38 protein-coding genes and 1 pseudogene are annotated in these 57,671 nt (G+C 44.2%); 23 read left to right on the top strand and 16 right to left on the bottom strand.

What is annotated here, in order from left to right:
• Window positions 1-216: 216 nt before the first annotated feature.
• The 21 genes from HUX64_RS02515 (at window position 217) to HUX64_RS02415 (ending at window position 23,018) form a co-directional block, all read left to right on the top strand.
• Window positions 217-702 (top strand): Hcp family type VI secretion system effector, encoded by a 486-nt coding sequence (locus HUX64_RS02515; protein ID WP_174624668.1) that lies wholly within the window; start codon window positions 217-219, stop codon window positions 700-702.
• A gap of 99 nt (window positions 703-801) precedes the next feature.
• Complete coding sequence (locus tag HUX64_RS02510) at window positions 802-1,620, top strand: type VI secretion system accessory protein TagJ (RefSeq protein ID WP_174624667.1); 819 nt, start codon at window positions 802-804, stop codon at window positions 1,618-1,620.
• The gene (gene tssE, locus HUX64_RS02505; RefSeq protein ID WP_174624666.1) at window positions 1,617-2,264 is read left to right on the top strand and encodes a type VI secretion system baseplate subunit TssE; all 648 of its coding nucleotides are present in this window, start codon (window positions 1,617-1,619) and stop codon (window positions 2,262-2,264) included. The genes HUX64_RS02510 and tssE overlap by 4 nt, the downstream gene beginning before the upstream one ends.
• Before the next feature lie 5 nt (window positions 2,265-2,269).
• The gene (gene tssF, locus HUX64_RS02500; protein ID WP_343034371.1) at window positions 2,270-4,150 is read left to right on the top strand and encodes a type VI secretion system baseplate subunit TssF; all 1,881 of its coding nucleotides are present in this window, start codon (window positions 2,270-2,272) and stop codon (window positions 4,148-4,150) included.
• Window positions 4,114-5,136, top strand: a complete 1,023-nt coding sequence (gene tssG, locus HUX64_RS02495; protein WP_174624664.1) for a type VI secretion system baseplate subunit TssG — start codon at window positions 4,114-4,116, stop codon at window positions 5,134-5,136. The genes tssF and tssG overlap by 37 nt, the downstream gene beginning before the upstream one ends.
• Window positions 5,133-7,898, top strand: coding sequence for a type VI secretion system ATPase TssH (tssH, locus tag HUX64_RS02490; protein ID WP_174624663.1), 2,766 nt, complete (start codon window positions 5,133-5,135; stop codon window positions 7,896-7,898). The genes tssG and tssH overlap by 4 nt, the downstream gene beginning before the upstream one ends.
• A gap of 210 nt (window positions 7,899-8,108) precedes the next feature.
• Window positions 8,109-10,349 carry a type VI secretion system Vgr family protein gene (locus HUX64_RS02485; protein WP_174624662.1) on the top strand — a complete coding sequence of 747 codons (2,241 nt, stop codon included), beginning with the start codon at window positions 8,109-8,111 and terminating at the stop codon, window positions 10,347-10,349.
• Between the two features lie 167 nt (window positions 10,350-10,516).
• Window positions 10,517-10,987 (top strand): DUF6484 domain-containing protein, encoded by a 471-nt coding sequence (locus HUX64_RS02480; protein ID WP_174624661.1) that lies wholly within the window; start codon window positions 10,517-10,519, stop codon window positions 10,985-10,987.
• 32 nt (window positions 10,988-11,019) lie between these two features.
• Window positions 11,020-12,129 (top strand): DUF2169 family type VI secretion system accessory protein, encoded by a 1,110-nt coding sequence (locus HUX64_RS02475; RefSeq protein WP_174624660.1) that lies wholly within the window; start codon window positions 11,020-11,022, stop codon window positions 12,127-12,129.
• Window positions 12,130-12,134: 5 nt separating this feature from the next.
• On the top strand, window positions 12,135-12,344 hold the full coding sequence (locus tag HUX64_RS02470; RefSeq protein WP_174624659.1) for a hypothetical protein: 210 nt from the start codon (window positions 12,135-12,137) through the stop codon (window positions 12,342-12,344).
• Between the two features lie 132 nt (window positions 12,345-12,476).
• A complete protein-coding gene (locus tag HUX64_RS02465) occupies window positions 12,477-12,827 on the top strand; it encodes an endonuclease domain-containing protein (protein ID WP_174624658.1) in 351 nt (116 codons plus the stop codon).
• Window positions 12,828-13,052: 225 nt separating this feature from the next.
• Window positions 13,053-14,102 (top strand): hypothetical protein, encoded by a 1,050-nt coding sequence (locus HUX64_RS02460; protein WP_174624657.1) that lies wholly within the window; start codon window positions 13,053-13,055, stop codon window positions 14,100-14,102.
• Window positions 14,092-15,168 (top strand): PAAR-like domain-containing protein, encoded by a 1,077-nt coding sequence (locus HUX64_RS02455; protein WP_174624656.1) that lies wholly within the window; start codon window positions 14,092-14,094, stop codon window positions 15,166-15,168. The genes HUX64_RS02460 and HUX64_RS02455 overlap by 11 nt, the downstream gene beginning before the upstream one ends.
• 9 nt (window positions 15,169-15,177) lie before the next feature.
• Window positions 15,178-16,098, top strand: a complete 921-nt coding sequence (locus tag HUX64_RS02450) for a hypothetical protein (RefSeq protein ID WP_174624655.1) — start codon at window positions 15,178-15,180, stop codon at window positions 16,096-16,098.
• Between the two features lie 325 nt (window positions 16,099-16,423).
• Window positions 16,424-16,675 carry a hypothetical protein gene (locus tag HUX64_RS02445; RefSeq protein ID WP_174624654.1) on the top strand — a complete coding sequence of 84 codons (252 nt, stop codon included), beginning with the start codon at window positions 16,424-16,426 and terminating at the stop codon, window positions 16,673-16,675.
• 207 nt (window positions 16,676-16,882) lie between these two features.
• Complete coding sequence (locus HUX64_RS20230) at window positions 16,883-17,083, top strand: hypothetical protein (protein WP_343034370.1); 201 nt, start codon at window positions 16,883-16,885, stop codon at window positions 17,081-17,083.
• Window positions 17,084-17,317: 234 nt separating this feature from the next.
• Window positions 17,318-17,563: a DUF4160 domain-containing protein gene (locus HUX64_RS02435; protein WP_174624653.1), complete on the top strand. Its 246-nt coding sequence runs from the start codon at window positions 17,318-17,320 to the stop codon at window positions 17,561-17,563.
• A complete protein-coding gene (locus HUX64_RS02430; protein ID WP_174624652.1) occupies window positions 17,544-17,813 on the top strand; it encodes a DUF2442 domain-containing protein in 270 nt (89 codons plus the stop codon). The genes HUX64_RS02435 and HUX64_RS02430 overlap by 20 nt, the downstream gene beginning before the upstream one ends.
• A gap of 209 nt (window positions 17,814-18,022) precedes the next feature.
• Window positions 18,023-18,361, top strand: coding sequence for an REP-associated tyrosine transposase (locus tag HUX64_RS02425; protein ID WP_217426409.1), 339 nt, complete (start codon window positions 18,023-18,025; stop codon window positions 18,359-18,361).
• A gap of 890 nt (window positions 18,362-19,251) precedes the next feature.
• Entirely contained in the window at window positions 19,252-20,022 is a 771-nt protein-coding gene (locus tag HUX64_RS02420; protein ID WP_174624651.1) for a PP2C family protein-serine/threonine phosphatase, read from the top strand.
• A gap of 1,691 nt (window positions 20,023-21,713) precedes the next feature.
• Window positions 21,714-23,018: a transporter family protein gene (locus HUX64_RS02415; RefSeq protein ID WP_174624650.1), complete on the top strand. Its 1,305-nt coding sequence runs from the start codon at window positions 21,714-21,716 to the stop codon at window positions 23,016-23,018.
• 345 nt (window positions 23,019-23,363) lie between these two features.
• Here the strand turns inward: HUX64_RS02415 and HUX64_RS02410 are convergent, their stop codons facing one another.
• Complete coding sequence (locus tag HUX64_RS02410; protein ID WP_281355244.1) at window positions 23,364-28,466, bottom strand: serine/threonine protein kinase; 5,103 nt, start codon at window positions 28,464-28,466, stop codon at window positions 23,364-23,366.
• Window positions 28,467-29,401: 935 nt separating this feature from the next.
• Window positions 29,402-31,075 carry an FHA domain-containing protein gene (locus HUX64_RS02405; RefSeq protein ID WP_174624648.1) on the bottom strand — a complete coding sequence of 558 codons (1,674 nt, stop codon included), beginning with the start codon at window positions 31,073-31,075 and terminating at the stop codon, window positions 29,402-29,404.
• A gap of 516 nt (window positions 31,076-31,591) precedes the next feature.
• Here HUX64_RS02405 and HUX64_RS02400 point away from each other — a divergent pair.
• Window positions 31,592-32,485, top strand: coding sequence for an adenylate/guanylate cyclase domain-containing protein (locus tag HUX64_RS02400; RefSeq protein ID WP_174624647.1), 894 nt, complete (start codon window positions 31,592-31,594; stop codon window positions 32,483-32,485).
• 48 nt (window positions 32,486-32,533) lie between these two features.
• Here HUX64_RS02400 and HUX64_RS02395 read toward each other — a convergent pair whose 3' ends face one another.
• From HUX64_RS02395 to HUX64_RS02380, 4 genes are all read right to left on the bottom strand, one after another.
• Window positions 32,534-33,439, bottom strand: coding sequence for a C2 family cysteine protease (locus HUX64_RS02395; RefSeq protein ID WP_174624646.1), 906 nt, complete (start codon window positions 33,437-33,439; stop codon window positions 32,534-32,536).
• Between the two features lie 36 nt (window positions 33,440-33,475).
• The gene (locus tag HUX64_RS02390) at window positions 33,476-34,729 is read right to left on the bottom strand and encodes a TIGR02270 family protein (protein WP_174624645.1); all 1,254 of its coding nucleotides are present in this window, start codon (window positions 34,727-34,729) and stop codon (window positions 33,476-33,478) included.
• A 527-nt stretch (window positions 34,730-35,256) separates the two neighbouring features.
• Window positions 35,257-35,445 carry a DUF2283 domain-containing protein gene (locus tag HUX64_RS02385; RefSeq protein ID WP_174624644.1) on the bottom strand — a complete coding sequence of 63 codons (189 nt, stop codon included), beginning with the start codon at window positions 35,443-35,445 and terminating at the stop codon, window positions 35,257-35,259.
• Window positions 35,442-35,690, bottom strand: a complete 249-nt coding sequence (locus HUX64_RS02380) for a DUF4258 domain-containing protein (protein WP_174624643.1) — start codon at window positions 35,688-35,690, stop codon at window positions 35,442-35,444. The genes HUX64_RS02385 and HUX64_RS02380 overlap by 4 nt, the downstream gene beginning before the upstream one ends.
• A gap of 492 nt (window positions 35,691-36,182) precedes the next feature.
• On the opposite strand from HUX64_RS02380, the gene HUX64_RS02375 reads away from it, so the two are divergent.
• Window positions 36,183-41,405, top strand: a complete 5,223-nt coding sequence (locus HUX64_RS02375; protein WP_174624642.1) for a RecQ family ATP-dependent DNA helicase — start codon at window positions 36,183-36,185, stop codon at window positions 41,403-41,405.
• 153 nt (window positions 41,406-41,558) lie between these two features.
• Here HUX64_RS02375 and HUX64_RS02370 read toward each other — a convergent pair.
• The 10 genes and pseudogenes from HUX64_RS02370 to HUX64_RS02325 all read right to left on the bottom strand — a co-directional run bounded on the left by HUX64_RS02370 (window position 41,559) and on the right by HUX64_RS02325 (window position 57,522).
• Window positions 41,559-46,522, bottom strand: a pseudogene (locus tag HUX64_RS02370) (DEAD/DEAH box helicase).
• A 51-nt stretch (window positions 46,523-46,573) separates the two neighbouring features.
• Window positions 46,574-46,837 (bottom strand): tyrosine-type recombinase/integrase, encoded by a 264-nt coding sequence (locus HUX64_RS02365; RefSeq protein WP_174624641.1) that lies wholly within the window; start codon window positions 46,835-46,837, stop codon window positions 46,574-46,576.
• A 592-nt stretch (window positions 46,838-47,429) separates the two neighbouring features.
• Complete coding sequence (locus tag HUX64_RS02360) at window positions 47,430-48,284, bottom strand: ImmA/IrrE family metallo-endopeptidase (protein WP_174624640.1); 855 nt, start codon at window positions 48,282-48,284, stop codon at window positions 47,430-47,432.
• A gap of 119 nt (window positions 48,285-48,403) precedes the next feature.
• A complete protein-coding gene (locus HUX64_RS02355; protein ID WP_174624639.1) occupies window positions 48,404-50,509 on the bottom strand; it encodes a site-specific DNA-methyltransferase in 2,106 nt (701 codons plus the stop codon).
• Window positions 50,506-51,639 (bottom strand): Fic family protein, encoded by a 1,134-nt coding sequence (locus HUX64_RS02350; RefSeq protein ID WP_174624638.1) that lies wholly within the window; start codon window positions 51,637-51,639, stop codon window positions 50,506-50,508. The genes HUX64_RS02355 and HUX64_RS02350 overlap by 4 nt, the downstream gene beginning before the upstream one ends.
• Window positions 51,640-51,768: 129 nt before the next feature.
• The gene (locus tag HUX64_RS02345) at window positions 51,769-54,429 is read right to left on the bottom strand and encodes a DEAD/DEAH box helicase (protein ID WP_174624637.1); all 2,661 of its coding nucleotides are present in this window, start codon (window positions 54,427-54,429) and stop codon (window positions 51,769-51,771) included.
• A 624-nt stretch (window positions 54,430-55,053) separates the two neighbouring features.
• Window positions 55,054-55,263, bottom strand: a complete 210-nt coding sequence (locus HUX64_RS02340; protein WP_174624636.1) for a hypothetical protein — start codon at window positions 55,261-55,263, stop codon at window positions 55,054-55,056.
• Window positions 55,260-55,655 (bottom strand): DUF5681 domain-containing protein, encoded by a 396-nt coding sequence (locus tag HUX64_RS02335; RefSeq protein ID WP_174624635.1) that lies wholly within the window; start codon window positions 55,653-55,655, stop codon window positions 55,260-55,262. The genes HUX64_RS02340 and HUX64_RS02335 overlap by 4 nt, the downstream gene beginning before the upstream one ends.
• A gap of 197 nt (window positions 55,656-55,852) precedes the next feature.
• Window positions 55,853-56,164 (bottom strand): hypothetical protein, encoded by a 312-nt coding sequence (locus HUX64_RS02330; protein ID WP_174624634.1) that lies wholly within the window; start codon window positions 56,162-56,164, stop codon window positions 55,853-55,855.
• Complete coding sequence (locus HUX64_RS02325) at window positions 56,164-57,522, bottom strand: DUF3987 domain-containing protein (RefSeq protein ID WP_174624633.1); 1,359 nt, start codon at window positions 57,520-57,522, stop codon at window positions 56,164-56,166. Before HUX64_RS02325 ends, HUX64_RS02330 begins: the two co-directional genes overlap by 1 nt.
• Window positions 57,523-57,671: the final 149 nt, after the last annotated feature.

The raw sequence follows: 57,671 nt of genomic DNA, 5'->3' as shown, positions 1-57,671 counted from the left end.
ATGTAGCAAATATGAATCACTTCACATTTTCTGAGTGAATTAGTTTACAGACTCCGAACTTAAGCATCCTTATACTTGAGCCATCTTCAATATTATGGCTTGGTTTATTTACAAGCACAGTGATATTGCGGAAAACGGGGTGTTCAGGAAGTAGGGTTTGACTTACTTTTTTGTTATTTTTATTTATTATCATTCAATTATTGAAGGTGAATTTTTATGGCTACAAGTACCTATTTAAAAGCAGATCCGTTGAAAGGCGAATCCACGGATACAAAGCATACAGACTGGATAGAAGTATTTCATTTCGAACATGGTCTTTCACAGCCTGCGTCCGGCCCTAGTGGAACTGGAGGTTTAGCCGCTGCACGTGCGGATTTCAAAGTTTTCAGGATCGAGAAAGAGGTAGATAAATCATCAGTGGACCTAAATATTCATTGTGCTAGCGGTAAACACATTGCAAAATTAGAACTCGAAGTCTGTCAGGAAACGGGCGAAAAAGTTTGTTATTTAAAATATGAATTTGAGGATGCATTGGTACATTCCGTTGATATAAGTGGCGGCGGCTCTGAAAGACCTGCCGAGTCAGTTACTTTTACATATGGAAAAATTTCTTGGACTTATACGGCAGTTAAGAAGGATGGTACTGCGGGTGACAAGTCTGGACCAAAGAAGTGGAGCCTGGAAGAAAATAAAGGGGAATAGAACTACTAACAACGCTATTTCGCAAAGTGCTCCTTAGATGGCAGACAGGCTAAGCTGTCTGCCATCTAAACACAGATACGCAAAGCCGCTATTAAATTTATGACAGCAGAAGAGTATTTGAAACACGGAGATATAAAAGCTGCTTTGCAGCAGCTACAGGAGCAGGTGAAAGCGCATCCTGCTAAGGTTGAATACCGGATATTTCTATTTCAGCTTTTATCGGTCATGGGGCAATGGGATCGCGCCTTGACTCAGTTGAATGTGGCGGGTTCACTGGATAATGCTTCTCTGGCCATGGTTTCAATGTATCGGCAGGTTATAGCATGCGAGCGTTTCAGGGAAGCGGTGTTTTCAGGTGATGGGGAGCCCGTTGTTTTTGGTCATCCTGAAGAATGGGTCGCTTTGTTGGTCCAGGCGCTGAAATTAACTGCCCAGGGACAATATTTAAAATCCCGGACTCTACGTAAGCGGGCGTTTGAATTGGCTCCTGGTTGTTCAGGAACAATTGATACGCAAAATTTTGACTGGCTGGCCGACAGTGACGCACGATTAGGTCCAGTGATTGAAGTAATTATTGAAGGACGTTATCTTTGGGCGCCTCAGCAGCGTATCCATTCGATAATTATAGAAACTCCGGTCGATCTTAGGGATGTAATCTGGTTACCCGCTCATTTTGCCTGGAGTAATGGCGGTGAAAGTTATGGACTGATTCCGGCACGTTATCCTGCTTCTTATCAGAGTGATGATCCCTTGCTTGCGCTGTCCAGAAAAACTGAGTGGAAAAATTGCGGGGATGAATCATTTTTGGGTTTTGGTCAAAAAATATGGGTAACAGAATCGGCTGATTATCCGCTAATGGATGTTCGAACCATTCAATTTAATTCCTCAGATGAGGCTGCAACTGGAGCAGAGGAGTGAGTAGAACGCTTCCTAAAGATCGTTTTTTGCCGTCTCTGCTGGATCGTCTGACCGATGATGAACCGATCAATAACTCGATTCAATTGCACAAAAAAAACATCCAAAATATTGAGAAATCGCTGGCTCAACTGCCTGCTGAAAAACAAGCAAGTGATGCACAAGAAAACAAAAAACAGCGCCAGATATTGCTGCAGCAGCTTAATCAAGCGCATGCCCAATACAGTGTTCTGTCTGCCTCGGTCAGTTCATTAAAGGAGCTTCGCGCCTGCGTAAAGAGGGATTTGGACTGGCTATTAAATGCCAGCCAGTATTTTCCTCAGGAGGATTTGGAAGCCTATCCTGAAGTTGTTAATTCAGTTTTGAACTACGGCATGCCTGATCTTACTGGCAAAACGGTGTCAGGATTTGATCTGCATTATATCGAGCGCAAGTTGAAACAGGTAATCTTGAGTTTCGAACCCCGCATCATCCGAAGCACACTGGTTGTACGAATACAGGTAAACGAGGCCATTTTCACTCATAATGCACTAAGTTTTGAAATTGAAGGAGAATTGTGGGCTGAGCCACAGCCGTTGCATTTGCATTTGCGAACCGAATTTGAGCTGGAAAATGGCAATGTATCGGTTTTCGATTTCAATCCCTAAAAGATATGGCAATGAATTCCCGACTGCTTGAACATTATCATCGAGAGTTGCAGTTTATTCGTGAGATGGGAGGCGAATTTGCTCGCCGTTATCCTAAAATTGCCGCTGGTCTTGACCTGGGCGGCACTGAATGCGCTGACCCCTATGTAGAACGCTTATTGGAAGGCTTTGCTTTTTTGACTGCGCGCATTCAGCTGAAGATGGAAGCCGAGTTTCCCCGCTTTACTCAACATTTGTTGGAAATGGTGTACCCTCACTATCTGGCTCCATTGCCTGCAATGTCCGTGGTTCAGTTTAATCCTGACTTGAAAGGCGGCGTAACTGAAGAGGGCTTTCTTCTGCCCCGGCATACACGGTTACTCAGCAATTCCAGCGTTAAAGGGCGAGCTAAATGTGAATTTCAAACAGCCCATGAACTGAAACTGTGGCCATTACGCTTAGCCGAGGCAAGTTATCTTCCCTTAGGTGCAGCCATTCGCTATGCCGAGCCCAATGTCCAAGGTGTCAAAGCGGCATTGCATTTGCGTTTTGAAACGGCGCTTTATATTAAAATCAAACAGTTGCCCTTGAATAGCTTGCCTCTTTATCTGCACGGTACCGGCACAGTGCCGCTGAAGCTTTACGAATTATTGCTTGGGCATTGCTTGGCTATTATTGTGCAGCCGGGCTCCAATAATCCGGCATGGCGTGAGCGACTCAATAAATCTGCCATTCAATCACAGGGATTTGAGTCACAGCATGCTTTGCTTCCTTATACTTCCCCTTCTTTTCAAGGGTATCGGTTGTTGCAGGAATATTTCGCACTCCCCCAGAGATTTTTGTTTGTTGAGCTAAGTAATTTACAGCCTGCCTTGAATCACTGTGACGATACTGCTGTAGAAATCGTCATTTTACTGGACACGGCAAGAGCAGAGCTGGAAGACTTAATCAGCGCGGATAATTTTGCCCTGTATTGCACCCCTGCAATCAATCTCTTTCCCAAGCGAATTGATCGCGTTCATTTGACTCATCACAGTACTGAGCATCATCTTGTCGCGGATAAAACCAGGCAAGATGATTTTGAAGTGCATACGGTGGCCGAGGTGGTCGGTTATGGCAGCGATGGTTCTACAGAACAGAGGTTTCGGCCGTTTTATTCAACCCGGCAAGATAGGGGAGATGAAAGCGCTTTTGCATATTATACCGTGCACCGTCAGCCAAAATTGGAATCTATCAATAAGAGTCCGAAAAAACTAAAAGCTGATTATCTGGGCAGCGAGATCTTTATATCATTAGTAGATGCAAGCGAAACCCCTTATCAGAATGATTTGAAACAGCTGGGTATTAATACACTATGTACTAATCGGGATTTACCAAAGTTAATGCTCATTGGTGAAGATGTTACAGATTTTACCTTGGACATCAGCGCGCCGGTGGAAGCTGTTCGCTGCTTAATCGGGCCAACTGATCCAAAACCATCTCCCGCAGCGGGTGAACATGCCTGGCGCCTAATAAATCAATTATCATTAAACTATTTGAGCCTGATCAATAATAATGACACGCAGGGAGCGGTTGCGCTTTGTGATTTATTACGTCTCTATGGCGATTTCGCCGAGTCGTCTATAGCTAAGCAGATCGAAGGCTTACTGACAGTGACGAGTCGTTCTATTATAGTGCGAGTTCCCGTTGCTGGGCCGATGAGTTTCGGGAGAGGAGTGGAAATTACAGTTACTTTTGATGAATCGGCTTTTGAAGGCGCCAGCAGTTTTCTACTTGGCGCGGTACTGGAAAAGTTTTTCTGCAAATATGTTTCGATCAATAGCTTTACTCAGCTTGTGGTTAAAACTCGGGAACGTGGCGAGATTATGAAATGGCCGGTAAGAGCAGGAACGAGAACCCTAATTTAGATTTAACATCCAGCCTTGCGCAAGGCCCGTATAAGTATGGGTTTTATGAGGCGCTGCGGCAATTGGAGTGTTTGCACAGCAAACATCCTCGTTTGGGACGCTCAGCCCGTCCTGTAGATGATGCGATTCGGCTTGGACAGACACCCAGCCTGCAATTTGCTCCATCGACTTTGGATTCGTTTGTGCCAGGCCAAGAAGTTTCAAGCTTAAAAGTATTTTTTTTCGGGCTGTTTGGTCCTAATGGTCCTTTGCCTTTGCATTTGACCGAGTATGCGCGCAACAGAGTGCGCACTGCCAAAGATTCGGCGCTGGTAGATTTTGCCGATATGTTTCATCATCGCCTCCTGAGTTTATTTTATCGTGCCTGGGCTGATAAAGAGCCAACGGTTCAACTTGATCGGCCGGAGCAGGATCGTTTTGCGTTTTATGTAGGGTCGTTACTGGGAATTGGAGATTTCTCGCTTCAACAACGCGACGCCATGCCTGATCATACCAAGTTGCATTTTGCGGCGCATCTGGGTTGTCATACAAAGCATGCCGAGGGATTGGAATCAATGCTAAATGATTTTTTTATTGTGCCGGTCAAGATAAAGGAATTTATTGGAGAATGGCTGGACATTCCCAAAGACAGTTGCTGCTATCTTGATCGCACTAGCACCACAGGACAACTCGGTATTTCATCGGTAATTGGAACTAGAATTTGGCAATGCCAACACAAATTTCGTATTACTATGGGCCCTTTAAGTCTGGAAGACTATGAAAGCTTTTTGCCCGCAGGGACCAAGCTGAAAAGTTTGGTAGCTGTCGTAAAAAATTATATAGGATTTGAATTTAATTGGGATTTGAATCTTATTTTGAAAAAAGACAAAGTTCCTTCAACTCAACTTGGCCAATATGGCCGGCTCGGCTGGACAACCTGGCTACAAATAGATAAAAGACAATCTGATGCAAATGATTTGTATCTCAATATGGAGAGGATGGCATGACAGAGATCAGTCGTACAGCGCTGTTTGGCAAGCTTAACAATCTAGCTTACAAAGGTATGGAAAGCGCCACGGTATTTTGTAAAATGCGCGGCAACCCCTATGTTGAGCTGGTGCATTGGCTGCATCAAATTCTCCAATTACAGGACTCGGATCTGCACCGGATTATAAAAAAATTTGAACTTAATCCTTCCCATATGGTGCGTGATCTTACTGAGACATTAGATCGCCTGCCGGCAGGCTCCAGGTCAATTTCCGATCTTTCGGCTCATGTTGAACAAACGATGGAGCAGGGCTGGTTATACGCCAGCTTGAAATACGGAAGCAGCCAAGTGCGTACCGGTCATTTATTGGTGGGGATTGTTAAAACCTCTGGTCTGCGTAACACCTTACATGCTATTTCAAGTCAATTTAAGAAAATCAATACCGATACATTGCTCGAAGAATTTACCAGAATAGTTTCAGGATCGCCAGAGGATGCATTACCGGCCCATGACGGCAGTAAACTGGCTGGAGCCGCTGCTCCAGGGGAATATTCAGGCGCCATGCCTCCCGCGCAGATGGGCAAACAGGCGGCTTTACAACAATTTTCCGTTGATTTGACCGAAGCTGCACGTAAAGGTGAGCTGGATCCCATAGTCGGGCGGGATGAAGAAATCAGACAGATCATTGATATTCTTATGCGCCGAAGACAAAATAATCCGATATTGACAGGTGAAGCCGGGGTTGGAAAAACTGCGGTGGTCGAGGGCTTTGCCTTACGGATTGCAGCAAAAGAGGTACCGCCGCCGCTTTTGAATGTCACGCTTCGCACCTTGGATCTGGGCTTATTGCAGGCGGGGGCCAGTATGAAAGGTGAATTTGAAAATCGGCTCCGTCAGGTTATTGAAGAAATTCAGGCTTCAGAAAAGCCGATTATTTTATTTATCGATGAGGCGCACACCTTGATAGGCGCAGGCGGCGCTGCAGGTACAGGCGATGCGGCTAATCTGCTTAAACCGGCTTTGGCTCGCGGAACATTGCGGACTATTGCTGCGACGACCTGGGCGGAATACAAGAAATATTTTGAAAAAGATCCGGCTTTAACGAGGCGTTTTCAGGTAGTGCAAATTGAAGAGCCCACAGAGGAAAAAGCGCTCTTGATGATGAGGGGGGCCGCCTCGATTATGGAAAAACATCACCAGGTATTATTACTGGATGAAGCCTTGGAAGATTCGGTCAAACTTTCCCACCGATATATTCCCGATCGACAGCTGCCGGATAAGTCAGTTAGCGTATTGGATACCGCCTGTGCCCGGGTTGCTATCAGTCAGCATGCTGTTCCGGCAGAGGTGGATGACTGCCGCAGGCGAATCCAGGCACTTAAAGTTGAAGCTGCCATAATTGATCGCGAAACAGCGGTTGGAATAGAGACCAAAGAGCGTAAGGAAAATGCGCAAATAAAGCTAGTGGATGAACAGCAAAGATTAAATGAATTAGAAAAATGCTGGCAAAAAGAAAAAAAGCTGGTGGACCAGATTCTTGATCTGCGGGCCCGCTTACGCAATGTTATTAATAAAATAGAAGGCACTGAGAGTGAATTGGAAAAGAGTGCGGATGTAGTCAGTGAACAAGTTAGTATAGAAGGTTCACTACCATCAGCGAGCGTTGAGCCTATAGCCCTGGATGAAAATAAGCGTGCTGAATTATTACAACAACTCAAAGATTTGCAAAATCAGCTTAATGAACTCCAGGGCGATCGACCCTTAATTTTTCCTACCGTCGATAGTCAGGCTATCGCTGCCGTTATTGCCGATTGGACGGGTATTCCTGTTGGAAAGATGGTCAAAAATGAAATTGAGACGGTACTTAAACTTGGCGATACACTGAATCAGCGTGTTATCGGCCAACGTCATGCTCTCGATATGATTGCCAGACGCGTACAAACCTCTCGCGCCAGTCTTGATAATCCGGGTAAGCCTATAGGTGTATTCATGCTATGCGGACCTTCCGGTGTAGGCAAAACCGAAACGGGCCTTGCTTTAGCTGAGGCACTCTACGGAGGCGAAGAAAACATCATCACCATCAATATGAGCGAGTATCAAGAGGCTCATACCGTATCGACTCTTAAAGGCTCGCCTCCCGGTTACGTTGGCTATGGTGAAGGCGGAATTCTCACCGAGGCTGTGCGTCGCCGACCTTACAGCGTTATTTTATTGGATGAAGTAGAAAAAGCGCACCCCGACGTTCACGAAATTTTCTTCCAGGTTTTTGATAAAGGCTGGATGGAAGATGCTGAAGGGCGTTATATTGACTTTAAAAATACCATTATTCTACTGACATCCAATGCCGGCACTGATTTAATAATGAATCTGTGCAAAGACCCGGAATTAATACCTGAGCCGGAGAGCATTGCCAAGGCGTTGCGCGAACCTTTGCTGAAAATATTTCCAGCCGCCTTGCTCGGTAGACTGGTAACGATTCCTTATTACCCGCTTAGCGATGAAATGCTCAAAGCAATTGTCAAACTGCAACTGGGCCGTATAGAAAAAAGGATTTTGGCTAATCACAGCATACCCTTTACCTATGATGAAGATGTTATCCGTCTTATTATCGAACGTTGCACGGAGCTTGAAAGCGGCGCCAGGGTGGTGGATGCAATTTTGACTAATACGGTATTGCCGGCCATCAGCCAAGAATTTTTAATGAAGATGCTGGGTAGCGAACCCGTAACGGCAGTAAGAGTTTCCGTAAAAGACAGTGAGTTTAATTATACGTTTGGATAAGGTAGGGTAATAACAACCCGAGCCAGCAGAATTAATCACTATAAAACCAGTACGAATATAGAAGAACCAAGATTAAACAGTGAATTTTATATCCTGTAATTTATTGCCCGGTTTTAAATTTAAGTGTAGAGAAAACGGTAATATTACCTGGAAGTTTCCATCCTTATCATTACACTTGAACCATAACCTATCCCTCAGCTAGGTCTAACTATGTCAGCAACTCAAGAACATCGGGAAATAGAGATCACCACGCCGTTGGGCAAGGATGTTCTATTGCTTCGAAATATGACGGTGACGGAAGAACTGGGGCGTCTGTTTATCATCGACCTGGAGTTAAACAGCAGCAAACACATCCGGTTTGAGGACCTGCTTGGTCAAATGGTTAGCCTGCGTCTCAATATAGCCGGCGGCAAGCGGTTTTTTAATGGCTATGTAGGCAGTATTTCTCAAGCTCTGGATAGGGGGCGTTATGCAGTCTATCGTGCCACCGTCCATCCCCGGATCTGGTTTTTGACGCGTCAATCCAATTGCCGTATTTTTCAACAGCAAACAGTGCCTGATATTGTCAAGGATATCTTCAAAAAAATTGGCTATACCGATATTAAGGATAACTTAAGAGGTTCCTATCGCACACTGGACTACTGCGTGCAATACCGCGAGACAGATTTTAATTTTATCAGCCGGTTATTTGAACAGGAAGGTATCTATTATTATTTTATTCACGAAGAAAATAAGCATACCCTGGTTCTGGCCGATGACTATACATCGCATGAGCCTATACCAGGTTACAAGGAAATACCCTTTTATCGCCCGAATGATAGGGCTGCGCAAGAACAATGCATTTCCAGTTGGTATCTCTCTAAACAAATTCAACCGGGTGTTTATGCCCTGAATGAATATGACTTCATTAAGCCTAAAGCCGATCTTGCGGTAAATTCCAGTATTTCTCAAGGGCACAGTGAGTCAGAACATGAAATTTACGATTACCCCGGCGAATATGTAGAAAAAGGCGATGGAAACAATTATGCACAAAAGCGAATTGAGGAATTGCATACCCGGTATGAGCAGGTACAAGGCAACAGCATGGTGCGGGGTTTACTGTGTGGAGGCTTGTTTAAGCTGGCCGAGTATCCGCGCGAGGATCAGAATCGGGAATACCTGGTGTGCTCAGTTTCCCACAGTATTCGTGTCGAGAGTTTTGAGGCCTCAGGAGAAGGCGGCACTCATTACACCAACAGCTTCACTGTCATTGACAGCAAAACGCCTTTCCGCCCGGCCCGTATTACGCCTAAACCCATAGTTCAAGGTCCGCAAACGGCCAAAGTTGTCGGCCCTGCAGGTGATGAGATCTATACCGATGAGCATGGCCGGGTAAAACTCCAGTTTCACTGGGATCGATATGGCAAATCCAATGAAAATTCTTCCTGCTGGGTGCGCGTATCGCAATTGTGGGCGGGCAAAACCTGGGGAGGCATTCATATTCCCCGCATAGGACAGGAAGTCATCGTTGAATTCCTGGAAGGCGATCCGGATCAGCCCATTATCACGGGCCGAGTATACAATGGCGATCAAACGCCGCCTTATGCTTTACCCGCCAACAAAACCCAGAGCGGCATCAAAAGCCGCAGTTCGCAAGGCGGCAGCGGCGCCAATTTCAATGAAATTCGCATGGAGGATAAAAAAGGCGCGGAACAGCTTTATATTCATGCTGAAAAAAATCAGGACAATATTGTCGAAAATGACGAGACCACATCAGTCGGCCACGACCGTACCGAAGATGTCGGTCACGATGAAAAGATTACCATAGGCAATAATCGCACTGAAAAAGTGGGGGTCAATGAGGACATTACTATCGGAAGCAATCGCACCGAAACTGTAGGCGCTAATGAAAGTATTACTATCGTATCGAACCGGACCAAATCGGTTGGCGCCAGTGAAACGGTATCCGTTGCGTTACAGCGCACCCACACCGTCGGCATCAACGAAACCATCGGTATCGGCGCGGCACAGGAAATCGGCATTGGCGCATTCCAGGCCGTTGGCATCGGGGCGTATCAAACGGTAAATGTTGGCGCGTATCAATCCATCAATGTCGGCGCAAATCAGAGCACCGATGTGGGCGCGAATCAGTCGTTGACAGTAGGCGGAAACCAGAGCGAAGCAGTTACCGGCAATGCCTCCAAGAGCGTCAAAGGCAATGATTCCTTGGGCGTCGACGGCAACCGCAGCGCGGACGTCAAGGGTGACGATTCCCTTAAAGTAGGCAAAAATCTGGTGATCGACGCCGGCGATTCGGTCACGATCAAGACGGGAAGCGCTAGCATCACGATGAAGAAAGACGGCACGATCACTATTAAAGGAAAAGACATTACCGTAGACGGTTCAGGCAAGATCAATGCGACGGCCTCGAACAACATCACGATGAAAGGACAAAAAATTCTGCAGAATTAATTGACAAGTGTAGGGTGGGTTAGCCGCGCAATGCCGATATTTTTAATGTTTTAACAGGCGTTTGGGCGCGGCGTAACCCACCATGAGCAGCCCGGAAAAGTACGGATTATTTCAAAAACCACAGCCCGATCTCCCTTAATTGATCTGAAGATGAAGGAAAATGGCAGATGACAACAGAACAACTTCTAAAACCCGCCGCGATAATTGAATCAAAAATCGACGGTGTAGTAATTGGCCTTTTTTTAAGCATCACCGATGCAGGTGAACCGCTGGTCGCTTTTCCTGGCAATCCGCTTGAGGCGGCCATTCCGGCGCGCAGCACGACCGCCTTGGATAAGGATGATGTGGGTAAAGAAATTGCCTTGTTATTTGAAGGCGGCAACCTTTTGCAGCCTTTAATCATCGGTAAAATTCACCATGCAAATACTGCACCTGTCGTTCAAGATGCCGAACAAACGTCGGCCGAACTGGATGGAGAACACATTGTCCTTGCGGCAAAACAAACCATCACGTTCAAATGCGGCAAAGCCAGCATAACCTTGACCAAGGCCGGCAAGATTATTCTACGTGGCGCTTATTTGCTAAGCCGCTCTTCCGGCGTTAATCGTATCAAGGGCGGTTCGGTGCAGATTAACTAACAGCCACCAACAATCGGCAAAAGCAATAGCTTATGGACCTTCTTAATTCTACCGGCATGTTAGCAGGCTATACCATGGGCATGAAACCCGATGGCCGGGAAATGCTGGTCGTGGCAATCAAGGGAACCTTTACTATTCCGAAATCAGGTGAAAAGCCCCAATTGGCCGAAGAACAAATTCCCTTGATTATGGCGGACACCTTTACCGGAGAACCCGGCTATTCCGCGCCTCTCTATGAAGTGGATTATGCGCCTATCAGGCATCGCTGCGATGTGCTGTTAAACGGCAGCGCCTATGCCCCACATAGCCGTCCGGCTCGAATGGTGCAAGTGGGGTTAAGGGTGGGCTCTTTTATCAAGACCTTTAACGTGGTGGGCGAGCGTTACTGGGATGCCGGTATTTCCATCGCTCCGGGCCTGCCTGCTGAGTTTACCATCATGCCGATCAGTTACGATAACGCCTTCGGCGGCCTGGATAATTTCCATGAAGATAAAAACAAGCACAGCGCCTATATGCTAAATCCAGTTGGCAAAGGTTATCATCAACGCCTTGCCAGTGAATTGGTCGATGGAACACCGCTGCCCAATACCGAAGAAGTTAATCGGCCTATCGAAAAACCGGACGATGATTACAGACCGATGGCTTTCGGACCGGTTGGACGTGGCTGGTCATCGCGTCTACCGCATGGGGGCACTTACGATCAGGATTGGATGGACAATACCTTTCCTTTTTTGCCGGCAGATTTTAACGAGGCTTATTATCAAGCCGCGCCGGAAGATCAGCAAATTCCTTATCCCCAAGGCGGCGAAGAGGTGGTGCTGGTTAATCTATCGCCGGAAGGACGGATTGCCTTTAACTTGCCTACAGTCGAAGTCCCCGTGGTGTATTTTCGCAAAAAAGGCGAACGCCACGAGACCCAGGCAGTCCTCGACACCGTTGTTATCGAACCCGATAAAGGTATATTTAGCTTAACTTGGCGTTCCAGTTTGCCTCTAAAAAAGAATATGTTTGAGATTCCGCAAGTGCTGGTTGGAAAGATGTCGCGCGGCTGGTGGCGGGCGCGTGAGCTGGGCAAGACGTACTATCCCTCCCTGGCGCATCTGGCGAAGGCTAATAAGTCCGAAGCGGAAGAGGACGGTTGATAAACATGATTACTGATACAGAAATTAAGATAAAGGGCATACAAATCCTGTCGAAATATCTCGGAGATGTTGAAGCGGAACGGTTTATTGCACTGATTCAAAGAGAGCCCTTCGATTATACCCAGTGGCATCAACAACAGGATGAGCCATTGAGTATCGAGAAACTCAGCCGAAGAGCCATGATGTTGAGAAATAAACGTGTTGAAGAACAGTAGAACAGTAGGGCGGAACCGTCGTTTACGGGTTCTGCCACAGGACTTATTCCACGTATAAATTTTAGATTTATAGATAAGGCCCTCTCCTAAGGGAGAGGGTGGGGTGAGGGGAATTTAAAACAAAAAAATGCTATGAATTTAACCAACAAAGCAAGGGCTTTAAGAAAAAATCAAACAGATGTCGAACTATTACTATGGCAACAGCTACGCAATCGGCGGTTATGTGGTTATAAATTTCGTAGACAATTCCCCATTGCCGCTTATGTAGCTGATTTTGCTTGCCTTGAATTAAAACTGATTATTGAATTGGATGGAGGGCAACATGCCGATCAAGTTAGCTATGACAATCAACGCAGTTTGTTTCTTGAGCAACGAGGATTTAAAGTGATTCGTTTTTGGAATAATGATGTCATTCAAAATACCACAGGTATATTAGAAGCCATCCACTTGGTTATATTGGATATTACGGAGAGATCTAGGTGACTTATAACATTCCCCCTCACCCAACCATCTCCCTCTGGAGAGGGCTATATCTGTGTTCAACTAAAATTACTGCACACACCTTCGCCCTCTGGAAAAGGCCCCTAACGCACTCAGCTAAAATCAGCAAAAGCCCCTTCCCCCTTGAGGGAGAAGATTGGGATGAGGGGAATATAAAAAAACCAATTGAGCCACTCCAGCTTCCACGATTTATAAGTAGATAACCCCATGAGCGGCTTCCCCATAGCAATCACCGGAACCGGCATGGTCACAGGCGTAGGCCTGAACGCTCCGGCCACCTGTGCCGCCATCCGTTGCGCCCTGGATAATTTTCAGGAAACCCGTTTTATGGACAACGGCGGCGAATGGCTTATGGGTTGTGAAGTGCCGCTGGAACAACCCTGGCGAGGCAGAACCAAACTGATCAAAATGGCTGCTGCTGCAATCAACGAATGTCTAGCCAACAACCTCATCGATCCGAAAGCAACGCCCTTATTGCTTTGTTTGTCGGAGCATGAAAGAAAAGGTCGCGTGATCGATGACGACAACCAGTTTTTTCTGGATTTGCAAGCTGAGTTGGGCATGGAGTTTCACGAGAAGTCCCGCGTGATTGCCAGAGGCCATGTGGCGGTAGCTGTCGCATTGAAACACGCACGACAATTATTACAGGAGTTAAGCTTTAAACACGTGCTGATTGCCGCGACTGATAGTTTATTGGTAGCGCAGACTTTGGCGCATTATGAAGAGCATGAGCGCCTGCTGACTAGCCAGAATTCCAATGGTTTTATTCCGGGTGAGGCGGGGGCGGCATTGGTGGTTGAAGCTGTACATGCCAAGCGAGAACATCAGCTTATTTGCCATGGTTTAGGCTTTGGAGTTGAAAAGGCGCATGTGGATTCGGAGGAACCGTTAAGGGCGGATGGCTTGACGGCGGCGATCAAGGAGTCATTGGGGGATGCGGGCTGTGAAATGGGTGATTTGGATTTTAGGATTACCGATATTTCCGGAGATCAGTATTATTTTAAGGAGGCTAGTTTGGCTTTATTGCGGCTACTTAGAAAACGCAAGGAAGAATTCGATATCTGGCATCCGGCTGATTGCATTGGTGAAGTAGGAGTTGTTATGGGGCCGATTATGATTGCGGTTTTAAAAGCAGCCTGTGAGAAAGACTATAGCAAAGGAAATCATATTGTGGCTCATCTAGGCAATGATGACGGTAAGCGGTCGTCTATGATATTTATGTGGCAAGAGGTTGGAGGGGGTAATTATGGCGAATGATGTATTTGCCAATGGTAGGGAAATCGCCTGTAAAGCTGGGTCAGGGAAAACGATAGCAGCTTTTCCAGATGTCTGTTTTACTCCGCCGGAAAATCCTGCTACACCTCCAGGTGTGCCGGTGCCTTATCCTAATACCGGATTTGATTCCGATACGACTGATGGTACTAAGAATGTGAAGATTTCTGATAAAGAAATTATGTTAAAACACATTTCTTATTTTAAAACCTTGACCGGAGATGAAGCTGGATGTGCAGCCAAGAAGGGAGTAATCACTAGTACGAATAAGGGAAAAGTATATTTTGAAGGTTGGTCGATGGATGTCAAATTTGAAGGAGAAAATGTTGATCGGCATTTGGATTTGACTACAACTAATCACGCGTCTGATCCAGGAGATGCGCCGCCTTGGACATTTATATATAGCATGGCAATGGCACCAGAAGATCACCCATGCAAAACAGAAATCAATGAAGCACAAAGCGCATGCAAAGGTGCTGTAACCACGGGTAGTGGTAAAACAGCTACCCGTGACTGTTCGAGCAGTCAGGGTAATTGCAAGGAAAAGATGGCTTGTATTCTCGTCCCGAAAGGTAATGATAAAGAAATGTGTTGCTCACCTGGAAATACTGGTCATCACATGATTGAAGATCATTGGGTAAAGGGAAACAATGCTTTTCCGATGGCTCAAGATAGCAGTGGATATGATGCAGCACCAACAGTATGTGTTGAAGGCGGGAGATATGAGAAAGAACATGGTGAAATGCATATTGCCCAAGGATTGAAGGAAGAATCATTTCTTCCAGGAGGCGAAAACGCGGGTCAAGTTTGGAATTATGGGGAAGGAAAATCAGCGGCATTAATGGCTCATGAAATGACTTTTGGAAGTTCAGGTTGCTCACGGACATGCATGGAGTCCCAACTCGACAACTTCTACGGAGAAGATGATTCCAGGCCATTAAATCCACCTAAAACACAAGCTCTGGCAAAAAACGATCCGGGTGATGGAAGATGGCTGCGTACTGACGCTAACGTTTCCATGCAAGGGCAACTAACTTCGATAGTAGGATAGACGAAAATAATGGAACTCAAACAAGTCTTAGGTGAACATACTGACGACATAAGATTCACAGGCGTTTTTGTTTATGATAGAAACCTAGCTTTTATTAGAGCTCAATTGAATTCGTTAAACTCAAAGGGAATTGATCATACCGTCATGATCCGATATAAAGATGGTGATTGGGGGCAATATATTGTTGAAGCACCTAGCACGTCACACTGTCTGATGAAAGATCCAGACCTGAAAGTTTTTCTATTAGTGCCTGACGGCAATATTCATGTGGCATCGAAACAAGGATTTTCATGGGAAAAAATTGATACAAAATCTGGGGGGGCGAACTCCCTAAAAGCCCTCACAGAAATTCGAATAATTTCTGGAAAATTATATACAGTAGGCATGGGTAGAATGATTTACCGTCGTGATAGCATTGATAATTGGAGTCGATTTGATAAAGGAATTAATGAAACCCCAAATCTTGATCCAATTTCAGGATTCAAAAGTATTAACGGCTTTGATGCAACCGAAATGTATGCAGTTGGTTTCAAGGGCGAAATCTGGTTTTTTGAAGAAAATCAGTGGAAACCCGCTTCAAGCCCAACTAATTTGAAACTGGAAAGTATTATTTGTACAACAGGAGGACAAGTATTTTCCTGTGGTGCTTCAGGGTTACTTTTGCAAGGTCGTAGGGATGTTTGGAATGTGATCGATCATGGATTGACTACAAATACACTTTGGAGTATTGAAGAATTTGACGGCTCAGTTTTTTTTGCTGATAGCATCGCTCTCTATCGTTACGATAAACATACTTCAGAAAAGGTAAACATTGTAGTAGGCAAATCTATTTCATGCAGCTATCTTCATGCCAATGATGGCGTTCTATGGTCAGTGGGAGAAAACAATATTGCGCGTTATGATGGTCAGAATTGGGAAGTATTGTTTTAAACGTATACCTTAACCCGTAAGTCGGAACCGTTTACGGTTTCCGACGCATGTGACCGAAGCACAGAGGCTAATCTATTGGTGCTTTCTGAAGGAATTGTAAAATTCACAATTTGAGGGCTTTGTTTGACGGATCACCCTGGCGGGCATCCGTCCTACGTAACTTATGCCGAATTATCGTCGTTATCGGGTGCCGAATAGAATCAATGGGGTCAGACTCGATTGATTACAGACGTACGTCGGATAGTTTGTACATTGAAGGTCGAAATTTGACATTGCTAAGTTGATTGGTGTACTAATTGCCAAGTATTAATTTAGGAATGTAGTTATGACTGATAATATAGAACACTTAATCCTTGAGCAATTTCGGGCTCTTCGGAACCAAATTGAAGGGTTGCAGACGGAAATGCGGAACGACTTCAGCGATGTTAAGCACCGAATTAATCGGCTTGAATCGGCTGTTGCCGGCATTCGTCGCGATGAAGCGGGAACAGCCGAAGATATCGCTAGGCAGCAGTCAACTATTGATCGGCTTAAAGAAAGAATCGATAGAATTGAGCATCGGTTAGAGCTAACTTAGTTGCCATCCATAACTACCAACCTATTCAATGATACTGCGTACGGCGGAATTATCGTAACCCGTAAGTCGTAACCGTTTACGGTTTCCGACGCATGTGACCGAAGCACAGAGGCTAATCTATTGGTGCTTTCTGAAGGAATTGTAAGATTCACAATTTGAGGCTTTGTTTGACGGATCACCCTGGCGGGCATTCGTCCTACGTAACTTATGCCGAATTATCGTCGTTATCGGGTGCCGGGCGGCACTTATTTTTTCACGGTTAATCTGTTGGAACGGCGGCAAGATACCTTGGTGCGTCATATTGATGTTTTACGCGAAGCTGTCCGGAAGACGCGGCGAGAGCGGCCATTTCACAAACCAATGGGGTCAGACTCGATTGATTACGGACGTATGTCGGATGGTTTGTAGGGCGAAACCGTTCACGGATTCCGCCGGATGTTACCGGAGTGGTAAACTTGCCATTTCATCCGTGCAGGTTCGAAGATTTGACTTGAGTGTTCCCTGGATGTTTTGGTTTACTATTGGAATCTTATATAGATGTATGGTCGTTTCTGATCGTTTGAGGCAATCTGTAAGGGGTGAACCGTTTATAGATTCCGTTAAAATCATGATTTCTTTGGATTGGAGAGTTTATATACCGCTATGCCAGTTATTTTTCGTTACGATGGTTATCGTTTTTTCTTTTTTTCAAATGAAGGCAACCCGCTTGAGCTGTGTCACGTTCATGTTAGAAAAGGTGGCGCAATTGCAAAATTTTGGGTCACTCCTGAAATCAAACTGGCTGAATCTTACGGATTAACATCAACGGAATTACGTAAATTACATACGCTTATACATGACAATAAACCCTTAATTGAAGAGAAATGGCATGAATATTTTAAAACTTAAACCACTCGCCAAAAACTTACAATTTGATGACGATATGATGTGGGTGGAATTCATAGATGGACGTAAATTAGGTACGCCATTAGTATATTTCCCCCGATTATTAAATGCAACGATGCAACAACGACGACAATACGAAATAAGCGGTGGCGGCATTGGATTGCATTGGGATGAATTAGATGAAGATATTAATGTTGAGTATCTATTGATGGGTATAGGCGATATTACAGTTCCATTGACTACAGCGGCTTGATTACGTCCGTACGGCGGGTAAACCCGTAAGATATTCTGTTCAAAATCAAGCTAAATTTGGTCATTCGGCAAGGGTTGGGATGGAATAAACCCGTACGGCCGTACGTTGTATAACCCGTAAGCCCGTAAGTCGGAACCGTTTACGGTTTCCGACGCATGTGACTGAGGTGCTTTCTGAAGGAATTGTAAGATTCACAATTTGAGCTTTGTTTGACGGATCACCCTGGCGGGCATCCGTCCTACGTAACTTATGCCGAATTATCGTCGTTATCGGGTGCCGGGCGGCGATCATTCGTTCGGATTTCAAAAGGCGAACGGGGCATATGGCAGCGCCGTTTTTGGGAACACGTTATCCGTGACGAAGCCGATTATGAACATCACGTAAATTACGTGCATTGGAATCCCGTGAAACATGGTTTGGCGAAAACGGTGGCCGACTGGCCTTATTCGACATTTCATCGCTATGTTCGTGAAGGAATTCTACCAACCGATTGGATCGGCGAGGTTGGGGATGAAAACTTCGGTTTTGGAGAACGGAATAATCAATAGACTCAAGCTCGATCATTCGTGACGGATAAATGACGGTCGTACGGCGGGTAAATTGTAGGTCGTAGGGCAGAATCGTCCACGGGTTCCGCCTCATGGAAGCGGAGCGATGACATTGACGGTTTGACCAGTGTGGTTAGTAGAATGGAACACTATCGGCCAGTGCTGCTTCGAATACGGTAGAGATAATTTGGTTCAGTTTATGCCTGGTATCCCATTTGATGCCGTGAGAGTGAAATTAAAAATCACTTTACCCAACAATAATAAAATTGTTAACCATTAAAATGCCTTTTGCATACCGAGGCTTGTAAGCGCCCTAACGGAAAGTCTCTATTTTTTATGGAAACTTGTTTTGGGCATCCTACCGTTGGTATTTGCACGGCACAGCTCACTTCCTGCGTCATCCCTGTCCTCGTGAGTAACTCGTTCGCCAATCATCGCCGGGTTGCTCACTTCCTCGCAATAAGATGACGCGATATCAGTAAGTTTGCATTTTCACTACGCTAAAACTTCCTGAAAACATAGGCCCTATCGCTTCTGGGGAGTATTTGACTGCTGTATTGTAACGGGGTTTAATTAGGTAGTGCTTTACCAAAGAGAACAATTTTGAGAGTATAATTAATTAGTAGCGCGAGCCAGGGTTAATAAACTCAATGTATGTCGATGCCCGCTACGAATTACAAACTGTTTTTCAGTAGAAAAGCAAGAGGCTTCATAAACACTAGATTCCAACAGGGAGGTTAATTCGGCAAACTGATCAAAAAATATAAATAACTGAAAAATTGGTGTCTATCATTTAGCCATGGATGAATTTCATTTCTTAAGAAGTTTTTCAAATTATAAAAGCTTTTCTGTATTACCCAATATTTCAAATAATCCCATAGGGTATAACAATGGAAATATTCAACAGATTCTTAAGGCCAGATAAAATCCCGAAGAGACAAGACATACAATTCAGTTATCTTTCTCATCAGGGATTGGTGAGAAGCAGCAATGAAGATAGCGGTTTACTGCTACCTGATTTAGGTACCTGGGCCATAGCCGATGGTATGGGCGGGCATAATTGCGGTGAAGTAGCCAGTGCCATTGCACTTACGGTTATGCATCATTCTATTGTTGCGGGTAACAGTCTGACTACAGCTATCCAAACCGCTCACAGGACAATTCAGGAACAAGCACAAAACGATATTAACAAAAAGGGAATGGGGACCACCATAGTTGCAGTACAGATGATTGCTGATGGTTACCAAATTGCTTGGGTGGGAGACAGTAGGGCTTATTTATGGCGTTCAGGTTTGAAACAGCTAACTAAAGATCACAGCTATCTTCAAACGATTTTAGATCAGGGTTTGATAGATGAAGAAACAGCAAAGACTCATCCTTATAAAAATGTAATTACCCAGGCATTAGGTAGTTTTGAAATGGAGTCTTTACAAATAGGCGTAATAGAGGAAAAATGGTTTAAAAACGATATCTTATTGCTTTGCAGCGATGGCCTAAGCCGGGAAATAACTGACTCAAAGATAGAAGCAATTTTAGCTGGGGACAAAAAACTAGAAGAAAAGGCAGAGTTATTACTCACCGAAGTTTTAGCCAATGGTGGTAATGATAATGTGACATTAATTTTATTGACTTGCAATGGTGTTATCCAAGAAGTGACATGAAGTGGATTTAATCTCTTGTCAATCAGTGGTCAAAAATTACGTGTTGTCAGCGTTAAAAGTTGTAGGTTTTATTGTTTTTGATCCCTTTTTTCCGCTGTTTGAACCGGTAAGTATCGTTCCCGATTCAAACTATCGCAATGGTGTGTTACCGGCTCCAATGACACAGTGATTATTTAGGCATCTTCCAACATTTGTATCCGTTCACCCAAGCTCTGGTTGGCTGTGATCATGGGGAGGTTTTTTCTTTGAGGGCTTATCAGATGGAAGATCAAGGCACTACCGGATTCTGAAAACGGCAGATAACCCCGATTCATCCACAATGATCGTATTTATATTGATGAGCTGTTTGCCGGCTTTTTTTACCATTCAACTTTTCTTTTTCCAGCAGATACGCCACGTCTATGGCTTGTAGAAACGCATCCTTTTACCTTAATGGATAACGACAATACCAATAGCTGTAGCTCAGGTGGAGTTTCCCGGTACCGGTGTGTTGCTAGCCAAAATCAAATTATGTAGCTACTCCATAAAGCCGGGGGTCGCCAGTTTTGGAGCTGGGCATTTTATATAGGGGGTTTCCTGCCAATTGAAGCGCAGCAGGTCACGGTGAATAGAGAAGCGAGCACCTTGCTGATATGACAGACTGCCTGCTTCATAAGAGCAGTGTTCAGCCCAATCAGGCGATCGCTTAAGGCTTCAGGTAGGAGCGTTTGCTTGGTTTTCTCAACCAGCCATTCACTCAGCGCTTCGCTGCCGTAGAGTTTCAGTGCCTTCAGTGGGGCGAATCGATCAAGGGACGTAACGGCTTCCTAGCAAGCTGTCGTAACAACTGCAATCTGCCACGGCTCAATAGCTGATGAGGCACGGTATCGTTTGAAAATGGTTTCTAGTTTTAATTTACAAACCATTTCGAGCCAATGGTAGCCTTCTGCCTGCAAAAAAGCCTAATGATTGCCTATTAGGGGGCAGTCACTTTTCAACGGTTTTTTCCCGGCTCCTTGGTAATTTTTACGTACTGATTAACAAATCTCTAATTAATTCATTAATATAGCTACGGCAGGAAACTTACTTTAGCCACTTTTTTCTTCTTCACATCAACTGTGTTCAGAATGAATAGCTTACTCACTATCACATGCTTTCTTGCTTTGAAGTTTGAGGTCCAAATAAATAATAATTAATTGACCATTTTTGAAGCTCTTCCGGCTTCATCTATTATTCAACCTCATTTTTAGCAAATAGAAGATAGCATTTAAAATATGAGTTTGATTTCCATTGCCCAGCACTTATGAATTACTGGGAACCCGCTTTTTCTTTTTTAATGAGCTTTTTGAATACCGCCTGTCAACTATAAACTTCGTGTCACCCTAATCTATCGAAAAAGTCCCGATTAGCATGAATATCTTGAAGAACTATTAGAGTACTTTTAAAGCTTTGTACTGTTAATAATGAGGTTTGATATTACGGTATTAATTTAAACTAAAAATTCTTAAATTTTCATATTGGGATGACTTAAAAAATTGCATGCTTTTTAAATGTGATGTAATCTAACAAACAACATTAGTTGTATCCAAGCAACACGTGCAGTATTGTAATATTTTTTGTAATTGATTTTATCTTTTGACTAAAAAAATTAAGCTAATTTCTGATTATTTAAAATGTTAAATTATAAATATTTTGAATCTAAGGATTAAGTCATGGAAACAATGCGGCCTAAATTACATTTTTATAAATTAATACTCATAGTAGGAGGAATAAGTTTCCCATTCGCACTTCAAGCCGATGGACTTGCCAATCAAATTGATAATCTTTTTGGCTCAGACGGTATCCAACTTCAGATTAACACGGCAAACCCCGCCAATAATCATCAAGCTCACTTTTCAAGTGCCAGTGTGTCGACATTAGGCCTATTGACTCAGCAATTGGCTGTCAGCGCTGTTGATATTCCTGCAATTTCAACCGTACCCGGCCTCACCTATAGTTATAATCCTGCGCTCCAAGCGTTTGAACGCTCATCAGGCTCTTTGGGCTCAATTTACATAGAACGCCCATTAACGTTAGGTCAGGGCAGATTCGAAGCCGGTTTTTCTTATACTTACGTCGGTTTTGATACGCTTAACGGACAAAAGTTAAAGGGGCTTTCATTCCTGAACTTGCAGCATGGCGATTGCTGTTCCCCTGTGCCTGGTCTGGGTGATCCTGCCTTTGAAAAGGCCACGGCTGATCTGATCTTTGATAGGTTTTCACTACAATCCCATATTTTCAATTTTTCCGCCACTTACGGCATCACCGATAAATGGGATGTCAATATTTTGGTTCCAGTTATACAAACCGAATTAGATATATCAGCAAGAGCACAGATTAATGATGTTGCTTTTGCCGGAAACCCGCAAGGACTTCATAATTTTCCTAACGGAACCAAAACCACGACAAGTTCAGTAAGCGATAGTAATTTGGGCGTTGGAGATATTCAACTGCGGTCTAAGTACCATTTTCTTGCTTATAAAAAATTTAATATGGCGGGCGGCCTCAATTTGCGCCTGCCCTCAGGTAGCCAGAGTGATTTTCAAGGCGTGGGCGATACAACGGTTACTCCTTACCTTTCATTCTCTCAGGAATACGGCATCATCGATCTTCATGCAACCGCGGGCGTTGAATTCAATACCGGCAATGATCGACGCGATCGCATACGCTATGCGGGCGGCGCGACTTTTCATGTGACTCCGGAATTTGGCTTGATTACAGACTTTATAGGTACTTCTAATATACGAACCAATGAAGTTTCAGTGAGAGTTCCAGAATTTACGGGTGGTAATGCCACACCTTCATCCTATGACATTCGTACCGCAACAGTGAATAACGACACCCTCGACCTGGCGCTAGGATTCAAGTTTGTTCCTGTCAAATCCGTAGTTGGATTTTTTAACGTGTTTATCCCTCTTAATGATGCCGGGTTGCGCTCTGATCTGATTCCATCAGGTGGTGTGCAAGTGGGTTTTTAATCTGTGGTTAAGATCCATACTACGGGGTGTAATATAGTATATTGGAGCCCATATTATCTCTTTAAGCTTATATCAACATGTTATTGTTGAATTACCCTCTGCCCCATTTGATATATTAAATTACCCCGGCAAAACCGGGGATTTATTTGTGTTAGCCCATCAAAAAGTCTATTCAAGACAAGGCCTGAAGTCAATGATTCTGATTTCCATACACTGAATTGCTCATAGGTGTGTGGAGTTTTACATACACTTATAAGTAAAGAGTTTTAAAGATTTCTTTCTCTTTCTATTAAGAACAACAATTATCTATGGCTATTATTTCTAATGAGGTATCAAGAAATCCAATTATTTTTTAACAGTAAGTCTTCCATCCGAACCTTTTACTAAACCAATCACTTTACGGTCCGGATGCGTAAGGGTTTGTCCTTCAATCGTGTCAACCCTGGTAAATGACACGGTGGCTTGATTATCTTTTATGATGATATCAATGTTTTTGAAAGCGACATGAAAATTGTTATACTGATTTAAAGCTTGTTTTAGCTTGGATTCATTTCTGGCATCTATTCCTCCCATTTCAACCAATTTAGATGTATCTTTTTTCTCCCAATTAATTCTAATTTTTTCCAACCATTTTTTTACTTCCATTTCATTAATAGTATTCTTGGGCTTAGTGGTTGTTGGGTTGAAATTTTTGGCATTTTTTTCAATCTTTTTCTCTATAGCTACAGGTTTTGATAAAGGTTCTATATCAATACTCCAAAGCTGTTGAGCTTGCAAACCCTTCCTATCAGAAACATTTAAAACCACAACGTGCTTACCATCGGCTTGTGCTTTATAAGGCCACAATTTACTACTGGAGATTTTTTGCCCATCCAGAGACCAAGTGTACGTTAATTGATCATTTGAATCGCTGTCAGTCGCGTTCACAGAAAAATTGATCGTATCCCCTGTACGAAGCGCAATTTCCCTGTTGGAAGGCTTTGCCTCGACTATCCGGGGAGGGTGATTTTCAGGGGGCGCCGCAGTAATGCGCCAGCTGCGTTGAGCTTGCAAACCCTTCCTATCAGAAACATTTAAAACCACAATGTGCTTACCATCGGCTTGTGCTTTATAAGGCCACAATTTACTACTGGAGATTTTCTGCCCATCCAGAGACCAAGTGTACGTTAATTGATCATTTGAATCGCTGTCAGTCGCGTTCACAGAAAAATTGATCGTATTCCCTGTACGAAGCGCAATTTCCCTGTTGGAAGGCTTTGCCTCGACTATCCGGGGAGGGTGATTTTCAGGGGGCGCCGCAGTAATGCGCCAGCTGCGCTGGGCTTGCAAACCGGCATCATCCAGAACCCTAACTGTTACGGTAAATACACCTCCTGATGCGGGAGCGGCAAATTTCCAGAATTTATCGACGCTCACCTTTTCCCCATCAAGAAACCATATATAGGTTAAATTATCATCCAAATCCACATCGGTAGCTTGCACTGAAAAATCTAATTTATCACCTGCTTTAATCTGTTTTATATCGGAACTGGAAGGACTGGATTCAATTATCTCAGGCGGATGATTAATCTTAATTACTTTGTTGTCAATCGGAGGCGAGGTGACGGTTATCCTCCAGACTTTTTCTAACCGGCGTCCTTCCTGATCAGTAATAATTACTTTAACCTCTTTGGGAGCGGTTTCTTCTTTACTAAAAGCAGGCTTATAAGCCCATTTTTCATCTTTTGCCTGTTCTTCACCATCGAGAAACCATCTGTAATCAAGCTTATATTTTTCCTTATTCTGGACTTCAAGAGAAAAGGTCTGTGTTTGACCATCTAATATCGATAATTCTTCTTCCATGGGCAAAACTTTGCTTACAGATAATTCAGCTGGAGGATTTAAATAAACAATCATCTTCTTAAAAAAAGAAGAGCCGAAGAGCGTATAAACTCCAATGATTAAAAACAAAATAAAAAAGGTTTTGATCGACCAGTGTTTAAGAGACTGGGAATTACCTAAAAACCCGCTTTTTTTCGTAGCCGTATTAGCTTTTAATTTTTTTTCTTTTACTTGCCTTAGCTTATCTTGCTGGTGTTCAGCTTCAACTTTGGTACGTTCATAAGCCTCGTATGCTTCTTCATATATATCAATGGCTTTATTATAATCTTTGGCTTGATTGGCTTTTTCTGCTTGTATTTTTAATTTTTGTGCTTCGTTCCATGATCTTTCGGCAAAAGATCTAAAAGGTTTTACTTGCCCTTGGATTGTTAATACCCGCTGACGGCTCACCTCAAGATTTTGACGAGCTATGTGTAAGAGCGTTTCTAAAGAGAGCTGTAAAAATTTCTTGGCGGCTTTTTCATAAAACTCGGTCGCTTTTTCAAGTTTTTTTAGTGTATTCCAGTGTTGGGCTTGCTCCAGCAGTTGTAACGCTTTTGTAAATCCTTCACCGAAATATTCTGCGGTTCCCACATGCTCTGCATTACGGTACTCTTCTTCCGCTCTCCCTTTTGCAGCCAGCATTATTTGATATATGTGCTCATTCTCCGCTTCCTGCTGGGCCTGCTGATACCCCGTATGCGCTAATTCAAATGCCGATAACGCCTGTTTATATGCTTTTTGATCAACATACCTTTCTCCATTTTGGTAGGACAGGAATGCTTGTTGATAGACATTTTGCTCAGCACGCGCTCCTGCCTGTTGTGCTAGTTTTTGTGATTCCCTGGCTTGTTGCCGGGCTGCTATTACTTGCTGCTTTTTCTGCTCCAGCCCTTGTTGACTAGCTATTGCATACTGCTTAATCGCAACATCATATAGGTTCTTAGCCTGCAAAAAATCTTCATCCATAAAAACCGCATCCGCCTGCTTTTCGCTTTTAACGGCTTGTTGAAACAGGGAAGAAGACAGCTCTTGCGCATCTGCCGCAATAGCCTGTTCGAATGCTTTCCGAACATGAACTTGGATAGTCTCCGCTTCTTCTTTCTGGATCTTATGGCAAGCAAATTTAGAGGCCTCCTCGAATAGCCGGGATGCTTCATAGTAACTGTCATAAGATTGCTCGTAGCAGGAACGGTCCCATAATTCTGCGGCCTTCGATACCAGGACTTGACCATTGTCATAAATGGTATTGGCGTAGTGTTGCGCTTGATATTCATTAGCCTGCTTCTGGGCTAATATTATTTTCTGTTTAAGCTGTTGGTGTCTTTGCGCTATGGCCTGCTCGAAATATTCCTCGGCTTTTTTGTAACACTTCAAAGCGTCTTGGCAGCTGCTATTTTTTAGGCTAGTCTCCCCCTGAATCCTGGCGTCAATTGCCTTCTGGTAATTCCCCTGGCAATAATGCTCGATCTCGCAATGATCCATCACTCGTTGACTTTCTTGTAACTGAATTTGAATTAATTGGACCTGTTCGGCACACTGAGCCGTAATAGATTTTTGTTGTGCTTGAGTGTGAGCTTCCAGTGCCTGAATATAAAGCTTTAGCGCTTGCGGGTATTGCTGACGATGCCAGACTGTTTCTGCCTCTGCCGTTATGGTATCTGCTTCAGCCCAAGCCTCCTTAGCCCAAGCTCGCAGTTTATGGAGCTTGGCTTTGGTGTTTACCAGCTGTTGTTTTACTGCCTCCGCCTGTTCTCGTGCCGCTGATAATTCCGTTTCACGTTGCAGATATTCAAATGCGTTTGCTGCTCCGCCATAACATTCTGCTGCTTTTTCCGGTTTTTGTTGAGCTTCCCAATGTTGCCCCTGTTCCTTCAATTGCACCGCCTTGGCAAATTCAACACTAAAACGTTGAGCTGCTCCAACCTCTTCAGCTCTATGCCATAGTTCCTCTGCTTGCTTTTGCGCAGCTACCATAGCTTGCCGTTTCCGCTGATCTATTCCTTGATGTCGAGCAAGTGAATAATTTTCTATCGCCACACGGTATAACTCATTGGCTTGAAAAAAATCCTCAGATGAAAATGCGGCTTCCGCCTTTTGCTCGCTCAATAAAGCTTCTTTAAAAAAAGTTGGAGCTAATTCTTCCGCTTCAGCTTTAACTGCCTGCTCATAGGCTTCTTTAGCTTGCGCTTGAAAGGCCTCTGTTTCTTCCTTTTGAGATTTATGATATGCAAGTTCACGGGCATCCTCAAAAATGCGATACGCCTGGCTGAAATTCTCATAGGCCTCCTTAAAAGAGGCACTTTCTAATAATTCTTCTGCTTGTGATTGAAAATTTAAAGCGCGCCCGTATAAAGTACGGGCTTTTTCTTTGGCGTTATAATCATCCGCCTCAGCCTTGATAGCTTGTACTTGATGTTTGATATGTTTAGCTTGTTCATGCAGTCTCACCTGGAAAGCTTTCAGATATGCTTCTGAAAATAAGTTTGTCGCAGTTTCAAAAGCTTCTTGAGCGAGGGTATATTCCTCTTGGATCAAGTAATCATTAGCAGTTATCTCCTGAGCGCATCCCTCTAGGTATAACTCCTCAACTGAATGCTCTGCGTCTTCCTGAATTGCTTGTTCTTTTGTTTCTTGGCACTTTGTTCTATTAAAAAGAGCAAGACGTTTCTTCTTTTCTTGCTCCAGCCTGTGGATTTGCTCATCCAAGTCTGTAATATTATCTGCATTACTCTCACGTAGATTTTTAGGTGCATTATGATCAATATGAAGAGACCAGCACACCTCAAGATCGGTAAGAAATTCAGCCATGCACTTGTAGCGCTTATCTCGTGTTTTAGCAATTGCCTTAGTAATAAGTGCTTTAAATTCTACAGGGGTATTTGAGTCAAATATTGGCTCATTCTCTTTATCGCTTAATACCTTGGAAATTACTTGATTTTCATTAAGACCAGAGAAAAGATGCTTTCCTGTATACGCTTCATACATGATCATACCGAGCGCATAAATATCTGCACTGCCATCCAGGGTTTCATAGAGCATTTGTTCCCTAGGGCAATAACGAACCGTTCCCAGCATCATCTCGGATCTCGTCATATCTGCCTCATCTAATTCCTTGGCGATACCAAAGTCCATCAATACCGCTCGATCAGTTTTGTACTCAAGCATGATATTAGCGGGTTTGATATCGCGGTGAATGACGGGAGGATCATTATTGTGGGCAAATTGAAGAGCATTTGCCACCTGACGCGCAATCCTGAGAATTTCTTCTAAAGAAAGTACCTTTTTTTCCTGAAGATATTCACGTAATGTCCGTCCCTGGATATATTCCATTACAAAATAGTGAAAGTTAAGCTCTACATCGTGATCAATATCAATCACCCGCACAATATTAGGGTGAATAAGCTTTGCCATAACGCGCGCTTCCCGGTAAAAACGCGTTAATAGATCGGAATTTTCCATTAAATGAGAAGGCAGGACTTTCAAGGCTGATATTGCCCCCAAAGTCACATGGCGTACTTTATATACTAAACCCATGCTTCCTTTGCCTAATTGACTCTCTACCTCGTATTTACGCGAAATTAGCATTGGATGGGCCGGACTTCTATTTAGCATACGGTATTAGTCTTTTTGGTTGGGCTTACGCAAAGAAAACTTATAAATTCACCAATTCTATCTTTATCCGAGAACTAGATTCCTAAAATTATTAGATAAACATTTTTATCGTTAGTTTATATGGAACTAAGTAAATATTATGGTGTATTTATTGTTTTAACCTGGATAAAAAATATTTCCCAAAATTCTACTTTAAGGGCTAACAAACATCGTGTGTTTCCTAACCAATGCATTATGTAAACTTAAAAAACTCAACAATATTATTAGCTAGCCTATATTTATTACATTACGAAAAAACTTCCTCAGCAGAAAGCCAATGATACGCAACTAGAGCTTACTGTCGAATCAACACCAAACTATTTGATTTAAAAATAATTATTGCCCGATTTCATCGGGTATTCTATGGGTAGGCTTAAGTCATTTTCAAGAACTTCAATGTCATAGGTTGGGATGTATTAATGACACTTACGTAATTGAATAATAAGCGCTCAGTCTCACCACTCGCAGCTTTTCTAGTCCATTTAATGTTTTAATTGAATCTTAGCTAATAGCAATAATTCGTCAATACTCACTTTAGATCCATCGAGAGTTCTGCCATGGTTTTTTAGACAGACATTAGGGATCAAGCCATTGAGTTTGTCAGTATCCTTTACTCGAACACTATCGATAGGAGCCTACCTTTCTGATACGTTCAATGTATGCCAAGACCAGTCTCTGTCTTATAAGTTAAAGTATCCTAATCATTCTAAACAGTAGGATCTTTGATTCATTGCAAGAATTATAATTTTCCTCTTGATTCATATTTTTATTGAAATATTGCCGATAAGTTCCTTAATAAAGATGCCCGTTTACAAATGCAATAATAAGCTGTTTTTTGAAAAAGCTCAGCCTTTGATAGTATTGGAGTTCTATTCACTCTTACTTTCCTTCATGCTGAACATTGAAAGCGGCGGATTAAACTTAAACCCAAAGTGCTTCGGGTCTTCCCCTATTACCGCTGCTGAGAATATATAAAAAACATAATCATAAGTTTCTTTTGGTATTTGATATTGCTTGATGAACTTCCAGAAATTTCTGTCGCGAGGGTTATCGGGCATTTTCTCAATCATGTCTCTCACGCGGTTATGGCCGTAGTTATAACTCGCCATGACCAGTAAACCTGATACCTGCGCTTCGGTGCTGTAGATATGTTTCAGGTATTTAGTTCCCGCACGGGTTGCCTTGTTGAAGTCAAAACGAGCATCCAGTTCATCATATTCCCTAACGGCTGCCAATGGGCCAGATAAAAGTCCATATTCCTGGCCGGTTGTTGCCAAAAGCTGCCATGCGCCTTTCGCCACGCCGTGAGGTGTTACGGGACCAATCGCCTGAGTATCGTAATTACTCTCCTGAAGAGGCAAATAAAGGAAATACAGTGGCAGACCCTCTTTCTCCAAAGCAGAAATAATAGCGGACGCATAATTGTTTTTTTCAAGACGAGCGATGGCCTCTTCCAGCCTTGGCGAATGCTGCCAGTATCTAATATACTGTTTTACTTTCTCGACAAAACCGTCAGGTAGTTCCAGTTCGCTCTCATTAAACTCTCTGGCAACTTTAGTAATCAATTCTTCCTCGTAGCTCGCATCAGTAGGGAATCTTAACCGAAAGGATGTGGCCTCTTTCACATATTGCTGATACTTGGCTTTCATCCGCTTAAGTTTTTTCCTTTCCTGTCTCATACGTTTCCTTTCCGCCAAAATTTTTTCTTGCTCGACTTTAATCTCTTCCTGCTTTATCTTAAGCTTTTCATTTGCAGCTGCTTTTATAGTTTGTTCCAACAAATCCGCACTTTCCTCTAGCCTGATATCTGCCTGCGACAAGCTAACTTCCAGCATCTTTATGTCATAAAACATATCAATTGCCAAGGTGCGAGCATTTGATAGGGCAACCTGTTGATAAGCTACTGAACCAACTGCCAGCAAAAACAGAATACCCAATCCCCAAATAGCTTTTTTGAACCTTTTGCCCCGGCTACTGCGGTCTTCATGGATCAATGCGCGCACCATACGGGTATAGTCTCCCGCATCTTCTGCCTCTTCCTTCGTTAAAAAGCGGGCTATAATTGCCTCTCTGGAGATATCTTTCCGCACATTAACATTAAACACACCTTTTGCCGGAAGAAGTTCAATAACATCTTTTGTTAGCTTACCTGTCTCAGTACATTGTTCAGTCGGCTGGATTTTCAGAGAAATACCGGAATCGCCCATTGAAACCAATACCGGAAAATCCAGTTTCGATTTATGCTCAAGCCGGCTATTATGAATATAAATGCCATTGGCACTATTCAGGTCATAAATCCACCAATATTCATGTTCCCATTTAACCTCAAGATGGTGGCGGCTAACTTCATTATTCTGAATGACAATATCATTGTCTTGGGATCGCCCAGCCGTGAAACCATGCTTAAAAAAGAACTCATCAGTTGTCTTTCCAGACGCATCCATCACGCTGACCCTCAATCCCGTCATTAACCTGGTAGAGTCCGAATATAATTCCTTCTTTATCAAATCCAGTTCCATAAATACAGTTTTATCGTCCTGCATATTACCTCCGAACTTCACTGTAATCTTATCGTCTTTAGTTCTTGACCCAGTCCATTTTCTATCCGGCTATAACGCAATAAATAAAAAACACTCTCGTGAGGTAGTGATTGTTGCCATAGCTAACAGGGATTTAAAGTGATCAACCCTTCTGATTCATACATGTTCAACTATATAGGCTTAATAGATAGATTAGGGCATTTAGCTCTGAATTAAACATTACAAACTTAAGCACAATTAATTATTTTATTACAGTGACTTTGTCACATTAATGAATAGTAAATAAATTTTCGGTTACAATCCGACGAGCAAAGTTTATTAATTGTCACTTAAAATAAGAGTTAAATTCTGACTCACCTTATTAAGGATAAGATTTGTCGGAAAACTAACAGCCTTGATAAACCGTAGTAATAGGCTCCGGGTGAGTTTTATCCTAGGTAACAAGCATCATGGCTCATCGTTCTCGATAGTCTCAAATTAAACTTCAGAATAAGGTTATTTACGAATGTGTTGAAACCTGTGAAGAAACTCGCCGTTTTGATTGCTGATATTTGCGGAAGCACCGCGCTTTACGAAAATATTGGAGATGGTCCGGCGCGCCAACTAATTGAGAAGGGCATTGCTACAATGGTTGGAGAAATTGCTGCTTATCAGGGTTTGCTGATTAATACAATAGGAGATCAAATTTTATGTACATTCCCCCATCCTGAAGCGGCTCTGCAGGCTGCCTGTGCTATGCAGAATGCGGTAAAAAACAGCAAGTTTGAAGAGGGTCATGTGCTGCAAATCCGCATTGGCTTGCATTATGGCGATGTAATTCTGGAAAATAATGCCGCATTTGGGGATACCGTCAATGTCACTGCACGGGTCGCTGCTATAGCCAGGGCAAATCAAATCATGACAACCAAGGCTGTATTTGCTGCGCTGCCACCGGACTTAAAAGAAAAAACCCATCAATTCATGAGCGCCGATCTTAAAGGTAAGCTAAACCCCTACGATATTTTCCTTGTAGTCTGGGAACAGGATGACCTATTGACAACCTGTTTCAACATTCCGGCACCACGTAGGACACAAGTAAATAAAGATGAGCTGGCCTTATTTTATTGTGGACAGTTTGTCAGGGTCAACAATGAACGCAAGATGGTGACAATGGGGCGGGGCGATAACTGCGATATTATTGTTCATAATAACTATGCCTCACGTCAACACGTCCACTGCGAATGGCGTTTCGGCAAATTTTTTATTGTAGATCATAGTATCAACGGAACTTATATTCGTTTCAGTGATAACACTGTAATAAGCCTCATCCGTCAGGAAATGATCTTACAGGGTTCAGGCGCCATTAGCCTGGGACATGATAACTTCGATATTTCCACCGAACTTGTTGAATTTCTGATTAATCCCAGCGCTTAGAAGGTTGAATTTCAATTAATTTTAACGGAATCTCCCGACATACTCCTATTACCTCTTATAAAGAATGGCTTTAAAATCGCGTCGAAATTGCTTGAGCGAGATATGTAGAGTTTTTGCCTTTGCAGGATCGTACAGTTCGATTTTGGAATCGTTGAGGTTCAGCACGGCAAAGCCGTGCCAGCCAGTCACGCCGGTCGCCTCGTCCCTGGAAGCTGCAATTGTAGGCGTCTTGCCGGCATTCGCCAAAGCCTTGCTAATTTTCCCAGGATCGGTAGTGTCGTCAACACTAAAGGCATCCGGCTCTGAACCGACGAGCACTTTAAAAACCTTGTTTGCAGAAAGTTCCTCCTTGTCGAGATTATCGTAGCTATCTCCCTCCATGACTGCGTAGGCTTTTTCAATTACGCATGGCCAGAGCGAATCGGTTGGCGACTTCATATAGAGCAAAGACCAATTGCGATCAGCGTCGTCAGTGTAAAGCACATCACTTACATCAATTGATTTCTCTCCCAAAGTGACAGTGAAGTAACGTTTCGAGATAATCTTGTTACCTTTCGGCGGGCTGTCGAGAAAACCCGCAACCCCAGAGAGATCCGTTGTAGTGGGTATAAGGTGTTCAGCAATCATGCTTTCAATGCGCTTGCGGCCAATGGGAGTGTGCGCCAACGCAGCCAGAATCGATGCGATGGGGCAGTTGGCAAGACTGCCCTGCTTGATATCCTTTATAGCCGGGCCCCCTTTGCCGTAGAGATCGAAGGTAATCTCGTGAGCATTCCTGGTCGAGTTATCATGCGCCGGGGTCGGCATCTTCAGTACCTTTAACGCCTTCACTTGAGAGATGCCGCCGGGCGCCGCGAATATCCCGCCAGCGAATCCCAGCGCTCCTGGAGGCCGTGCGTAAGTTGACTGAGGCGTAACACCGACAGGCCCCGGAATCCGAAAACGATCATCCATTCGAAATGTCATACTGACCTCTATAGTTCTAAAATGTCATGAAAGCCATTGCTGTTGCCTTTTACCCATAGCACGGGTTTCAAATAGCGGTTGTTCAGGCCGGATCAGCGCCAACTCCAAAGCAGCGGCTTGACGTTGCCGTTGCTTACCTGTTTTTAATAAGTTCCGACATTGGGATTCACTTACCGGCTTTCCTGACAGATAACGAACACCGGGCTTAAAATTTTGTTGATGTTGTTTCCACCAACGCTCTATCAGGGTTGGATTCGGGCACGGCAAATCGTCGTCCTGATCCATGGCTACTTCTTCATCTTCCGGGTTTTCCGTTGGTCCGGCGGCAAAGTCTTCGGGAAACTCACCTTCCAAATCTTCATAGGCGATATCGGCGCCGCTGATAAAACTGAAAGATTCTCCCGCAGCCCTGGCTAATTCCGGCAATTCCATCTGTTTGATTAACCAGGGGATATAGCTTGGATCACCCGCGATACCTGCGCCTGTAACAGCTTCACGGGTTCTGTCCCCACTTTGTACAAGCGTTTTTAACAATTCTTTGGCCTGTTGAAGATCAAGTACGCGAAGAGCCAATTGCATTGCTTTAAGCGAAAAATCCGAGCCCTCAATAATTTTGTTCTGTAACGAAGTTAGCGCTCTGCCACGATCGCCCAATAGCACAGCTGCCCAGGCCGCCCAAAACCCGACCGCAATATCCGGGTTATTAAGCTGTTCCAATAAGGCGGATTTCAGGTCGCTCCGTCCCAGCTCACCCGCAGTCCGCAGCGCTCTGGCTCTCAATTGCGGATTATCATCCTGAACGGCTTGATCAAGATATTTCCCCGGGTCAACCCGGTGAATGGCGCATGCGGTAATGCCTGCCTGCCGCCATAAGGGATTTGCTGAAATCAACAAGCCGCTGACTTTACCCTGTAAAGATTTTGGCTCTACCCAGCCAAACGCCGAAACAAGACCAGTTAAAGTCTCCGGAGTTTCTTCAACGGCCTGATAAACTGTGTTGATTCGATCGATATCATTTCCTTCCAATGCCAGAAGGCCTGCGGCAAATACCTCTCCTGGCTCTTTGCGTTCCAGATTATGACAACATGCCTGCCAGCCATAATCCCCGGCAATTCTCAAGCCATCAATATGCGCTTCGACACGATTATCCAGTTTAGCCAAGTCTTTCAAATTATAATGCGGAGCATGAACAGCATGGCTCCTTAAATGCCAAAGAAACGCCGCTTCTTCAGCATGTTGATCAACGATATGAGGGATAACGGAATGGGTTAGGTCCATGGTATCAGCGCTTAATTTAATAAGAAATAATCATAATTTATTCGACTCCGAAAGTTTCCCAAGTAGAATCCAGACGTCGATATAAACGGCCGCCTTCGGGACATTTTATGCGCCGCTTCATATAGCATCAGTATGGCGTCAAGATATTCTATCGCCGCTCCAACACCTTAGCAGTGAAAAAATACCTCTCCCCAGGCGAAAAACTACGCTGATAAGCCGGCATAAAATTTCAAAGGGCGGTAACCTAAGTGTGATCCGATACCGTTGACAAATTACCCAAATCGCCGCATCTATCCGCGGGAAGAATGCCATCGAAAACATACTGATGGATGGTGGAATACGGCCAGTTTTGCACTTGAGTGAGGTAGCCATTTTTTAAAGGATTAGCGTGGACATAATCGATATGCCTGCAATAGTCCAACTCGGTCGTAATGGTATGCTCCCAGCAAGGCCGTCGCTATATGCCTCGTTCAGATCGTTTGCGGGGCGAAACCGCCTTACGGGTTATCCGACGTACAGCCGTCAACCTATGCGACTTTTTTTGAAGATTCGAGGGATGGCCTCTTGCTAACATACAGAATTTCAAAACCCAAAAGACGCCTCTGTGTATCAAAATCGGCAGTTATTCCTGGTTCAATTTGTTCAGAGCGCTCAACTACACCTTCAATCAATTCGAGGTAAGCCGCATCTGCTTGGGGATCAAATTCAATTTTCATAAGTCTTTTACCTCATCATCAAAATAGGCAGTGACAATCGTAACAGGATCATTCGTTTCATTGTAAATGATTCGCAACACCCGGAATCCCCGCTCAGCAATAAGTCGCAATACATGAACCCAGCCCGGATCGTTCCAGTCAGATTGTATTCTTGCCGGATAGACCAAGGTTTCCTTAATCCATTTATTGCAAATTTGCCGCTTTGCAATTAGTTTTTTCGCATGATCCATTAACGAATATTTCATGTAATTATAACATTTACCACCAGAAGTAACTTGGAAACCCTGTTATAGGCATCGGATACCTATTTCATACGTCGCAACCCGTAAACAGTTCCGACATGCGTATTCCGACCTAAGGGCTTACCCGATATGTACGAACGTACGATAATCCGCGGTACGCGGTGGCTACAAGCTTAATGTGTCTGTGACCGATGATACAAAAAATACCCATACTTCAGTTCATTGCAAAGTAGAGGATGTACCTTTTGATTTACTTAACAGGGGCTGTATAAACTAATTAATAAAACAATTATAGTGCTTAGTACGATAATCTAGTTCATAGGCTGCGCCAAATAAACAGGAGTAGCAAGCAGAATCTACAGCATCAACTAAGATTGTAATAACCTGAGTTCGATATTCACCAGGATAAAATTGGCGACAAACCAAAAATTTCCTGAAACAATATTGCTGTTATTAGGAAAACTGCAAATAATCCATTAGGAAGAAGAGTCAGGCATGGATTGGCAAAACTTTCAAAACAGATGCTGCAGCCTTGATTTGGAAACCAACGAAAATGGTCAAATCTTCGCGCTGGCCGCAGTTTTTAGAGATAAAACCTTTCATCGTAAAGCCCCCTTTAATATTCAAAAAGTCCTGGCTAAATTTGATGACTTTTGCCGGGATGCGATTTATCTCCTGGGCCATAATATCCTGCAACATGATCTTAAAGTTTGCCGCGCTGTTTCGGCAAAGTTTGATTTTCTAAACAAGCCGGCGATTGATACCTTGGTTCTTTCGCCGCTGGCTTTTCCTGAAAATCCCTATCACCGGCTGGTTAAAGACTATAAGCTGGTGCGCGACAGCTTAAATGATCCGTTGGCCGATGCCCGTCTGGCTGTTTCACTGTTTCAGGATCAATGGGAGGCGCTGGAGCAACAAGCCGATTGCGGATTACTGTCTTTTTATCAGTATGCTTTTTCCGATAATCCGCGCTTTACGGGAATTCAGCAGGCGTTGGCGGCAATGGGAGCGGAAGTCATCAACGCATCCAGGGCGTTTGCTTTGTTCAAACAGCTAATACAGGACAAAGTCTGTAGCACGGCTGTTAAAAAAGTAATTTTGTCATATTTACCTGACCCCAAACACCGTCCTGCTTTAGCCTATTGTTTGGCGTGGTTACGAGTAGCGGGCGGTAATTCGGTGTTACCTCCCTGGGTGCGCCTGCAATTTGAAGATGTGGCGCCTGCGCTGAGCCAGTTGAGAAATATTCCCTGCAATAAACCGGATTGCTCCTATTGCGCACAAATGCATAATCCGGTGATACAGCTTGAGCGCTATTTCGGCTTCCCCGCTTTCCGCGAGCAACCGCCGGCGCCTGCCGGCGGCAGCCTGCAATATGCTATCGTCCAGGCCGCCATGTGTGATACGCCTTTGTTTGCCGTATTGCCTACCGGAGGCGGCAAGTCGCTGTGTTTTCAACTACCGGCTTTAGTGCGTTACCTGCGCCGCGGCGTTTTAACCATCGTTGTGTCGCCGCTGCAGGCATTGATGAAAGATCAGGTGGATAATCTGCGCAATAAAACCGGCGCACCCAATACCGCGGCTTTATACGGGATGCTGACGGCTCCGGAACGCGGCGAGGTATTGCAGTCCATCCAAAGGGGCGATATTGCCGTGCTGTATGTATCACCCGAACAGTTGCGCAATTTAACCTTTCAGAAAGCCATTGAGCACCGTGAAATCGGCTGCTGGGTGTTTGATGAGGCGCATTGTTTATCTAAATGGGGCCATGATTTCAGGCCCGACTATTTATATGCGGCGCGCTTTATAAAAGAGTTTGCGCTAAGACAAAAAGCCGTGTTGCCGCCGGTGCAGTGTTTTACGGCCACCGCAAAACAGGATGTAAAAGATGAAATTATCGATTATTTTCGAGCCAATCTTGCTCAGGAATTGCTTGTATTTGAAGGCGGCGTGGAAAGAAATAATTTACAGTTTGAAGTGCAGACCGTGAACGGCGCTGATAAATATCCGCGTATCAATACCTTATTAACTGAAAGATTATCCAGACAGCCGGACGGCGGCAGCGCAATCATTTATTGCGCCAGGCGCCAAAGTACTGAAGATATCGCCGAATACTTGCAGCAACAAGGCTGGCAGGTTGAAGCATTCCATGCCGGCAAAGACGCTGCCGAGAAAAAGCATATCCAGGAAAACTTCGTTAACAGCACAACGCGCATTATCACGGCAACCAATGCATTCGGCATGGGCATTGATAAGGAAGACGTTCGCCTGGTCATCCATGCCGATATTCCCGGTTCCATCGAAAATTATTTACAGGAAGCGGGGCGCGCCGGACGAGACCAAAAAGAGGCGGAATGCGTGCTGCTGTTTGACGAGCATGATATAGAAACCCAGTTTAAACTATCGGCATCCTCGCAAATCAGCCAGCGCGATATTGCCCAAATTTTAAGAGGCTTGCGCAAAATCAGAAAAGATAAATACGGCAATGTGGTGCTGACTACCGGTGAATTGCTGATGGATGACGGCGTTGAAACCTCTTTTGATAACGAAGATTATGCCGCGGATACCAAAGTAAAAACTGCGGTTTCCTGGCTGGAACGCGCCGGATTTATAGAGCGTAATGAAAACAGGACCCAGGTTTTTCAAGGCAGGCCGCTGGTTAAAAACCTGGATGAAGCCAAAATCAAAATTGAAAAACTGGATTTGTCACAACGGCAGCAACAACGCTGGCTGGCAATCGTGGAAGCACTGTTCAATGCAAAAAGCGATGAAGGTTTCAGCGCCGATGAACTGGCTTTACTCGGCGCCTTTACCGAGGATAAAGAGGATCAGCAACCCGACAAAATCAAGGAAACTGCCAGTCAACGGGTGATAAGAACTTTATACGATATGGCGAATGCGGGGCTGATTCAAAAAAGTCTGTTATTGACGGCTTTCGTCCGGCACAAGGTCAGTCATTCGTCCGTCGGCATGCTGGAAAAGGTGTGCAGCCTGGAACGGGTCATGATTAAAACCCTGCAAGAACAAGCGCCTGATGCTGAAACCGGCCAATGGCAAACACTATCATTACGGCATGTCAATCAAAGCTTGCTGGACGGCGGCCATGAAAACAGCAATCCTGAAATTTTGCGTCTGCTGCTGGGCAGTTTGGCCAAAGACGGTCAGGGCTTTGCAGGAAGGAGAGGAAGCCTGACCATCAGGCACAAAGGCCTGGATCAGTATTCGGTTAAACTTAATAGAGGCTGGAAGCCGTTAACGTTAATCGCAAAAAAGCGGCAGGCAGTTGCTAAAACAGTTCTGGATGCGATTATTCAGCGAATTCCCGAAGGAACAGCGGGCTCAGCAGACTTGCTGGTTGAGTTTTCGGCAGAAGATTTACTGTCGGCATTAAAACAGGATTTGGCCGCGTCGACGGAAATCAAGGATCCGCTGGCTGCCATCGAGCGCGCCTTGAATTTTCTCCACGAACAAAAAATCATTACCTTGCAGCAGGGTCTCGCTGTCTTTCGTCAGGCGATGACCATTCGAGTGTTTCCGGAATCCAAAGGCCGCCGGTATAGCAAAGGCGACTACGAACCCTTGTCCCGGCATTACAGCGAACGCATTTTTCAGGTGCATGTGATCAATGAATATGCCAAATACGGGCTGGATAAGATAATCCGTGCACTGGCCTTTGTTTTGGCTTATTTCTCGCTGGATAAAACAGAGTTTGTAAAACGTTATTTTTCCGACCGTAAAGAGATTCTCGAACGCGCTACGAGTCAGCAATCGTTTCAGCGCATCGTTAATGACTTGCAAAACCCCGAACAAATGGCGCTGGTTGCCAGTGGTGAAGATGACAATTTATTAATTCTGGCAGGACCGGGCTCGGGTAAAACCCGCGTGGTTGTGCATCGCTGCGCGTATTTATTGCGCGTGAAACGCATTCCGGCCAGCGGCATTCTGGTGCTTTGTTTTAATCGCAATGCAGTTACCGAATTGCGAAGACGGCTGCGTGACCTCGCGGGTGATGATGCCAAAGGCGTGACTATCCAGACTTATCACGGTTTAAGCTTGCGTTTGACCGGCCACGCCATGACGACTCAGAATCATGCGAGCGAAAATCAGACCCGGCAATTTGCCGATATTATCAAGGAAGCAATCAGTCTGTTGCGCAGCGAGAGTCCGCTATTAGGCATGGAGGCTGATGAAACTCGGGATCGTTTACTGGCCGGTTACCGCTTTATTCTGGTGGATGAGTATCAGGATATTGACGATGACCAGTACCGGTTAATTTCCGCAATCGCAGGCCGCGGGCAAGACGAGGACAGCAAGCTGAAGATTTTGGCGGTAGGCGACGACGATCAGAATATCTACCGGTTTCGCGGCGCAAATGTGGGTTTTATTCGCCGGTTTAAAGACGATTACCAGGCCAATGTCCATTATTTAGTGGAGAACTACCGTTCCAGCGCGCATATCATTGCCGCCGCCAATCAACTGATTCAACATAATCACGACCGGATGAAACAGCAGCAGCCGATTCGTATCAATCAGGGCAGAAAAACACTGGATGCGGGAGGGCGCTGGCAGAAACTGGATACCCTCGTCAAAGGCCGGGTACACCAAATAACTACGGCAAATGAAGCGGATCAGGCGCTCGCTGTTGTACAGGAATTACAGCGCTTGCGGCAACTCGACAGTCGCCTGGACTGGTCGCACTGTGCCATTTTGGCAAAAGAATGGCGCTTGCTAGATCCAATAAGAACATGGCTTGAGCAGCACGAAATACCTGTCAGCATTGTATTGCCAGATCATTGCCAGCCGCCTCCGTTTCGCATCAGGGAAAATGCCGATTTACTGGATGCCCTGAAACAGGCATCCGAGCCGCTTGGCAAAGCCGGTTACTGGCTGCGTTATTTGGCGGATACCTATAGCAATGAATCCAATACTGCCTGGTCAGATCAGCTCAAGGACATATTACTGGATTGGCAAAGAGAAACCGATGACGGTGAAGTCCCTAATCTGCAAACCCTGGAGTTTCTGTATGAAACCTTGGCGGAACAGCGCCGTGAAAGACGGTTAAGCCAGGGCGTTTTTCTAAGCACTATTCATTCAGTAAAAGGCATGGAATTCTCCCACTTAATGATACTCGATGGCGGCTGGCATCATACCGGGACAAGGCAATCCATGGAAGAACAGCGGCGTTTGTTTTATGTCGCCATGACCCGCGCCAGGGAAACTTTATGTTTAATGCAGCGGCAGGATCAGCAAAATCCGTTTCTGGATGAAATTAGCGGCGATCATCTTTTACCAAGAGAAATTAACGCCATCCCGCAAACAGGCACAGTTTTCAGCGCCAGACAATACGTTATTTTAGGCATGCGCGATATTGATTTAAGCTTTGCCGCAAGATTTTCCGCCTCGCATCCCATTCATCACTTTTTGGCCGGATTAAAATCGGGCTCCCGGCTTGCCCTTGAGAATGAAAACGGCAAGCTCGTTTTAAAAGACAGGAATGTTACTGTCGCGGTGTTATCAAAACAGGCCGCTCAGGAATGGCTGGCTAAAATCAGTAAAATTGAATCGGTTACTGTCTTGGCAATGATCAGGCGGTATCGCGATGACAGCGAAGAGCCCTACCAGGATCGTTGTAAAGTCGAGCGTTGGGAAATTCCTCTGGTGGAAGTTGTTTTAAGAGGAACTCCGCACCCTAGCAAAGCCGCAACAGGTACAGGATAGAGTGCGTAATATGATTGAATGTGTTCGCAATTATCAGTATGCCAAGCTGTGTCATAGTATTCCATTAACATTTACTCGATAGATTGCCACGCGCCAGCCTGACAAGGGATTTCGGTTTTAGGTGTCAGCCTAGACGCGGCATAAGCTAATCTTTTAAATATCCAAAACCGGCAAGGCCTTTACTATTTTCATCGTTTCCAAACTCACAGTAATCACTCGCTGAAACAGCTCCAATGGATAACGCGGGTTTTTCATGGTTTCCAGCGCCCAGTCATTGGCATCGTTGACGATGCCGCTGTCTTTATGGGTGCTGACGCCTTGGCGTTCCATCACCCATTCCAGCGCCGGTTTGCCGTTGACTACATACTCATAGGCTTCGAGCGGAATGTTTTTGATGGTAATGGCGTGATTGTAGGTCACTGTGGATTTATCGGTTTTGCTGGCGAATTTCATTTTGGTGATATAAAAATCCGCAGGGTTCAGGCTTGCAAAGGCTTTACTGCCACAATCCAGCTTGACGGGATGCATCAACTGTTTTTCGTAATCAATATGCAGTTTTGCTAGATCGCGCCCGGCTTGGCTGAATGCCCGAAAATCAGTAGCGGTTTTTACACAGGGAATACGCGGTAATTCTTTGCTGAGATTGTCGGCATAGCGGGCTTTGTAGTCCTCGGAATGCAGCAAACCATAGATGTAATAAAACAGGTCTTCTTTGCTGATAGTTTCATTCGGATAAGTCGCTTGGAAATGTGTCAATCCTGTATCGGTAATCGCGTCTTTTTGAGTGTAATCCGGTTGTATATCGGTTTGTGCAAAAATATCCTGCGTTCCGGGTAATTCATCAATAAATAGATCGCCTTGTGGATGTGTTCCGGTATTAAGCTGTTTATCCAATTTGCTACTGTATTCGTAGAGATAGAGCGGGAAACATTGAGAACCCGCCACCAAATGCAAGTTGGGTACGACATCAGTTATTAAAGCCGTAAATCCTTTAGTTTCTCCCAATCCTGTAATACAAATCACAGATTCTCAACAGAAGCATCAGGGAAAATTCGGGGCATTTGGTAAACCCGTTCATTAAATTCCCGACTGTAATACATCCATGATTTTGAGAACGGTCGATATAAAGCATATCCCAGCGAAGCATTTTCAAAAGATTGTTTTTTAAAGTTTGGTAAATTTGCTCTTAAACTTCCTGCCCAACTAATCTTTGTCTCATCCGTATTGATAAAGCTATCAACTTTTGGATAACTCTCCTTGCTCAAATCTTCACAAACTACCCGATAACGCTGCATTTCCTGATTATAAAAAGCAATCATCCCACGCATATTGTCGGCTAACAGTTTTTTAGAAAAGTTATAGCACCAGGCATCGCGATTAGTTTTTACACCGCTGGAATAATTCTCAAAAATCGTCTTAGCATCTTCATTTTTTTTATCGCCTAATGGCATAAAGTCACTGAAATTTTCATCGCGCTGGTTCAGCCAATCGTTATGGGCATCGGGGGCAATTTGTTGCCAGCCTTGTGCCTTGCTAATGCCATTTATACTTTTAAAGGCACTGATGGTTTCCAGCTTTTGTTCACGGGTCAGATAATCGCCAATGTCGTGCAAAAAGATTTGTCCGTGCATTTGGGCTTCGGGATTTTTGACAAACAGGGTAATGGCTATCGGAGTGCGTGTGCCTTGACCAAATACATTATCTTTCTCTTTACGACGCAATTCGCCAGACGTTCTGGCATTACCTCGTAAATGAAACACATAAATACTGGAAAATTCGACGGCCAAACATTTGCGCAAACCATCGGCGGTATTGGCTTCAAGAAACCCCGCATTGGTAACAAAGCCCATGACGCCGCTATCACCCAAACGGTCAGAAGCCCAGCGAATCGCTCGGATATAAGAATCATACAAGGCGTTTTTATTGGTGGCGGTTGAATGCGCCGCATAAGTATCACGAATTTTATTATCCAATGACGTATAGGCAATATTGGCGTTATTATCATTGGCGCTGTCTTGTCCCGCTGAATACGGCGGATTGCCGATAATCACACGAATATCCAGTTTTTTCTGCTTATTCCTGCGGGCGCTGTTATCGACCAGCAAGTCGCTAACCAAATCGCCTTTTTCATAAAGCTGAAAGGTGTCGGTCAGGCAAATGCCGCTAAAGGGTTGATAATCGCCGCCCACCAGATCGTGATAGACCGCTTCGATATTGATCGCGGCAATGTAATACGCCAGTAACACGATTTCGTTGGCGTGGATTTCATTTTTATATTTGTAGGGCAGCTGCGCTTTGTCGATCAGACCGGATTGCAGCAGGCGGGTGATAAAGGTTCCGGTGCCGGTAAACGGGTCAATAATATGCACATTCTCATCCCCCAGCGTTTGCCCAAACTCATTCTGTAATACATCATTGACGCTGTGCAGGATAAAATCCACCACTTCCACCGGGGTATAGACAATGCCTAAACGTTCGGTCATGCGCGGAAAGGCGTTGCGGAAAAACTTGTCATATAATTCGACAACAATTTTTTGTTTGCCGGAGGCGTTATCAATGCCTTCGGCGCGCATTTTTACGCTGTCATAAAATTGGTGCAGGGTGTCGGCTTCCTTATCCAGCCGGTGCGTTTCCAGTTTGTCCAAAATATCCTGCATGGCAAGCGACATGGGATTGTGCCGGGCAAAGCTGTAATCTTTAAACAGGGCATCAAACACCGGCTTGGTAATGAGATGTTGAGCCAGCATTTCGATGATTTCAGCATCGCTTACGGCATTGTTTAAGTCATCGCGCAGTTCTTTGGCGAATGCGTTAAAGGCAGTGATTTCTTCGGTATTCTCCGGGGTATCGAGTAGGGTTTGGATGCGAGTAATATGGGTGCGGGCAATTTTGGCGATATCATTGGCCCAGTCTTCCCAATGATTACGGTTGCCGCATTTTTTAACCACTTTGGCGTAAATGGCGCGTTGGATGTCGTCCATTTCAAACGGGACTTCATATTGGCCGTGGTCTTCGGCAACTTTGCTGTTTTTTTTGCCCAGGTTGTATTGGTGTTGGCCGGTCGGTTTGTTATTTCCAGTTTTTTTAGTTTTTTTGCTGATTTTATCGGTAATGGCGATAACTTCCATTTTGGAAGTATCTTTGCCGATTAAGTCCAGCTTGTTAATCATGGCGTCAAAGCGGTCATCATGCGCGCGCAAGGCTTGCAGCACTTGCCAGACGACTTTGTAAGTGCGGTTGTCATCCAGGGTTTTATGCGGCTCTACGCCAGCGGGGATAACCACGGGCAGAATGATATAACCGCGCTTCTTGCCATCGGCTTTACGCATGACGCGCCCGACTGATTGCACCACGTCAACCTGTGAGTTTCGCGGGGTCAAAAACAATACCGCATCCAATGCGGGTATATCCACGCCTTCGGATAAACAGCGGACATTGCTAAGAATCCTGCAAGTGCTTTCCGGTGTTTCGGCTTTAAGCCAATTGATTTGCGCTTCTTTTTCACTGGCGTTCATGCTGCCGTCGATATGCGAGGCTTCGCATTGCAAAGCAAGCGCTGGCTGGTCGTTGTTGCTTTGTTTGAGTTCTTCTTCCCGGTACACATCAACGACGGTTTTGAACATGCGGGCGATATTCTTGGAGCTGACTTTGTGGGTTTTCGCCTTGATGGCAGGTTCAATCACCTGACAAAACGCCACGGTGCGGCGCATGGCGGCATTATCATCGGCCAGGTCTTCGCTTGTGCCTTGTTTGGATAGCGCTTTCCAGCAGCCGACAATTTTGGCGGCATCATCCACTTTCAGTTGGTTTTCATCATCGGCCAGCAGTTTTTGCAAACGTTGGCTAACATGCGCCTCATCAATCGCCAGCACGAGCACCTTATAATCGACCAGCAAGTTTTGCCGCACGGCTTCTGAAAAGCTGATTACGTACAATTCCTCGCCAAACAGCGTTTCATCATCCATAGAACATAGGGTGACGTTATCTTTTTCTGCCGTGGCTTTGGCGACATCGCCATAAATACGCGGTGTGGCGGTCATGTATAGGCGTTTGCTGGCCAGAATAAAATCGGCATCATGCACTTTAACAAAGTTGGATTCGTCTTCACCGTCAAAAGTCGCGCCGGTGGTGCGGTGGGCTTCGTCACAGATAATCAGATCGAAACCGGCTAAATCATGTTCTTTTTGCGCTTTGCTGATAACGGCTATGGAATGATAGGTGGAAAACACCACACTCATGTGGCGGCTGTCATGGCGCTTGCTCATTTCCCTGGCTAAATGCCCGGCATCGGTGGTGGCCGGATAGCGCAGCTCATGAGTAAAGGTTTGCACGATGTCATCGTCTTTTTTGCGCTTTTTGCCGACAGCGCTGTCCGAACACACGGCAAAGCTGTGTAACGGCACATTGGCTTCCTGTGTCCATTCGGTCAAGGCTTGCGACAGTAAGGAAAGACTTGGCACTAAAAACAACACGCGCTTGCCACTGCCTGTCAATTGTTCAGCAATTTTCAGGCTGGTGTAGGTTTTGCCGGTGCCGCAGGCCATGATGAGCTTGCCACGGTCGGCAGAGGCTAATTTATTAATCACTCTGCCAATCGCTGTTTGCTGATGCGGGCGAACGGTCTTTTTGGGCTTTAATACCGGCGCTTGATCGGGTTGATAACGCGCCCAATCAATCTGGCTGTTTTCCAGATCGTTAAGGTCTATTTTGCTGACCGGCGGCTGTTGATTTTGCAGCGCGTCTTCGGCATGTTCGCTCCAGTGGTTGGTGGTGACAATAATCAGCCGATGCGTAAAGAGTTTTTTACCGGAGGCGGTAAAAAAACTGTCAATATCGCTTTTTTGAACGCGGTAGTCCGGCGCGTAAAATTTGCATTGAATGGCATGGTATTCATCGGTTCCGGCTGTTTTGGCAACCAGATCAATGCCGGTATCGCGGCCATCCATGCCTTGTTCCTTTGCCCAATCCGCATACGTCCAAACGTTGCTATACAAATCTTTATAACTGGCTTCGTTGCGTAAGTAGCCGATAATCAAATCTTCAAAATAAGTGCCTTTTTCGCGTTGGGCTTGTGCGGCTTGCCGGTAGGTGTCCAGTAATTTGTTGAGTAAAGTCATGTATTTTTGTTATATGCGATAGATTTGTTTAAACGATGTGCCTAAATGGGATTACTTCTGCGCCTTTTTTAAACTATCCAAATAATCAGCCCAGCTTTGCATCATGCGTCGCCTCTCATCCAGGTATTGCGCCCGGTTATAAGCAGCTCGAACCGCATCCCTTGGCGCGTGGGCTAATTGCCTTTCTATCGCATCCGGACTCCAGCCTTGTTCATTGAGCAGGGTTGAGGCGGTGGTTCTGAATCCGTGCACCGTCATCACGTCCGAATCAAGGCCTAGCGATTTAAGCGCCGTGCGGATGGTGCCGTCCGACATAGGCCGTCCATCGCCAGGGATTGCGCAGCCCGGTAATCAGTATCTTTGTTAGGATTAACCGCCATTTGCTACCTCTCATTTGTTATCTTTTTTATAAGAATTATAGACAAGGTAACAAATGAGGTAACACCTTTTATTGGATACTGCTGTGTTTCATTGGATTTCTTCGGACAATAAAAAACCCGCCAAGCCTTATGACTTGCGGGTTTATGTATTTCTTTGCACGGCTCTGAACCTACATTTGGTACGAGGGCCGGTATATAATTAGCCTGTAAATAATTGATTATTAAGCACTAAAAAATAATGTAGCAGTGAATGTCACTAATGGTGTCACTATTTTAGTTTTTGCCTCTTATTTTGACAATACTACCGCAATACTTGCCTGAATTTTGGGTACAAAAAAGCCGGTATTACCTGCCTCGATCTTTACGTTATCACTCTTGGGTTGGGTACTCTGAACACACTCTTCAATCCTCATCCAGTGCAGTATAGGGATCAACATCTATGGTTCTCATGTAAAAGGGCCTAACCTAATACAGAAATCAATTTAATCTGACCTTCATCGATTTGTGTAAAGTGGATGGATTCATCATTAATCTTTAAAACTGGTGTGCTCGACTAAATTAAGAATGGTTTCGATCTGGCCTGCTGCTTTTAACAAGGCATATAAATCCATGTTTTTAGCTTGCAACTTATTATCTACAAAATTCGTCAAGTAAGCCTCGGAATTTGGTTTAACATTATTACGATGACAGACAATGTAGCACACAGATTCCGCCTCCAGTTCTTTCGCGTTAAGAGATTTATTCAACCGCTCCGGTATCTTTAAACATTTATCCGCGCCTAAATGCCCCAAGTAAAGATGAGCCAACTCATGCGCTAATGTAGCGAATTGGACGTTAGCATCGTGATTCTTATTTAACCTAATCAGATAATTCGGCTTTTCTTTTTCCTGCATCGGCTGATTGATGACTTTTAAGTCATGTTCCGGCCTTTTTATGTGGCCTGCATGCCACTCGCCATATTCAATCAACTTCGTATCTATACCCAGTCTCATAAGCTTCTTTATAAAAGCTTGAATGCGCTCTGCTGTCATTCCACCTGTAGCCCTGAATGCCTGGGCAACATCGACTGGTAAATCGTCGCCTTCGGTATCTTTCACATCATAAACTAAGGCCACCGGCGCAAATGGCCATAAAATAAGAAGCGGCCTTGCTCCCTCTTTTAGCGTGCGATTAAATCTTTTTTTCCAGTCATGTTCAGACGCTGCAAACATCAACCCCGGCTTCTGAATATGGAGTAAGAAAACATTAAAGGGTGCAAAATTGCTGAGACTATTTACAAAATCGAGTAACTCCTTAAAGTTTTTCCCTTCTTTGTAAAGCTTTGAATCCTCGAGCAATTGGGTCAATAATGAGCGTTCGTCTTTATTGTTTAAATCATCCATTTAATGACTCCTTGCTTGTTTAATATTTACTGGTGTATGAACTTGTAAAAATGGAGGCTGAAAGTGGTAAATATTAGACGCTGTTTTACACAGAAGAATATTTCAAGTGGAAGCGGCCATCATAATTTCACTTCAATGATTTTACTCGTGTCAATTCCCAAAATGTCCACCACTTTGACCATTACTTTGTATTTTCCTGGTTGCTGGTATTCGTGGGCTATGCTGGTAAATTCAAGCTTAGGATTTTTCTTGGTGCGGAAACTCTGCCACTCGTTTTCAAACAGGTAATTGCCTGTCCACTTTTCAACTGTTTCGCCTTTGTCGTTTTTTACTTTGATGATTTCTTGTTTGTCTTCGTAGTTGAAATCAATCGCCCAATAGTCTATCCAGTCGTACCAGTTTTGAGTCAGGACGGTCCGGTTAATAATGCCGTTTTTATCCTTTTCGATTTTGATGATTTGCCCGTCTTCAATGACAACCTTGCTTCCTGCCCGCATGGATTGTTGCAGTTCTTCAATATCGTCCTGGGTGTAATGGGTCACAAAATCGGTCAATTCAATTTGCACACTGTTGGCTTTTTGATGCACTTTAGCATTGAGGTAGGCGACATCGAAGAATTTTGCTTGGCCTTTTTCTACGGCTCTTTTGTCGAATACCTCTTTGGGTATGTATTTAAGCGTTACGGAAACGCCCTTTTCCTTGAGCTCCTGAATAAATTGTGGCGTTAAACCCATTTCAAATTCAAAGCCTAAGACATCGACTTGCGTATAGAGTTTTTGGCGGCATTCTTCAAAAATATCCATCAAGCGGCTTTGCGTTACCGGCACATCCAGAGGGCCGACATTGACAAAGCGGCCTGCCTTGCTGCCGTGTAGAGTTCTGTGGTCTTCAATGCGTTTGGCTTTGTAGGCTTCCAGGATTAAATCCATATACAAATCTTCCTTGGCTTTGCGTTTACCGTTGGTCAGGTCGTCCATAAAAAACTGACGTTCGTATTTGCCCAAGTTTAGAATTTCAAACGCCCTGAAATCCTTGCCGCTAGCCTGTAGTTCTCTTTGTACGCCTATCAAGCGTTTACGTGCGGTATGGATTGAAAACCGTCCCAAGTCGGTGGTGATCCATTTACGCTCCAGCTTTTCAGCAACCGCTGCGGTAGTGCCACTGCCACAAAAGAAATCGGCGATTAAGTCGCCTTCGTTGCTGCTGGCCTTGATAATTCGTTCTAATAAGGCTTCCGGTTTTTGAGTGGGATAATCAACATTTTCTTTTGCAGAGTTATTTAGTTTGTCTAATGACCAAACATCATCAACAACTACACCTTCAGCGATTGCTTCATCCAAATACCTTTTTATTCTTGTCCCATTGCCTCCGTCTGATAATACATATTCTCTTTTTGTTCCTTCTTCAATCAGCGGTTTCTGTTTTCTTCTTTTGACATATTCTTCTTTCGAGTCCCATTTTTCAAAGTAGGAATTGAAAATTTGTTTATTACTTTTGCCATAAAAAAGAATTGAGTCATATCGCTTTTCAAAACCATAGTTCAGCTTTTTATTCCAACCTGAATAATTCCATGCAATCGAATTTCTAAAATTGCCGGAACCAAATATATCGTCAAGTAGAAGCCTTAAATAATTAACAACCCTCCAATCACAATGCACATAAATACTTCCATCTTCCGCCAACAAATTGTGCATGAGTTTCAAGCGTTCGTACATCATGGTGAGGTAAGATGAGATACCTTTGCCCCAGGTATCCCGGTAGGCGATTTCTTCGATGATGCTTTGTTTCTTTTCGGCGGTTTCGCCGCCTATTTCGATGTTAAAGCCAAAGTCCGCGCCGACGGCAAAAGGCGGGTCGATATAAATGAGCTTCAAGCCGCCTTCCTGTTCAATTTCTTCCCGCATCGGGCCATTTGCCAGGGAGGAAAGAATCAGCTTGTTGTCGCCCCAAATCAGTTTGTTGGTCCAGCCTTTTTGTTGCCTTCCTCTCAGGTCGGTTGCAAACAGATCAAAATTATCGCCTTTTCTGTCGGCTTCTTTTCGCGGCACGTCGATATGCTCAATGCTGTGGAAAGGCAGGGCAATATTGGTCACCTCTTCCTTGCGACCATTCCAGAACAGAAACACGTCTTCTTCATCGGCAAATAGTTTGTAGATGTATTCCTTGGGCAGTTTTTCGCCCGCCTTGATGAGTTCAAGGATGCGGTCGCGGTCTTGTTCAGTCATGATCTAAATAGTTGAATGTAGCCATCAAAAGCAAAAATTCTATTACGCTTGAATCCGGTGATTTCTATCAATATGTTTAACTTGATAAAATCATCAATCAGTCGTAGCGCCGTGGAAACATTGACAGCAAGTGCTTCCGCTACATCGCCGGCATCGGTTATCGGTTTGCTGTACAGGTACTGTAAAAATGATTTTGCCAGGGCCTGTTTTTTGCCCAGCGACATGATTTTGTGTTCCATCTCGCTTCTCAGTGCGATAATGCCTTTAAATGTTTGTATGGAATTTTCAGACGTGCTGCGGACGCCTTCCAAAAAAAATTTAAGCCAGCGGGTTAAATCATTATGTGTTCTTACTCTGGTTAGATTGTCGTAATACAACGTTTTATTTTTTTCAAAAAAATCAGATAGGTACAAGGTCGGTTTGTACAACAATTGGTTGCTTACCAGAAACAAGGTAATCAGCACACGCCCAATCCTGCCATTGCCATCCAAAAAAGGGTGAATGGTTTCGAACTGGTAATGGGCAATGCCTATTTTTACAAGCGGTGGGACAGGGTTATTGTGGTTGTGCAGAAACTTTTCCAAATCAGCCATTAAATCGTTTACTGAATCCTGGTGCGGCGGAATAAATACCGCATCGGCCAAACTGCTGCCGCCAATCCAGTTTTGACTTTGCCGAAATTCACCGGGCAGTTTATGGGTGCCTCTGACGCCTTGCAAAAGAGTTTGGTGGGTTTGTTTTAACAGGCGATTGCTCAAGGGCAGTTTTTCCAAACTCTCTATGGCTTGGTTCATGGCCTGCACATAATTTTGAACCTCTTGCCAATCGTCTTTTTTTTCCGGCTGTATGTATTCTTCTTTTTGTATGGCTTCGTCAATATTGGTTTGAGTGCCTTCTATGCGGCTGCTTTTTGTACCTTCTTTGAATACATGCATTTTGATAAAAAAATCCACATCGGGTATCAGTTGCGAGAAGGCATTCAGTTCGCCCAGTTTAATATTGGCTTGGCTCAAAAGCATTATCAGTTCGGCATTGTCAATTTGCCAAGCCACATCTACCAAATTTGGCTCAAAGCTCTTGTACTGATAGCGCTGTACGGATTTCCCCGACTTAAAACTGCTTATATTCATTGCCTTGGTTACTTATTTGTTCTGCAAATATAGAAATTCATAATAGCAGTTATGGTGTTTTCTGCAAATATGAAGTTTTATATTCGCAGTTCCAGCCATAATTATTGATATTGATGCACCGACATTGCATTATTGCAATTCAAATAACAGACACAGTTCTCTGAAAGATTTTATATCCTTTTTCACCTCATCCCATTTTTCCTGTTTCACATACACAGGGGTATAGGTGTACTGGTTTTGTATGGCGTTGATGTCTTGGCACCAGGTCGCCAGGCGTTTGATTTTCCGTAGGTCGTCTAAATCCTCGCGGCCTTTGGTTTCAAGTATGTAAAAAGTATTGGCATTGGTTTTTACAAAAAAGTCCGGATAATAATCCCGTATGTTGCCATTTTCGGCTTGATACTCCATTTTAAAATTGACTCCGCCTTCACCCATGCTATTTTTGGCATAAGAAATGACATCATTAAAACGGCTTTCTAAGTACGAAGCTAATTCCAATTCAAAAGGATTGTCGCCAATAATTTTGTTGAAGACTGATTTCTTTGGAATAAGGAAAGGCTGGTTTTCGGCAATTTTCGGTTTGGTAAGTTTTAAGGAAATATAATTTTTAACTTCTGCTGTTCCTTTATCGGTAACGGTCAGTTCGTCAATCGCTTTTTTAAACGATGTTTTCAAAACCTCTTTTGGGTGCAATTCGGAAAGGTTGCGCATGGCTTGAGCATCGCTTAATTCCACTTCCTGGGTAAATAATTGGTATTTAATAAAGCTTTCCACTTTGGGATAGAGAATATTAAAACCACTGACCAAACGGCTGTCTTTTAAAATAACGGAAGTAAAAAACCCGATGACATTGCGATAATCGGGAACGGTATCTTTGAAAATCGTTTTATGAGAAAAATCACCGTCAATGTCATTGAAGATGATTTCTTTCAATTCAGTGCTGTTAAATTTTTTAAGCGTTACCCTGTCGTTTTTGAATTTGCTTACATCTATTAACTCCAAATTTTTAAACTCCCGGTAAAATCTGGGGCTCATCTGCGGAATGGGAATATCCAACGCATCCAAATCTTTGTATGGGTTGTCTTTATCCACTTCTACAATAACCGGCGATTTGCCTTTTGAGCCTTTGCCCATTGGACTGTATTGAAATTCCACGCCTTCTGATTTAAGGCTTTCCACAAATTCCAAAAACGCAGGGGTGCCCACTACAACCAGTTTTTCAGGGGTATCCAGTGAAAACATTTTCCGTAAACCCCTGCCAATGGTTTGTTCCGGTAAAATTTTGGATTCCGCGCCGAATGGGCGCAGCCCAACAACGGTGGTTACATTGCGTACATCCCAGCCTTCCCTAAGCATTAACACTGAAACGACAGCCTTGTAAGGTGAATGGTCTTTATCAATGTCGTCCGCTGCTTTTCTTAGCGCTTCCAGTTTGTCCTTGTCCTTTTTGCTGGAGGCCGTTTCCTTTATTTCACCCGATTTATTGGTGTGAATAGTCAACACCGCATTTTTCATTTTCGGGTAATTAGCCTCCAAAAATGCCGCTGCCTGATCTGCTTCATGGGTGCTCATGGTCATGATGAACAGGATAGGTGTTTTATGGGTTTTTAACTCCTCGTACTGCTGTTCCCATTCCAGATAACCTAAATCAATGTAATCCCGGTAACGTTCTACAAAATCGCTGCTCTCTTTTTCCTGAATTTTTTGTCTTGATGCTTCATCAGGCAATACCGGCGACTTTACGACATTTTGATTGATGGCTTCCACCAAAGGATAATCGCAAATGGTCTGGACAAAAATTCTACCGTCACTGTGTTTTGGCGTGGCAGAAAAGTCTGCCTGCAGGCTTATGCCATTGCCATTTTTTAGTTTCAGTTTATTGCTGATGTCTTCAATGCTTTTAAACCAGGCTAAAGAATTGTCATGTATGTGATGGGCTTCGTCATTCAACACCACCAAATCTTTAATCTTGTCGCTGCGCATGACTTTACCCAAGTCCAAGCCTTTTGAAGTGTCGGCATCAGGTTTAGGTTTTACACCTAAAAAAGTCGTTTCAAAAGATTGTTCAGGTTCTTCATTGAAAAATACCCGGTGAATATTGGTCAAGAAAATATTGCCCGATTCAGTGATGGGTTTAAGGTCGTCCTGAATATGTAAAGTTAAATGAAAATCGTTTTTCCAATCTTTGTCGTCAAAGCCGTTATCGGGAAAAAATGGTTCAGCAAAAAACATTTTCAGTCCGTCAAAATCTTTGCGTAAACGGTTTAGCACAATGATGTTGGGAGCAATGACCAAAAAATCCTTTGATAACTGACTTTCCGCCTCATAGAGTTTATGAAAGTATGACCACACTAAAGTCAATCCCATTACTTTTGTCTTACCTGCGCCGGTCGCCATTTTCACAACATACCGTGTCCACGTTTCATCAAACATGCCTGTACTGACACGTTGCGAAGAATCGAAGCGCATGAGTTCGTATTTGTCTTTAGCGGCGGCTACTTCGTAGAGGTAAATAATGGATTCAATGGCTTCACGTTGTGAAAAGAAAAAACTGAATTTGGTTTGCCCGAGAAGATGTTCTTGATTAAACCAAAAGTTCAACAATGATTTTGAGGTTTCCGAAGCGCCTTGATAGTTTTCATCTCTCCATTTTGCGACTGCCAATCTGATTTTGTAAACTAAGGGTGGCAATAACTTTTCATAGGCGTTTTGAAAAGCGTCCATTTGGCTTTGCGTTGGCGCCCATCGTTCATTGGGTGTAAGTATCTTAAAAGGGTCGGATTTTTTCATTTGGTTTTTCTTCTAGCTCTGTCGGCGCATAGCTGTTGTTGAACGGCCCATGTGTTTTTGCATGATTCTGTAGTTATTCGTTAATTCAATAGTTTTTTATTTAGCGTTTGTTAAACCCCAAATACCGAGCTTTTAACAGTGCCAGGTTGTTGCAAATAGCCGTCCATCTTGTCGGTTATCAACGCAAAGTCGTTTTTCTTGAATTGCGTTCAAATTTCAATAAAACTACTTTTTAATCTCTTGTCTTTCCTTCAATAAGTCGAAAAGGTTCAACAATTACTGATTGCCTCTCTCACGGCATTATTATAGCGATTTTTATACACAAGCAAGGTTTTACCCTGTTCCCCAGGGAGTATCCAAGTCAATTAGCCTATTCCCCTGGAATCACGACACAGCACCGATAAAGTCACTTAATGTGCGGATTCTTTTCTCGGTTTGGTCTTGGGTGGTCTTGTTCATTTTGTCGCCTCTTGCTTATGGATTACAATGGCTATATTTTAAAAAATATAGGATGTCTCTCTACCCTGTGCCCTATATGCAACGGCTAAAGTGGTCGTCTGCATAGAGAAAGGCGGGGTGGCGGCCTTCCATATCAATAGGGGGCAGGGGTCGGCAGTTCAAGGTTCAGTCTGCATAATTATTAAGCCGTTCCAGCACCCGCTTGATTTCAACCACTTCATCACCGGTATAATCACCGGATTCCAGCAAGGTTTTTAATTTAGCTTTAATTTTATTCCCCTCCGCTTTCAATTCTTCATAAGATAATTCGCTAAGTGAATTAATACCTGGTCTGGATTTTTCCAGGTTCTGTAAGCGTGTTTCTAGGTTTTTCATGTGCTGGATTCCAGGCGTTCAAGCCGTCTGATAATATCGTTGGTTTCAAGGATTTTTGCTTGATGCGCCAAGGCGGTTATCAACTGGCTGCCCAGGTCGGGTGGAATCTGTCCGGACAGCGTGGCCTTGATGATTTCGCCGCCCTGTTCTGCCAGGGTGCCATTAACCGGCAAGCATATGGGCATAGCTTGCGGCTTCAAGGCAGGACACACGCGATCCAGAAGCACCTTGGCCGCCTGCACATCGCCGCCCTTGGCTAACTCTACCAGGGTGTTAAGGATTGCCGGCATGTCGCCCATAATGGATTTTCTCAAGAGGGTGGCCGGAGTTTTGTCCTTCGGTCTGCCCTTGGGGTTGCCTGATACTCCCGGCTTAAATTTTGGTGTTGTCATGTCTGTTTGATTCCTGCTTTTATCAGTGTTTAGAGCGGCGCCTATCGCTAATAATGATACCCTTTGCACATAACATACTGTTTTACCCGGCATTAGTTTCTGCTCCACTATTAGCGCTTACCTAAAATGCAGCCCAGATTATCTCTAGGCTGCCCGTTAAATTACTGTCCAGTTTCTAGGGGGTCACCTCCTGCGGTTTACGCTTCGCTACTGCTCCTGTGTTTTAGTTTTGGGTTCCATAGTCTTAATTGCTCTGCATGTTCCGGACTGGCGGCCGGTACTTCGATTGGCTTGCCATCCGGGGTGTAGCAAGTGACCGTCAACGCGCCTGGGTCGGGCAACTCTATCCAGGCGCCTTGGTTTTGCAGAGCGTTGATAATTTCAGCTTTGTGACGTTTTAAGAACTCCCGCTGCTTCGTGGTTAATTCGTTTGCTGGTGATACCTTAAAAGCATCGCCAAAGAGAATGACATCAAAACCTTCTTCCCTAATCTTTAACAATGCTGACATTAGAAAACCTCCCAGTTATTTGACTGCGAAATATTCTGAAAATCGTTATATGTCAAGGTGGCTAAAGTAGCTAAACCCCCTTTAGCCACTTTAGCCCCTTCCATGTAGTCGTGTTTTGCAGAAAAATAGGGGTTAATTTGATACGCCGGTAAAGGTGGCCGTCCTGTCGCTGGCTTTGGTTTCCTTGTTATTCTCAGCCAGTTTTCATCAATCAGGACATTACAAGCCGCTTCGACTTCCGACTTGTCTTTTAGACCATGCCAGTGTTTATCGTAAACATCCTTTGCACTAAACGAACTGGATAAAGTGCCGGATTTTATCTTATCTGACAATCGAACCGCCGCTTCATGTTCTGGACTCTCTGCCATTGTATATATGCGCCTTGCATGGCTTTCCAGGTAATCACACCAATCAACCGCTAATCGTGCCGCCTGGCTGCTTACATTACCCCGTGCTTTGTTGTCTGCAATATCTATGCAATGGAATATCAATGCTAACGATGGCATCAGGGAACGAAACTTGCCAAAGTGTTCAACCATCAAGGGGTCTTCTTCATGCTTAATCTTGATAGTCTGTAACTCCGTCAGCCATTGATTAAATATGGCTTGCCCGGCATCATCAAACCTAAAATAAGGCCGTTCGTCATACTCGCTTTGGATTGCTCCATACTGTATGAAATCCAGTTCAGCTAATGTCTTCACAATATCGAAAGCTCGTTGCTTTTCAGTCTTGTTCGGCTTGGTGTCGACTAACTGCCAGTCTTTAGGCTCATCAGGCCACACGGCAAGCTGTAGGCGTTGTATTAGGCCATCATTGTTCCCTTGGGTGGCTTGATACAGATACCGCTTTAACTTGTCGGGCTGTATGCCGCCAAGTAAACTAATACAGATTGATTTTGCATCGGTTATGCCCCGGCCTATCTTTACATCAGTATAGGAGCAGTTACCATTCCAGCCCTCCAGAAAGTAGGCGCGTTCGTCTGCTCCGTCCTCTCTATCCCATTTCACCAACAAGCCCGTTAATTCATCTCTGAATACTAAAATACCGCGCTCGTTCTGTGTCTGTAACAAAGTCATTGACTGTATGCTAGTTTCGTTGGTCTTGAATAATCGCCGGGTTGCTTCCGGTATTGAACTTTCAGATAATTGCAGGTAATCGGCTTTCAGTTTTTGTAAGTCATCAGGGTTAACCGCTCTATCTTTACCTGCGCCCTTAGCTGTTTTGGATAGCTGCCCTTTGACATCATCCAACATGGCTTTATTGGCAAGGCCATCAAATTCAGCCCCGGCCTTATCCTTCTCAAACTGTTCGCCATATTCAGCTTGTAGGCGTTCCAATAGCTGCATAGGCTCTTTCATGCTGGGAGTTTTCAGAACTACGCTAGTACATCAATCCATAAATTCCCCGTAATGTTGGGTTAAATAGTCATAACCTTACCTTGGTATGTCCATTTAAAGGGCTTGCTCATGGTTTTATTGAAATAAGCAATAAACGCCAAAATTTTATC

This window comes from Candidatus Methylobacter favarea, from assembly GCF_902806695.1.
Taxonomy (GTDB): Bacteria; Pseudomonadota; Gammaproteobacteria; order Methylococcales; family Methylomonadaceae; genus Methylobacter_B; species Methylobacter_B favarea.
This window is presented reverse-complemented; position numbering and strand designations above follow the sequence as displayed.

Excerpts from the sequence above, each read along its gene's own strand:
- HUX64_RS02515 (WP_174624668.1), top strand. The coding sequence starts at position 217 with ATGGCTACAAGTACCTATTTAAAAGCAGATCCGTTGAAAGGCGAATCC.
- HUX64_RS02510 (WP_174624667.1), top strand. The coding sequence starts at position 802 with ATGACAGCAGAAGAGTATTTGAAACACGGAGATATAAAAGCTGCTTTG.
- tssF (WP_343034371.1), top strand. The coding sequence starts at position 2,270 with ATGGCAATGAATTCCCGACTGCTTGAACATTATCATCGAGAGTTGCAG.
- tssG (WP_174624664.1), top strand. The coding sequence starts at position 4,114 with ATGGCCGGTAAGAGCAGGAACGAGAACCCTAATTTAGATTTAACATCC.
- tssH (WP_174624663.1), top strand. The coding sequence starts at position 5,133 with ATGACAGAGATCAGTCGTACAGCGCTGTTTGGCAAGCTTAACAATCTA.
- HUX64_RS02485 (WP_174624662.1), top strand. The coding sequence starts at position 8,109 with ATGTCAGCAACTCAAGAACATCGGGAAATAGAGATCACCACGCCGTTG.
- HUX64_RS02480 (WP_174624661.1), top strand. The coding sequence starts at position 10,517 with ATGACAACAGAACAACTTCTAAAACCCGCCGCGATAATTGAATCAAAA.
- HUX64_RS02475 (WP_174624660.1), top strand. The coding sequence starts at position 11,020 with ATGGACCTTCTTAATTCTACCGGCATGTTAGCAGGCTATACCATGGGC.
- HUX64_RS02470 (WP_174624659.1), top strand. The coding sequence starts at position 12,135 with ATGATTACTGATACAGAAATTAAGATAAAGGGCATACAAATCCTGTCG.
- HUX64_RS02465 (WP_174624658.1), top strand. The coding sequence starts at position 12,477 with ATGAATTTAACCAACAAAGCAAGGGCTTTAAGAAAAAATCAAACAGAT.
- HUX64_RS02460 (WP_174624657.1), top strand. The coding sequence starts at position 13,053 with ATGAGCGGCTTCCCCATAGCAATCACCGGAACCGGCATGGTCACAGGC.
- HUX64_RS02455 (WP_174624656.1), top strand. The coding sequence starts at position 14,092 with ATGGCGAATGATGTATTTGCCAATGGTAGGGAAATCGCCTGTAAAGCT.
- HUX64_RS02450 (WP_174624655.1), top strand. The coding sequence starts at position 15,178 with ATGGAACTCAAACAAGTCTTAGGTGAACATACTGACGACATAAGATTC.
- HUX64_RS02445 (WP_174624654.1), top strand. The coding sequence starts at position 16,424 with ATGACTGATAATATAGAACACTTAATCCTTGAGCAATTTCGGGCTCTT.
- HUX64_RS20230 (WP_343034370.1), top strand. The coding sequence starts at position 16,883 with ATGCCGAATTATCGTCGTTATCGGGTGCCGGGCGGCACTTATTTTTTC.
- HUX64_RS02435 (WP_174624653.1), top strand. The coding sequence starts at position 17,318 with ATGCCAGTTATTTTTCGTTACGATGGTTATCGTTTTTTCTTTTTTTCA.
- HUX64_RS02430 (WP_174624652.1), top strand. The coding sequence starts at position 17,544 with ATGAATATTTTAAAACTTAAACCACTCGCCAAAAACTTACAATTTGAT.
- HUX64_RS02420 (WP_174624651.1), top strand. The coding sequence starts at position 19,252 with ATGGAAATATTCAACAGATTCTTAAGGCCAGATAAAATCCCGAAGAGA.
- HUX64_RS02415 (WP_174624650.1), top strand. The coding sequence starts at position 21,714 with ATGGAAACAATGCGGCCTAAATTACATTTTTATAAATTAATACTCATA.
- HUX64_RS02410 (WP_281355244.1), bottom strand. The coding sequence starts at position 28,466 with ATGCTAATTTCGCGTAAATACGAGGTAGAGAGTCAATTAGGCAAAGGA.
- HUX64_RS02405 (WP_174624648.1), bottom strand. The coding sequence starts at position 31,075 with ATGCAGGACGATAAAACTGTATTTATGGAACTGGATTTGATAAAGAAG.
- HUX64_RS02395 (WP_174624646.1), bottom strand. The coding sequence starts at position 33,439 with ATGGATGATCGTTTTCGGATTCCGGGGCCTGTCGGTGTTACGCCTCAG.
- HUX64_RS02390 (WP_174624645.1), bottom strand. The coding sequence starts at position 34,729 with ATGGACCTAACCCATTCCGTTATCCCTCATATCGTTGATCAACATGCT.
- HUX64_RS02385 (WP_174624644.1), bottom strand. The coding sequence starts at position 35,445 with ATGAAAATTGAATTTGATCCCCAAGCAGATGCGGCTTACCTCGAATTG.
- HUX64_RS02380 (WP_174624643.1), bottom strand. The coding sequence starts at position 35,690 with ATGAAATATTCGTTAATGGATCATGCGAAAAAACTAATTGCAAAGCGG.
- HUX64_RS02375 (WP_174624642.1), top strand. The coding sequence starts at position 36,183 with ATGGATTGGCAAAACTTTCAAAACAGATGCTGCAGCCTTGATTTGGAA.
- HUX64_RS02365 (WP_174624641.1), bottom strand. The coding sequence starts at position 46,837 with ATGTCGGACGGCACCATCCGCACGGCGCTTAAATCGCTAGGCCTTGAT.
- HUX64_RS02360 (WP_174624640.1), bottom strand. The coding sequence starts at position 48,284 with ATGGATGATTTAAACAATAAAGACGAACGCTCATTATTGACCCAATTG.
- HUX64_RS02355 (WP_174624639.1), bottom strand. The coding sequence starts at position 50,509 with ATGACTGAACAAGACCGCGACCGCATCCTTGAACTCATCAAGGCGGGC.
- HUX64_RS02350 (WP_174624638.1), bottom strand. The coding sequence starts at position 51,639 with ATGAATATAAGCAGTTTTAAGTCGGGGAAATCCGTACAGCGCTATCAG.
- HUX64_RS02345 (WP_174624637.1), bottom strand. The coding sequence starts at position 54,429 with ATGAAAAAATCCGACCCTTTTAAGATACTTACACCCAATGAACGATGG.
- HUX64_RS02340 (WP_174624636.1), bottom strand. The coding sequence starts at position 55,263 with ATGAAAAACCTAGAAACACGCTTACAGAACCTGGAAAAATCCAGACCA.
- HUX64_RS02335 (WP_174624635.1), bottom strand. The coding sequence starts at position 55,655 with ATGACAACACCAAAATTTAAGCCGGGAGTATCAGGCAACCCCAAGGGC.
- HUX64_RS02330 (WP_174624634.1), bottom strand. The coding sequence starts at position 56,164 with ATGTCAGCATTGTTAAAGATTAGGGAAGAAGGTTTTGATGTCATTCTC.
- HUX64_RS02325 (WP_174624633.1), bottom strand. The coding sequence starts at position 57,522 with ATGAAAGAGCCTATGCAGCTATTGGAACGCCTACAAGCTGAATATGGC.